This window comes from Dyella sp. AD56 (assembly GCF_002878475.1).
In the GTDB taxonomy this organism is placed as follows: Bacteria; Pseudomonadota; Gammaproteobacteria; order Xanthomonadales; family Rhodanobacteraceae; genus Dyella.
This window is the reverse complement of sequence record NZ_NRDP01000011.1, coordinates 54893-112563: the sequence shown is the minus strand read 5'-3', so window position 1 is coordinate 112563 and position 57671 is coordinate 54893. Positions and strand designations below refer to the sequence as shown.

Annotated in this window: 52 protein-coding genes (2 of these 52 running past the window's edge); 24 read left to right on the top strand and 28 right to left on the bottom strand. The window is 62.1% G+C overall.

Annotated elements, in window-relative coordinates:
* On the bottom strand, positions 1–623 hold the 5' portion of the coding sequence (locus tag DyAD56_RS08770) for an Hsp70 family protein (RefSeq protein WP_102302379.1). Its footprint begins 757 nt before the window's first position; only the first 623 of its 1380 coding nucleotides appear in the window; the start codon lies at positions 621–623; its stop codon lies beyond the left edge, outside the window.
* 525 nt (positions 624–1148) lie between these two features.
* Between DyAD56_RS08770 and DyAD56_RS08765 the strand changes: the two genes are divergently transcribed.
* The gene (locus DyAD56_RS08765; RefSeq protein ID WP_146010473.1) at positions 1149–1403 is read left to right on the top strand and encodes a hypothetical protein; all 255 of its coding nucleotides are present in this window, start codon (positions 1149–1151) and stop codon (positions 1401–1403) included.
* Positions 1404–1520: 117 nt separating this feature from the next.
* Here the strand turns inward: DyAD56_RS08765 and DyAD56_RS08760 are convergent, their stop codons facing one another.
* The 4 genes from DyAD56_RS08760 to DyAD56_RS08745 form a co-directional block, all read right to left on the bottom strand.
* Positions 1521–2615, bottom strand: coding sequence for a GGDEF domain-containing protein (locus DyAD56_RS08760; RefSeq protein ID WP_102302377.1), 1095 nt, complete (start codon positions 2613–2615; stop codon positions 1521–1523).
* A gap of 254 nt (positions 2616–2869) precedes the next feature.
* Positions 2870–3877 (bottom strand): hypothetical protein, encoded by a 1008-nt coding sequence (locus DyAD56_RS08755; protein ID WP_146010472.1) that lies wholly within the window; start codon positions 3875–3877, stop codon positions 2870–2872.
* A 363-nt stretch (positions 3878–4240) separates the two neighbouring features.
* Positions 4241–4933: an alpha/beta hydrolase gene (locus DyAD56_RS08750; RefSeq protein ID WP_102302375.1), complete on the bottom strand. Its 693-nt coding sequence runs from the start codon at positions 4931–4933 to the stop codon at positions 4241–4243.
* 177 nt (positions 4934–5110) lie between these two features.
* Positions 5111–5656, bottom strand: a complete 546-nt coding sequence (locus DyAD56_RS08745; RefSeq protein WP_199178924.1) for a lysozyme inhibitor LprI family protein — start codon at positions 5654–5656, stop codon at positions 5111–5113.
* Between the two features lie 13 nt (positions 5657–5669).
* Here DyAD56_RS08745 and DyAD56_RS08740 point away from each other — a divergent pair, with 13 nt between their 5' ends.
* A complete protein-coding gene (locus tag DyAD56_RS08740) occupies positions 5670–6587 on the top strand; it encodes a cupin domain-containing protein (RefSeq protein ID WP_102302373.1) in 918 nt (305 codons plus the stop codon).
* A 163-nt stretch (positions 6588–6750) separates the two neighbouring features.
* Here DyAD56_RS08740 and DyAD56_RS08735 read toward each other — a convergent pair whose 3' ends face one another.
* A complete protein-coding gene (locus tag DyAD56_RS08735; RefSeq protein ID WP_102302372.1) occupies positions 6751–7212 on the bottom strand; it encodes a hypothetical protein in 462 nt (153 codons plus the stop codon).
* Positions 7213–7632: 420 nt separating this feature from the next.
* On the opposite strand from DyAD56_RS08735, the gene msrA reads away from it, so the two are divergent.
* The 3 genes from msrA to DyAD56_RS08720 all read left to right on the top strand — a co-directional run bounded on the left by msrA (position 7633) and on the right by DyAD56_RS08720 (position 10161).
* Positions 7633–8151 carry a peptide-methionine (S)-S-oxide reductase MsrA gene (gene msrA, locus DyAD56_RS08730; RefSeq protein ID WP_102302371.1) on the top strand — a complete coding sequence of 173 codons (519 nt, stop codon included), beginning with the start codon at positions 7633–7635 and terminating at the stop codon, positions 8149–8151.
* A gap of 180 nt (positions 8152–8331) precedes the next feature.
* Positions 8332–9105 (top strand): SDR family oxidoreductase, encoded by a 774-nt coding sequence (locus DyAD56_RS08725; RefSeq protein ID WP_102302370.1) that lies wholly within the window; start codon positions 8332–8334, stop codon positions 9103–9105.
* Positions 9106–9222: 117 nt separating this feature from the next.
* Entirely contained in the window at positions 9223–10161 is a 939-nt protein-coding gene (locus DyAD56_RS08720) for a LysR family transcriptional regulator (protein ID WP_102302369.1), read from the top strand.
* Here the strand turns inward: DyAD56_RS08720 and DyAD56_RS08715 are convergent.
* Together DyAD56_RS08715 and DyAD56_RS08710 are read right to left on the bottom strand one after the other, a co-directional pair.
* Positions 10158–10985 (bottom strand): GAF domain-containing protein, encoded by an 828-nt coding sequence (locus tag DyAD56_RS08715; RefSeq protein ID WP_233202349.1) that lies wholly within the window; start codon positions 10983–10985, stop codon positions 10158–10160. The two genes, DyAD56_RS08720 and DyAD56_RS08715, sit on opposite strands and share 4 nt — an antisense overlap.
* Positions 10986–11200: 215 nt before the next feature.
* The gene (locus DyAD56_RS08710; RefSeq protein ID WP_102302368.1) at positions 11201–13159 is read right to left on the bottom strand and encodes a M61 family metallopeptidase; all 1959 of its coding nucleotides are present in this window, start codon (positions 13157–13159) and stop codon (positions 11201–11203) included.
* 116 nt (positions 13160–13275) lie between these two features.
* Between DyAD56_RS08710 and DyAD56_RS08705 the strand changes: the two genes are divergently transcribed.
* Complete coding sequence (locus tag DyAD56_RS08705) at positions 13276–14334, top strand: VOC family protein (protein ID WP_233202348.1); 1059 nt, start codon at positions 13276–13278, stop codon at positions 14332–14334.
* Between the two features lie 99 nt (positions 14335–14433).
* Here DyAD56_RS08705 and DyAD56_RS08700 read toward each other — a convergent pair whose 3' ends face one another.
* The 5 genes from DyAD56_RS08700 to DyAD56_RS08675 form a co-directional block, all read right to left on the bottom strand.
* Positions 14434–15111: a hypothetical protein gene (locus tag DyAD56_RS08700; protein WP_146010471.1), complete on the bottom strand. Its 678-nt coding sequence runs from the start codon at positions 15109–15111 to the stop codon at positions 14434–14436.
* Positions 15112–15446: 335 nt separating this feature from the next.
* On the bottom strand, positions 15447–15668 hold the full coding sequence (locus DyAD56_RS08695; RefSeq protein ID WP_102302366.1) for a hypothetical protein: 222 nt from the start codon (positions 15666–15668) through the stop codon (positions 15447–15449).
* A gap of 106 nt (positions 15669–15774) precedes the next feature.
* Complete coding sequence (locus tag DyAD56_RS08690; protein ID WP_102302365.1) at positions 15775–16032, bottom strand: hypothetical protein; 258 nt, start codon at positions 16030–16032, stop codon at positions 15775–15777.
* Between the two features lie 1052 nt (positions 16033–17084).
* Positions 17085–17537 (bottom strand): fasciclin domain-containing protein, encoded by a 453-nt coding sequence (locus DyAD56_RS08680; RefSeq protein ID WP_102302363.1) that lies wholly within the window; start codon positions 17535–17537, stop codon positions 17085–17087.
* 365 nt (positions 17538–17902) lie between these two features.
* A complete protein-coding gene (locus DyAD56_RS08675; RefSeq protein ID WP_102302362.1) occupies positions 17903–18751 on the bottom strand; it encodes a hypothetical protein in 849 nt (282 codons plus the stop codon).
* On the opposite strand from DyAD56_RS08675, the gene DyAD56_RS23880 reads away from it, so the two are divergent.
* Complete coding sequence (locus DyAD56_RS23880) at positions 18750–18923, top strand: hypothetical protein (protein ID WP_158241297.1); 174 nt, start codon at positions 18750–18752, stop codon at positions 18921–18923. The genes DyAD56_RS08675 and DyAD56_RS23880 overlap by 2 nt on opposite strands.
* Before the next feature lie 72 nt (positions 18924–18995).
* Here the strand turns inward: DyAD56_RS23880 and DyAD56_RS08670 are convergent, their stop codons facing one another.
* Positions 18996–19379, bottom strand: coding sequence for a hypothetical protein (locus DyAD56_RS08670; protein WP_102302361.1), 384 nt, complete (start codon positions 19377–19379; stop codon positions 18996–18998).
* A 398-nt stretch (positions 19380–19777) separates the two neighbouring features.
* Here DyAD56_RS08670 and DyAD56_RS08665 point away from each other — a divergent pair, with 398 nt between their 5' ends.
* Complete coding sequence (locus DyAD56_RS08665) at positions 19778–20599, top strand: helix-turn-helix transcriptional regulator (RefSeq protein ID WP_102302360.1); 822 nt, start codon at positions 19778–19780, stop codon at positions 20597–20599.
* 77 nt (positions 20600–20676) lie between these two features.
* Here the strand turns inward: DyAD56_RS08665 and DyAD56_RS08660 are convergent, their stop codons facing one another.
* The gene (locus DyAD56_RS08660; RefSeq protein ID WP_146010470.1) at positions 20677–20832 is read right to left on the bottom strand and encodes a lipocalin-like domain-containing protein; all 156 of its coding nucleotides are present in this window, start codon (positions 20830–20832) and stop codon (positions 20677–20679) included.
* Positions 20833–21002: 170 nt separating this feature from the next.
* Between DyAD56_RS08660 and DyAD56_RS08655 the strand changes: the two genes are divergently transcribed.
* The 6 genes from DyAD56_RS08655 (at position 21003) to DyAD56_RS08630 (ending at position 27662) form a co-directional block, all read left to right on the top strand.
* Positions 21003–21878 (top strand): LysR substrate-binding domain-containing protein, encoded by an 876-nt coding sequence (locus tag DyAD56_RS08655; protein WP_102302359.1) that lies wholly within the window; start codon positions 21003–21005, stop codon positions 21876–21878.
* 76 nt (positions 21879–21954) lie between these two features.
* A complete protein-coding gene (locus DyAD56_RS08650; RefSeq protein ID WP_102302358.1) occupies positions 21955–22662 on the top strand; it encodes a DUF3348 domain-containing protein in 708 nt (235 codons plus the stop codon).
* A 37-nt stretch (positions 22663–22699) separates the two neighbouring features.
* Positions 22700–25075 (top strand): DUF802 domain-containing protein, encoded by a 2376-nt coding sequence (locus DyAD56_RS08645; RefSeq protein WP_233202365.1) that lies wholly within the window; start codon positions 22700–22702, stop codon positions 25073–25075.
* Positions 25072–25719, top strand: a complete 648-nt coding sequence (locus tag DyAD56_RS08640) for an OmpA family protein (protein ID WP_102302356.1) — start codon at positions 25072–25074, stop codon at positions 25717–25719. Before DyAD56_RS08645 ends, DyAD56_RS08640 begins: the two co-directional genes overlap by 4 nt.
* Positions 25712–26359 (top strand): DUF2894 domain-containing protein, encoded by a 648-nt coding sequence (locus DyAD56_RS08635; RefSeq protein ID WP_102302355.1) that lies wholly within the window; start codon positions 25712–25714, stop codon positions 26357–26359. The genes DyAD56_RS08640 and DyAD56_RS08635 overlap by 8 nt, the downstream gene beginning before the upstream one ends.
* Positions 26360–26510: 151 nt before the next feature.
* Positions 26511–27662, top strand: coding sequence for a hypothetical protein (locus DyAD56_RS08630; RefSeq protein ID WP_102302354.1), 1152 nt, complete (start codon positions 26511–26513; stop codon positions 27660–27662).
* Positions 27663–27698: 36 nt separating this feature from the next.
* Here DyAD56_RS08630 and DyAD56_RS08625 read toward each other — a convergent pair whose 3' ends face one another.
* Positions 27699–28301, bottom strand: coding sequence for a TetR/AcrR family transcriptional regulator (locus DyAD56_RS08625; RefSeq protein WP_233202347.1), 603 nt, complete (start codon positions 28299–28301; stop codon positions 27699–27701).
* A 139-nt stretch (positions 28302–28440) separates the two neighbouring features.
* On the opposite strand from DyAD56_RS08625, the gene DyAD56_RS08620 reads away from it, so the two are divergent.
* The 6 genes from DyAD56_RS08620 to DyAD56_RS08595 all read left to right on the top strand — a co-directional run bounded on the left by DyAD56_RS08620 (position 28441) and on the right by DyAD56_RS08595 (position 37091).
* Positions 28441–29901 (top strand): NAD(P)/FAD-dependent oxidoreductase, encoded by a 1461-nt coding sequence (locus DyAD56_RS08620; protein ID WP_102302353.1) that lies wholly within the window; start codon positions 28441–28443, stop codon positions 29899–29901.
* A 294-nt stretch (positions 29902–30195) separates the two neighbouring features.
* The gene (locus DyAD56_RS08615; RefSeq protein WP_102302352.1) at positions 30196–30762 is read left to right on the top strand and encodes a hypothetical protein; all 567 of its coding nucleotides are present in this window, start codon (positions 30196–30198) and stop codon (positions 30760–30762) included.
* Positions 30752–31138, top strand: a complete 387-nt coding sequence (locus DyAD56_RS08610; RefSeq protein ID WP_102302351.1) for a hypothetical protein — start codon at positions 30752–30754, stop codon at positions 31136–31138. Before DyAD56_RS08615 ends, DyAD56_RS08610 begins: the two co-directional genes overlap by 11 nt.
* Positions 31139–31563: 425 nt before the next feature.
* On the top strand, positions 31564–33816 hold the full coding sequence (gene katG, locus DyAD56_RS08605; protein WP_102302350.1) for a catalase/peroxidase HPI: 2253 nt from the start codon (positions 31564–31566) through the stop codon (positions 33814–33816).
* 434 nt (positions 33817–34250) lie between these two features.
* Positions 34251–36404: an EAL domain-containing protein gene (locus DyAD56_RS08600; RefSeq protein ID WP_102302596.1), complete on the top strand. Its 2154-nt coding sequence runs from the start codon at positions 34251–34253 to the stop codon at positions 36402–36404.
* 99 nt (positions 36405–36503) lie between these two features.
* Entirely contained in the window at positions 36504–37091 is a 588-nt protein-coding gene (locus DyAD56_RS08595) for a hypothetical protein (protein ID WP_102302349.1), read from the top strand.
* Between the two features lie 41 nt (positions 37092–37132).
* Here the strand turns inward: DyAD56_RS08595 and DyAD56_RS08590 are convergent, their stop codons facing one another.
* Positions 37133–38497 carry a S9 family peptidase gene (locus DyAD56_RS08590; protein ID WP_233202346.1) on the bottom strand — a complete coding sequence of 455 codons (1365 nt, stop codon included), beginning with the start codon at positions 38495–38497 and terminating at the stop codon, positions 37133–37135.
* A gap of 816 nt (positions 38498–39313) precedes the next feature.
* On the opposite strand from DyAD56_RS08590, the gene DyAD56_RS08585 reads away from it, so the two are divergent.
* On the top strand, positions 39314–39724 hold the full coding sequence (locus tag DyAD56_RS08585; protein ID WP_102302347.1) for a hypothetical protein: 411 nt from the start codon (positions 39314–39316) through the stop codon (positions 39722–39724).
* 68 nt (positions 39725–39792) lie between these two features.
* On the opposite strand, the gene DyAD56_RS08580 is transcribed toward DyAD56_RS08585, so the two are convergent.
* The 3 genes from DyAD56_RS08580 to DyAD56_RS08570 all read right to left on the bottom strand — a co-directional run bounded on the left by DyAD56_RS08580 (position 39793) and on the right by DyAD56_RS08570 (position 44709).
* Complete coding sequence (locus DyAD56_RS08580; RefSeq protein WP_233202345.1) at positions 39793–41769, bottom strand: oleate hydratase; 1977 nt, start codon at positions 41767–41769, stop codon at positions 39793–39795.
* Between the two features lie 126 nt (positions 41770–41895).
* Positions 41896–43266, bottom strand: coding sequence for a phenylacetate--CoA ligase family protein (locus tag DyAD56_RS08575; protein ID WP_199178923.1), 1371 nt, complete (start codon positions 43264–43266; stop codon positions 41896–41898).
* A 249-nt stretch (positions 43267–43515) separates the two neighbouring features.
* Complete coding sequence (locus DyAD56_RS08570; protein WP_102302346.1) at positions 43516–44709, bottom strand: GGDEF domain-containing protein; 1194 nt, start codon at positions 44707–44709, stop codon at positions 43516–43518.
* A 151-nt stretch (positions 44710–44860) separates the two neighbouring features.
* Between DyAD56_RS08570 and DyAD56_RS24260 the strand changes: the two genes are divergently transcribed.
* Positions 44861–45094, top strand: coding sequence for a GDCCVxC domain-containing (seleno)protein (locus DyAD56_RS24260; RefSeq protein WP_102302345.1), 234 nt, complete (start codon positions 44861–44863; stop codon positions 45092–45094).
* A gap of 250 nt (positions 45095–45344) precedes the next feature.
* Here DyAD56_RS24260 and DyAD56_RS08560 read toward each other — a convergent pair whose 3' ends face one another.
* The 8 genes from DyAD56_RS08560 to DyAD56_RS08525 all read right to left on the bottom strand — a co-directional run bounded on the left by DyAD56_RS08560 (position 45345) and on the right by DyAD56_RS08525 (position 54070).
* A complete protein-coding gene (locus tag DyAD56_RS08560; RefSeq protein WP_102302344.1) occupies positions 45345–46130 on the bottom strand; it encodes a DUF1080 domain-containing protein in 786 nt (261 codons plus the stop codon).
* A gap of 19 nt (positions 46131–46149) precedes the next feature.
* Complete coding sequence (locus DyAD56_RS08555) at positions 46150–47052, bottom strand: TIM barrel protein (protein WP_102302343.1); 903 nt, start codon at positions 47050–47052, stop codon at positions 46150–46152.
* A 42-nt stretch (positions 47053–47094) separates the two neighbouring features.
* Positions 47095–48150 carry a sugar phosphate isomerase/epimerase gene (locus tag DyAD56_RS08550; RefSeq protein WP_102302342.1) on the bottom strand — a complete coding sequence of 352 codons (1056 nt, stop codon included), beginning with the start codon at positions 48148–48150 and terminating at the stop codon, positions 47095–47097.
* 246 nt (positions 48151–48396) lie between these two features.
* Positions 48397–48990, bottom strand: coding sequence for a gluconate 2-dehydrogenase subunit 3 family protein (locus DyAD56_RS08545; protein ID WP_102302341.1), 594 nt, complete (start codon positions 48988–48990; stop codon positions 48397–48399).
* Between the two features lie 9 nt (positions 48991–48999).
* Complete coding sequence (locus DyAD56_RS08540; RefSeq protein WP_102302340.1) at positions 49000–50691, bottom strand: GMC family oxidoreductase; 1692 nt, start codon at positions 50689–50691, stop codon at positions 49000–49002.
* 46 nt (positions 50692–50737) lie between these two features.
* Positions 50738–51613 carry a sugar phosphate isomerase/epimerase gene (locus tag DyAD56_RS08535; RefSeq protein ID WP_102302339.1) on the bottom strand — a complete coding sequence of 292 codons (876 nt, stop codon included), beginning with the start codon at positions 51611–51613 and terminating at the stop codon, positions 50738–50740.
* Between the two features lie 46 nt (positions 51614–51659).
* Positions 51660–52877: an MFS transporter gene (locus tag DyAD56_RS08530; RefSeq protein WP_102302338.1), complete on the bottom strand. Its 1218-nt coding sequence runs from the start codon at positions 52875–52877 to the stop codon at positions 51660–51662.
* On the bottom strand, positions 52874–54070 hold the full coding sequence (locus tag DyAD56_RS08525; RefSeq protein WP_233202344.1) for a Gfo/Idh/MocA family oxidoreductase: 1197 nt from the start codon (positions 54068–54070) through the stop codon (positions 52874–52876). Before DyAD56_RS08525 ends, DyAD56_RS08530 begins: the two co-directional genes overlap by 4 nt.
* A 443-nt stretch (positions 54071–54513) precedes the next feature.
* Between DyAD56_RS08525 and DyAD56_RS08520 the strand changes: the two genes are divergently transcribed.
* Together DyAD56_RS08520 and fdnG are read left to right on the top strand one after the other, a co-directional pair.
* Complete coding sequence (locus DyAD56_RS08520) at positions 54514–55590, top strand: LacI family DNA-binding transcriptional regulator (RefSeq protein WP_233202343.1); 1077 nt, start codon at positions 54514–54516, stop codon at positions 55588–55590.
* A 257-nt stretch (positions 55591–55847) separates the two neighbouring features.
* On the top strand, positions 55848–57671 hold the 5' portion of the coding sequence (gene fdnG, locus DyAD56_RS08515) for a formate dehydrogenase-N subunit alpha (protein WP_102302336.1). Its footprint extends 1254 nt past the window's final position; only the first 1824 of its 3078 coding nucleotides appear in the window; its start codon is at positions 55848–55850; the stop codon falls past the right edge of the window.

The window sequence follows — 57671 nt, the reverse complement described above, 5'->3', positions numbered from 1 at the left end:
GCCTCGCGCAGAATCTCGATCGCTTGGTCCGAGCCGGCCGCGCCCATGGAACTGCGGAATTCCACCGGGCGGCCGATGACTGCTCCGCGCACCGGCTCGCCAAACTGGCGACTGGCAGTGAGGCGGATGTGCTCGAGGATGTGCGTGGCGATATGCACGATCACCTTGCGCACCTGCGGGTCCAGCCGAAAACCGAACATCGACTTGGGCGACTCGATCAGGTTGCCGCCGCCGCTCTCCAGGTAGCCTTCCACGGCTTCCTCGCCGAACAGCGCGTGCTGGAAGCTGGCGACGGTGGTTGTGGCCGCGCGCGCCTGTTCCTCCATCCACTGCCGGCGCACCACACGCAGGGCGTCGCGCCGCAGCTCTTCGTCTGTGCGCGACACCGTCATGCCTGCGGCCTGCTGTCGGCGCAGCTCAGTGCGGGCCGAGCGGATATGGGTTTCCAACTGCGCTTCCAGTTCGGGCGTCAGTTCAAAGTCGCTGGGGTCGGGCACCAGCTCGGGAAAGTACACGGCCGTGCGGAATTGCTCTGCTTCGCCGAAGCGGACCAGGGTGAGTTCGCCGTCGATGATGGCGGCCGCTGCGGAATAGCTGGTGCCGAAGTCGATGCCGATATGCATAAAAAAAGGCCACGCGCGAAGGAGCAATCGGCCATTATCTCAGGTCTTGGGCCGCCATGCCCGGAGCGTTGGGGCGCCGACGTTCCGAACCGTCGGAACCATGGCCCAGGCGGGCCCCGTGGCGTCCCAGATAGGTCCGCGACGTGTTTTGGGGCGCGAAGGGGTGACAGGCCTCACCTTTGCCCCGCCGCCTGGGCGCAGGAGCAGAAAGGAGCGGCAACGAGGAGCTGACCAGGAGACTCTCTCCTTTGGTGGTCGCAGAGAGGCTTTTCGGGTTGTGAGGACGGTGTTGCTTCACGAATAGACGTCTGTTCTCAGGGTGTCTCGCATTCCTGTGCGAACGATTCGCTTCGCGGTTGTCGCCCGTCATCTGTGCGTAGCGTTGCCGGAGTATCTGTGTTGTCCATACATCCGTGCCGGAACGGGCCGGGCGGTTCCACGCATCGATGGTTTACCTATCAATGCGGGCTTCAACGGTGGAAAGAAATCGTGTAATCGCGCTGACATCCTATGGAGGCGACCGATATGCTGCGTTCCGACGATGGAAAAAACCGTTCGGGGTTGAACTGGTTGATGGCCGCGCTCGTTATGGCTGCTCCGCTGGCATGGGTCGGTTCCCACGCGCTGGAGGAGCCGCTATACGTTGTGCACGCCGCGGCGGTCGTCGATCCATCAGCGAGCTACTTTCCCGAAGATGCCGGCCTCGCCGCACGCGCGCTGGGCAGCAAGGACATTCGCCACCTTGAAGCCACAGGACAGTCGCTGGCGGTGATGCCGTAGCGTCGGGCTGTAAGGTGGCCGTCCCGAAGGATTGACGGTGCACCTTAAGGAATTGGGGTGCCAGGAGCGCACTCAACTATCAAACAAGGTAGACGCAGCGCACGCCCAGCGGGCGTTTCACCCATGCTGCTTCGCTGCAAAATGGTCGATGACCACCTGATTGCGGCCGTTGTCCTTGGCCTGGCGCATCGCCTTATCGGCGCGAGAGATCAGGCTCTCGATACTTTCGCCTGCCCGGTTGCACTGCGCGATGCCGATACTGATCGTCAGCAGTCGATCAGGCCGATGCACGGCGCGCATGGTCTCTCGCAGTTGCTCAGCCCGCGCATAGGCGTGCTGAAGCGTAGCGCCGGGCAGAAGCATGACAAATTCCTCACCGCCAACTCTTCCAGCCAGATCCGAATCGCGCATCTGTGAGCGCAGGCCGTCAGCCAGCTTGATCAGCACTTCATCACCGGCAGCATGACCGAACGCATCGTTGAGTTGCTTGAAGTGGTCGGCATCCAGGTAGAGCACCGCGCCCGGAATCCGCCGTAGATAGATGTCTTCCAACGCAAAGCGGGCCAGCTCAAGAAAGCGGTTGCGTTGCAGCAGTCCAGTCAGCCCATCGGTATGGGCCTGTTCCCTCAGTTGCTTCTCCAGTCGGAACTGTTCGAACAGGGTACGGGTGATAAAGGCACGTAGCACCGCTGCTACAGAAATGGCGATTGTCATGTAAACGGCGTACTGGAACACCGGTATCCCGTTGACGGATCCCATCAGCAGCATCGGCAGCGGGCCGAGCGCACACAGCAGCATCGCGGCGATGAAATCCCAGCGACCGATCCAAATGACCGATGACGCCACGGGCAAGAGCAAGCCCGGCAGCACCAGTCGTTGTCCCGGCACTTGCCCGATACCGTTCAGATTGATGCCGATTTCCAAGATCAGCACGCACGCCAGGGCGAGAAGGCTGAGCGGTATCGGTCGCCTTTCCCGGCGAGTGACCAGGGCCAACACGGCCAATGGGATGGTAGGCGCAAGGCGTAGCGGCAGGGGCACGGGTGAAGCGCTGACAAGCGCGCGCCCGCCCGCCGCCAGCGGATAGGCGACCACGGCCAACAGCGCAAGCGCATGGATCGCCGGAGCCATGCGTTGAGCCAGATAGTGCATGTACTCGTGCCGATGGTTCGGATCGTCGGCGCGCTGCTGCTTGGCGAACGGGTGATGCATGCGTGTCTCAAGGCGCGGAAATCGATCTGACACCGCATGAGCTGCAAGATGGATGCCATCAGCCTCGAACTGAGGCCTATCGCCGGTTACTAGGCGAACCCCGGGCGTGGGGCGGGGGACTTCGCCTTACGTGGAAGGGCAGGCAGCGACGCCGTACGGCAATGTCTGCACCGGGCCGGCATAGGGGGGGGGGCGTCACGGGGTAGTCGATTCGCGAATGTCTATCCGGGCCAGGCTACGCCCATGATGAGCGGTTAGTGCTTCTGTTTCCGTTCGATCTCGCGTAACGCCTCATCGGTAAACGGTGCGCACTTCTTCAACTCGGGTAGCCGGCGCTGGTAGTCGTCGAACATCGATGCGTGGAATTCGCTTTCGCTGTAGTGGCAAAGCAAGGTGGGCTGGCGTTGGCGTACTACCGACCGCTGGAAGGTGTTGGTATCGAGCGTGAAGATGGCCTGCGGCAACGGCATATTCGCGAAGGCGATGCGATAGCCGATGGCTGCAGCCTCATCGTCGGCGACAACACGGCGGGCTTGGTCTCGGGATGCGCCATCATCGAAGTACAGAACCATCGGGCGTTGCAGCAGTTCGTCAGTGTTCCCGTCGAAATGAAACAGCTTCGCCGGTGTGTAGAGGTTGGCAGTGTCCTGTGCCCCGATCGGTTGGGCGAAGATCCAGGTGCGCTGGTCGTCGTACACCACCAGTTGGATGTCGCCGGTCTGTGCGCCGGACGCGGTCATGTCGTGCCAGATGTCGATGTGCCGAAGGGCCACCGGTACGGCGCCGCTGGCGGCGAGGTCGTACTTGTCCACGCTGTCCTGGCGTCCGAGCAGAATGTCGTCGTCCTTGGCGGGTGAGCCCTCGTAACGCCGGAACAAGCCGATCAGTCGATCAGGCGTGCTGCTATGTGCGGAAAGTGGGCGGACCACGTCTACGCGTCGGTCTGAAACGATGGCGTCCGGGTGTTGCGACTTGAACAGGTGCATCCAGTCCACCGTTGCGCCGCTGGGCACGGCGACCAGGCTCACGCCATCGCAGGGATCGCGACGCAGCACGTAGACGTAGCAGTTCTGCCAGGCGTAAAGGTCGAGGCCATTGTCCAGGCGCAGCCAGGGCCCTTCGTTCGGCGCGGGGAGGATAAACGCCGTGTCGAAGCTGGACGTGTTGACATGCGGATAGACGAACGGAGGAATGCAGCCAGCAAGCAGTAGCGCTGCGGCGACGGCAACGGTTTGCAATAGGCGGCGTAGAGAGTAGGCCACTCGACATCTTTGGCGTGTTGAAGAAGCGCGTCCTTGTGACTGTGCTGGCTCGAGCACCCGACCTTGCGGCAGCGGCATCCCGTGTTGCAGGCGATGCAGGCCCCACCGCGCTATGAAGCAGGGAGTCTAGCAGCGGTTGGATTGGCTTCGACGGGACGAAGCTTTGACACATGACTGGCGAGCCATGCAGGGAGATCGACGGTCTTCCGTATCGGGAAGCGGCTTGCGAAAGTGCCTGAGCGCCGGTTCAAGCATCCTGCCCCGGAGGCCGCGCTGGGGCAGGATCTCAAGCCGGGCGCCCATCCTCGTTCGCGATACGCGGCCTATCGCACGATGGGCGTGTGCATGACTAGCAACCAGGCGTCAGCTCGCCGTTGCTGCTGCCTCGCTGATAAACGCTGCCACTTCGACGGGTTTGGAGGCCAGTGATGCGTGGCTTGCGTCGAGGGCAATCACCTTGCGAGCGCCCATGCGGCTGGACATGCGCCTTTGGTTATCAGGATGGATCATCCGGTCGTGATTCGAGATCTGATACCAGGACGGTTTGTGTCTCCAGGCCGGATCGGAGATGGCGTCGCCGAATGTGCTGGCCAGCGGCGCCTTCTGTGTCACTGCCATCACCAGGCCTTCATCGGCGGTGAGGTCCTGACAGAAACTGTCATGAAACTTGTCCGCCTTCAGCCACAGATATCCGTCGCTATCAGGGGCCAGGTTAGCTGCGGCCTCAGGTAGCTTCTCCTGGGTGATACCGCCTGGGCTTTCGCCTGCGTCAGGGGCGAAGGCTGCAATGAAGACGAGCGCGCTGACGTTGGGCAGGTTTCCGGCTTCGCTGAGGACCGCGCCGCCATACGAGTGACCGACCAGTACGACGGGCCCTTGGATCTGCGCAACCATCTTACGTGTGCGTTCCGCGTCCTCCGCCAGGGAGGTTAGAGGCACTTCGACGGCGTGGAGCTTGTCATAACCCAGGCGCTTGAGTTCGACGATGACTTTTGCCCAATGGGCCGCACCGCCCCAGAAACCGTGTACCAATACGATCGCAGGCTTGTTGCTCATGATGTACTCCTGATGTCAGCGCTGCCGACAGTCGACAGATGGCCATCCCATGAATGGCAGGCTAGCCCCGCATTGCCTGGATCGTCGTAAGCGATTCGAATGTCCGCGCACTCTCCACTACAGCGCGTAGAGAGCTGGTGATGGATTTTTTGTATCGTGTCTTTCGCCTCGTCACTTTTACAGATCGTTGGCGATGGACAGGTATCTTTCGAGTGTGTTCGCGCGCTCGCAAAGGCGAAAGACTTCGTTCTGCGTGACTTCGAGATCAGCGACCCTTCCGTCGCCGTAGAGAGCACTTTCCAAACTGTCGCTCTTGTTGTGGAAATCCAGCCGTGCCCGTTCGGCGATAACCAGATCGTCCTTCGCCTCACCTTGCAGTTTGCCGAGCAGGGCCTTGTAGGTGGTATTGAGTCGCCCGTCCTGCGCAGCGCGTTCGGTGGTGAGACCGGCGGCGATGGCGATAAATGCCGTGATTCGCGGACGCTCCTGAGGGGCAGATTCTCGCGGCGTGACGGTCGCTTTCTCGCTTCGTCGCGCATCCATCGATGTGGCGCGAAAACATTCGCCAGGGGCAAGCTTTTTCGTCATTTTCGCGCAGCGAAAAAGAACCGCATTTTCTTTCACGGCGTATGCCTTCCAGACGTCTGCTTCAGGTGAAAAACGCGGCGTATAAGTTTGGTCAACAGGGTTTGTTGGGTCGCGCAGGACGCGCTGGTTCGCCACCTTGGGGGATTGTATGAGCGATAAGACCACGTCGGTAATCGACTTGGATTGGGACGCCTTTGATCCATGGCGGATCCAGCCGTTCAGGCATCGATTGACCGAGCATCCGCTGTTGCAGACGGAGCAGCTGGTGGAGTTGGGCAAGCGTTGCCGCGGCACCAAACTTTGGTACGCGTTCAGCAGCGAAGCGACGGCCGGGACGGATTTTGATGATGCGTCCAATCTTTTTCCTACGTCCAAGTCTGCCGTGGATTCGCTGAAGGACATCAGCAGCGCAAAGGCATGGGTGCTGCTTCGTCATATTCAGGCCGATCCGACGTACCGCGAACTGGTCGGCGCGGTGATCAACTCCATGCAGCCGATGATTGAGCGCAAGGACCCAGGGGTTTATTACCGGGCGGGCTGGATCTTCTCGGCATCGCCCAACACGGCCACGCCGTTCCACATCGATCGCAGCCACGTCTTTCTGCTGCAAGTGCGCGGCACCAAAACTGTCTACGTGTGGGATGCGGAAGACACACAGGTGTGCAGCGACCGCGCGCGGGACTGTTTCCACTTCCGCCACGACCTGAGCCGTACCTTGTGGAGCGAGGAATTTCGCGCGCGGGCCCACGTGTTCGAGCTTGGCCCGGGCATGGGCGTGTATATGCCGCTGACCAGCCCGCACATGGTGGAGACAAGCAAGGAGTCGTCGACGACGATCAGCTTCACCTACAACACCGATGCCACGCGTCGAAACGCGCGTGTGCATGTGATGCGCGAAATGCTCTACAAACTGGGCATGACGCCGCCGGACTACGGCAAGAGTCGTGTCTTCGACCAAGCGGCATTTGCCGCTGCGTCGGCCATCGTGGTGTGCCGTGGGCCAGGTGCGCATCCGCCGGCTTGCCCGTCGTTGCGCCAGAAAAGCGCATACGCGGTGGCAGACTGATGCATTGTTGCGTCACCCATAAGGCATAGGTGAGTGCGCGCGCCTTATCCGCGGCGGAGGAACGTGCGGCGTTATTCCTTGCTGTTTGGCACGTGGACGGGTCGACAGAAAAGCAAAAGCCCGGCGGTTGCCGGGCTTCTGTTGCATGGGTGAAGTGGCAGCCTCAGTAACCGTCGTCGTTCTGGTAGCCGGCGGGCGCCTGCTGGTAGATCACCGTGCCCGGTTGCTGCACCACCACCGGCGCGTCTTGATAGATCACCGTCGTCGGCTGGCGGTACACCACCGTCGGCTGCTGCGGGTAGTAGTAGGTCGGCGGCGGGGGCGGTGCCATGGCCTGCGAAACGATGCCGGCGACCGCGCCGACGACGATGGCGCCGGCGATCCACCTGCCGCCACTCCAGTGGCCACGGTCGCGATAACCACCGTCGCGATAGCCACCGTGCCAGTCGCCACGGTCGCCGCGCCAGCCACCGCGGTCGCCGCCATGCCAACCGCCGCGATCCCAGCCGCCATGGCGTCCATCGTCATGCCAGCCATCATGTGCGGAGGCCACCATCGGCGCGCCGACGGATGCCGCCAGCGCCAGGCCGAGCAACATGCGTTTGCCGATCGCGAAACTGTTCATCACTTACCTCCTTGGGTTGGTGCTGATGCTCGGGCCGCGGGGCTTAATGCCCCCTGAAATTTTTTGCGATTCGTCCCATGTCCATGCGGCCGTTGCCGGCCGTTTGGCTTCAGGGAAAAATTTCGTAATCCAGCGCTTAGTGCAGGCTTAGCGTGGCCTGGGCGCCCCTTAGGCTGCGCCTGTGCTGTCTTTGCGCAAGATGGACGTTTCGGTGGTGTGTCGGCCGCAGACGCAGGGCGCCAACCCGCCAAGGGGCGCCATTCCTTGCGGCCTAGCGTCTTGAGAAGCCGGCGGGACAGCACCACATTCAACGGGTCAGCAGGGGATGCTTCCGCGCAGTGCGATGCCGAAACCGGCGACTGCTGCCCACCCGATACCGCGCCCTGCCACACGACTCTCACCGATGGGAAGGATCAACACATGAGCACGAAAACCGAAACGGCGATCCTGGCTGGCGGCTGCTTCTGGGGTATGCAGGATCTACTGCGACGCTATCCCGGCGTGCTGGCCACGCGGGTGGGTTACTCGGGCGGCGATGTGCCCAACGCGACGTATCGCAACCATGGCACGCATGCGGAGGCGATCGAGATCGTGTTCGATCCCGCCGTGATCAGTTATCGGCAGATCCTGGAGTTCTTTTTCCAGATCCACGACCCGAGCACCAAGAATCGCCAGGGCAATGACATCGGCATGAGCTATCGCTCCGCGATCTTCTATTTCGACGACGAACAGAAGCGCGTCGCTGAAGACACCATTGCCGACGTGGACGCATCGGGCTTGTGGCCCGGCAAGGTGGTGACTGAAGTGGCGCCTGCCGGCCCATTCTGGGAGGCGGAGCCGGAGCATCAGGACTACCTGGAGCGCTTCCCCAACGGCTACACCTGCCACTTCCCGCGGCCGGACTGGACGTTGCCGAGGCGCAGCAGCAACGCGGCGTGATATTAGCCGCAGGCCGGCTCTTTCCTGTGGGAGCGCACGCTGCGCGCTCCCAGCTTGGATTAAGACAGTTTGCACGACCGATTAGACCGGATTTCGGGACGAATCATCCCGATTGTGCAGGCTGATCGCCCGCTGTCGCGCGCCTAGACTGGTTCTCCTGACGGATAGGAGGACACGTTCATGGCGGATCATTCGATTAAAGGCAAAGTCGCGCTGATTGCGGGTGGCGCGAAGAATCTCGGCGGGCTCATCGCCCGCGACCTCGCACGGCAAGGTGCGAAGGCCGTAGTCGTCCACTACAACAGTCCGGCCACCGAGGCTGCCGCGCTGGAAACGGTGGCGGCCATCCAGGCGGCTGGCGCGAAGGCCGCAGCGTTCCAGGCGAACCTGACGACGGCCGGAGCGGTGGAAAAACTGTTTGCGGATACCGTTGCCGCCGTGGGGCGGCCCGACATCGCCATCAATACCGTGGGCAAGGTGCTCAAGAAGCCCCTAGTGGAGATCACCGAGGCGGAGTACGACGAGATGACGGCGGTCAACGCGAAGTCCGCGTTCTTCTTCCTGAAGGAGGCGGGCAGGCACGTCAACGACAACGGCAAGATCGTCACGCTGGTGACGTCGTTGCTCGGGGCGTTTACACCGTTCTATGCCGCCTATGCGGGTACGAAGGCTCCGGTGGAGCATTTCACCCGTGCAGCGTCGAAGGAGTTCGGTGCGCGTGGCATTTCGGTAAACGCCGTGGGCCCCGGGCCGATGGATACGCCGTTCTTCTATCCCGCCGAAGGGACAGACGCGGTGGCCTATCACAAGACGGCAGCAGCGCTGTCGGGTTTCTCCAAGACGGGCCTGACCGACATCCAAGACGTGGTGCCTTTCATCCGCCATCTGGTGAGTGATGGATGGTGGATGACCGGACAGACCATCCTTATCAATGGTGGCTATACGACCAAGTAAGGCTTCATCGGAACGCGGCCGAAAGCCAGCCAGCGCATTGCCGGCTGGCCCGGTTTTCCTTAGGGCCGCAAGCATGGAAGATGGCCGCAGGAACGTTACAGGCCGGTGGGTTCCGCGATGGACAAACTCCAACAGTTCCGCATATTCACCCGAGTCGCCGACTTGGGAAGCTTTATCAAGGCATCCCAGGCGTTGGATCTCCCGCGCACCACGGTATCGGCGGCCATCCAGGATCTGGAAGCGAAGCTGGGTGCGCGCCTCCTGCATCGCACGACGCGACGCGTCCAGCTCACCGTGGACGGCGAGCAATTGCTGGAACGCGTGCGTACCTTGCTGGGCGACGTGGACGATATCGACTCACTGTTCCTCACCCGTCAGCAGGCGGTGGTGGGGCGGCTCAACGTGGACGTGCCCAGCCGCATTGCGCGTCGACTGATCATTCCCGCGCTACCCGGCCTGCTTCGCAAACACCCGCAGTTGCAACTGGGGCTCGGCTCGACCGATCGCACCGTCGATCTGGTGCAGGAGGGCGTGGATTGCGCGGTGCGCGTGGGTGATCTGCACAACAGCAGTCTTGTCGTGCGACCACTTGGCCATGTCGCTTTGGTGAATTGCGCCAGCCCGCAGTACCTGCGCAGGCAGGGTGTTCCGCAGCAACCCGACGACCTGGTGCGCGGCCACGCGCTGGTGGGCTATGCAGCAGGCGTAGCGGGCAGGGAGCAGCCGTGGGAATACCTGCAGATGGGCAAGCTGCACCATCTGCGCGTGCCAAGCCCCGTGGTGGTGCAGAATGCCGAGAGCTACATCGCCTGCTGCCTCGCCGGGATCGGCTTGATCCAGATTCCGCGTTACGACGTGAAAGACCTGCTCGATAGTGGTGAGCTGGTGGAAGTGATGCCGGATTTCCGCGCACCGCCCATGCCCATCTCGCTGCTCTATCCGCACCGCCGTCAGCGATCGCCGCGTGTCAGCGCCTTTAGCGATTGGTTCGAGGCGCTGATGCGACCCTATCTGGACAGTGTCGAGCTGACGTCGTTCAGCGTGGCAAAGAACTAGACCGCCGTTGCAGGAGACGCGTCGTCCAGGTCGTCGTCGTCCTGTACGGAAAGTAACTCCGCCCGGTCCAGTTCCAAGCCGATCGCACGCGCGAACCGCTCGAGGATCTGCACGGTGGCCTGATCCAGTTCGCGGGGCTGCGGATCCACCGCGCACAGCGTGCCGAAGAAGCGTCCATCCGCCATGTAGATGGGAACGGAGATGTACGCCTCGAAGCCGTACAGCGCTGGCGTCGGGTGATTGGCGAAACGGGGGTGCGTACTTGCGTGGTTGAACACTACCGTGTGTCCATGCTCGCGGATTTCGTTGCAGATAGTGGTTTCCAGCGCCAGGTCTTCTCCTGCGCGGAGGCCGAAATCGATGGTGTCGTACACGGCGCAAGCCGTCCAGCGTGTATCGGATACACGGGCGAGCGTGGCAAAGCGCATGCCGGTCGAGCGAGACACTTCCTCGAGGATCGCGGCGATGGCCGGCATATGCGCGACGAGGTCGACATCGTGTCTGGCGGCGGTGTTCTCGGCGGCAGTCGCGCCAGAAACGCCACCCAAGGTGAGCCGCTCCATGACTCGCCGTTGCAGGCTGATGCGCGACACGCGATGGACGAAATTGCGCAGTTCGGTGGTGAGGCTGCGCAACTGCGATACCGTTCCGCACACCACCACGCCGCGCGTATCCAGGCGCATGTCTCTCAGCCGGTGCTGCGATTTGAAATCGTCCACTTCAGAGGCGAAGGCCTCCATCCAGAAATGGTCGGGCCGCCCATTCAGCAGGGCGAGCATGGTCGGCTCGGCGTCATCGCCACCCGCATGGGTCGGGGAGGGCATGTCAAACCCCGCGACGGCAGGTGGCCAGCCATAGCGTGTGGACGGGTCAGATAAGGGCATGGCGGTGTCTCCCCGGCACTCGCGATGTGGCCAGTATGCGTCAACCCGGCGGGTCCGGGGCACATGTCCGCCACAAAGGATCGCCGCACCACCGATCCGGCGTCGCGCCCAACGGATGCCAAGCTCGTTGGGCACGACGCAAGCTATCGCGAGGCTTACTTGCGCGGTGCGATGATCTCGCTGAGGTAATCCGGCGTGCCTTCCACGCGCACCAGATGCGGATACTGCAGGCCCTCGTGGTAGTCGACCGATACCGTGCGCACGCCGCCCTGGTATTTCAGCAGCAGTTGGATGGGCGCCTTGTTGTTCTTGGCGGCGGCAATCGCATCCGTCAGCACGTCCTTGGAGTAATCCTGCCCGTTCACCGCCATCACCGTCGCACCGGTGCTCACGCCGGCCTTGAAGGCGGGTCCACCCCAGCGCACGTCGTTGATCTGACCCTTGTCGTTCATGGTCAGGCCGATCGACCAGGTGAAGTTGTATAGGTGGCGGGACGGCTGCGAGCGGCCGTTGTACTGCTCCTCGTAGTCGCTGGGCTTGTCGGTGTAGACCAGCTTCCAGCCGGTCGCGGCCAGGCCATCCTGCAGCGGAGGATTGAGCACGTCGACATGATCGTGCAGGAAGCCCGCCCAATCGTAGGGGGCGACGCCGTTGAGCGCGGTCACCACGTCGTCGAAGGTATAGGTTTTGGTGACGTAGCTGCCGTTGTCGACGCCGAAGAACGCCTGCGCGAAATCATCGAGCGACCGCTTGTCGTGCGTTAGCGCGCGCAACTTGGCGTCCACTTCCAGCCACATCATCTGGCCACCGCTGTAATACTCCTCGCTCATCTGCCAGCTGCGGTAGGGCAGGCCCGAGCGGTGGGCGGCGGTCGGGTCATTGGTGGTGTCTTCCAGCGTGCGCCACTGGAAGCCAGGACGGTTGCGGTCGTAGTTGGCCGCCGTCATGGCCAGCGCGTCGCGGAATTCCTGCGCCGACCACATGCCCGAGCGTGCGGTCAGCACGAAGCCCCAGTACTCCGTTTGTCCTTCATAGACCCACAGCAGCGAGTCGCCCATCGGCACATTGAAGTTGGGCGTCCACAGATCAGCGGGACGGCGGAACTTGCCGTTCCACGAGTGCGTGTATTCGTGTGCGAGCAAGTCGCGGCCGGGCGCGGCTTCCTTCCAGCTGGTGAAGTAGTCGGCGTCCAGGCCGTTTTCGCTGGACTGGTGGTGTTCGGTGCCGTTACCAGCCAACTGGTCCGACAGTGAGAACAGGAAATCGTAGTGGTCGTAGTGGTGCGAGCCGAACAGCTTTGTCGCCTGGGTCACCAGGGCGCGGTGCGCCTTTAGTTGGTCCGGCGTGATCTCCAGATATTTCGGCGCATCCGCAACGACATCCAGATACACCGGCGCAGCGCCACCCGGGTTCAAATCCACGCGCTTGAAATATTGGCCCGCGTAGACCGGCGAATCGACCAGGTTGTTGAACGTCACCGGCTTGAAGGTGACGGTATCGCCCGATTGCGAAGCCGTTTCCAGTGCGGTGCCGAGCTGCCAGCCGTGCGCCAGCGTCATGCTGGGTGCGTAGGTGATACCACGCGTGTAGTAGCCGGCGGGGTAGAGCGATACCTTGCTCCACTCCATGTCCATCATGCGGTCGGTGATCTCGAAGCCATCAGCATCCGTGCGGCCGGACAGGTACTGGAATTCCGCATCGATGGACGACGCGCCGTCGGGCACGTCGACGTGGAAGGCGTACACGTTGTACTTGTCGCGCTTCCACGGCAGCACCTTGCCATTGGCCGTGAGCTTGAGGCCGGCCAGCATATTGATGGGGCCAGTGGGCGAGTGGTCGCCGGGAATCCATTGGGGATAGAGCAACGTCAACGCGCCGGGCTTGACCGGAATGGTTTCGCGGACGCGGAAGATGCCCTGCACCGTGTCGCTGGCATCGACATGCAGCGTCACCGTGCCGGGGTACTTCGTGTCCTGCGGGGGCGGCACATTGTCCGTGTACGCCTGCTGTGCCACGGCCGCGCCGGCCGTGAGCGTCATGGCAACGGCAAGCGCCAGGCGCGAAAATTTGCGACGCAGGAACGCTGCGGGAACGGTGGTGGTGGCACGGGACATGAGCGCTCCGGCGAGCAAGGGGACAGGGGCGCTACTTAACACCACCGGCGGCCCGCAACGCTAGGGCGGGTGCGGTATTGCCTGCTGCATGGACATGGCGCGGCTGCCCAGGCGTCATGACCTCCGAGGTCATTGATCGCCTCTGGCGGCATCCGCATGCTCCGCCCAACTCCCCACGCGAGAAGATGATGCGCCTGACTCTGTTCGTTTCGGCTTGGCTGTTGTGCCTGGGCGCTGCGCAGGCTTCGACATCTGCACCCGCAGCCTCCACCACACGACTCGACCACATCCTGCTATGGGGGCGTGGGATCGACCAAGTCACATCGATCATGTCGGTCAAGCTTGGCTTCCAGGTGCGGCCCGGGCACGATCCCAGCGGTGTAGCCAACCGCTATATCCGATTTTCGGACAGCAGCTTTATCGAACTGCTCGGCGTCACCCGGCCTGATCCCACGTTTGATCCAGGCATGAAGGAAGACCAGCAAGCGCTGAAAGGTGGGCCGGGTTCGCGAAGTTTTGGTTTTCGCTCCTCGTCGCTCGATGTGATTCATCAATCGCTGCAGGCGCTGCATTACGCAGTTACGCCATTCTTTTCTGGCCCTGACAGCGCGAAACCCGGTTGGCGTTTGTTCGCGTTCGACCGCGCGCCGTTGTCGAGCAATACCTTCTTCATTGATTACGCTGCCGACTACGCGCCTGACCAGTTCGACCCTGCCAACGCCGATGACTATCGAGTAACCCGTGAGCATCCGAACGGAGCCCGCGAGCTCTCGTCGATCTGGTTGGTATCGGGCGATGCCGATGCTGATCGCAAGCAACTGGAGAAAATGGGCTACGCCCATGCGGTGCCGGTAAAGCTGCCCTCGATCGGCGCGAAGGGATTCTGCGTGCCGGTCGGCCCAACGGCACTGTTGGCGCTCCAGCCTGATGGAGCGGGTATCGCGGCACAGACCATGGCGAGCGGCGGCCCCCGGATTCTGGGTGTGAGCCTGGGAGTGATTGATCTCGGCCGCGCCCAACGATGGGTCGAGCGCGGCTACGAGCACAAACTGCCGACCTATGAAGGCGTATCTGGCGAATCCTTCCTCGCCCCCACGCAGGACGACCTCGGCCTGTCCATCGAATTCCACGCCATTAAGCAGGGCGGATCAGCTTGTTCAGTCGAGGTCCGATAGCGCGACTCGCATGGATGTAGCAAGGCCGGACACCCGCCAACGCAGCTAGAGCGGCAAGCCACCGCAGGCAGCGGCGATTCCAACGCGGCCAGAGTCGCCCTAGAAGTTGAGTCCGAGCGGCCTGTTGCAGTTGTACTTTTGCGATTCCTTTTCTACGTCAGCCGCCGTGAGGTGTCGCTCTTTCAACTCGTCCGGGGTGAGGTGTTGCCACACGTCGACGTCAATACAGTGGTGATTCGTAACGCCAAACAGACGTTGCGCGCTGCGCATGGCTGAGCCAACGCCTTGGTTCATCGGATCGGTCAACTCAATGCCTGGCGCGACTCGCCTATCGGACCCAGGTACGCCATGAATGCCTTGGGAGTGTTGGGCGTTGAGTATCCGGTTGCGGAATCCGCCATCTCCCGAGGTGGTTTGACCGTTGGTGTACTGATCAGGTGTGGCAGGCGTATCGGCTACGGGCGGAGATGGCACGCCAGTAGAACCTGTTGCGGGTGGGCGTGCCGCAACATGCGTTGCGCGCTGGACGGGTGGCGGGATCTTCTCTTTCACCGATGTCATCTGAGACGTAGGCGATGCCGGTGGCGTGGGCGTCAGTCGCGTCAACGAAACGAATCGTACTTTGAGTACCGCCTCGCTGCTCTCCATCGCCGGGGTCGTATCCATGCGAGGGGCTACCGGTCGCAGTAGCTCGATCAGCAGGATGAGATGAAAGCCGATGGCCACGACTATGGCGGCGATCCGCCGAGCCGACACGGTAAGGTCCCTGGACTTCACGCCCTCCACCCCATCAGCGAACTCCCTTTGGCCGAGCCCTTCATGCACTGTGCGCAGACGAGATAGATCGGGCGCCCTTCAGGTGCACTACGACTGAGGTGGGACCGTGCGCGTTTGGTAAAGTTCTGGCGCGGCGGCACATGTGTAACCACGCCCACCCGCAACCGACGCCTATTACACCCGGCGCATATGGGATTACTTCGTCACCTACCTGCTGCGTGCAACTCCGCCGGAGAACTATGTGATCCGGCCGCCTTCATGAGAACAAACTTCCAAAGCGACTCCAGCAAAGCCGCGCTGATGGGGCTTGATTCCTAGAGGATCCAGTCGAAGGTTTAATGGACCAGCAACCCACGAGCTTCCAGCATGGCGTTGATCTGGCAGGCAACCCAGTCGTGGTCGTCAGGTCCAGCCGCATCGACGATCAAGTCAGCCAATCCGGCGAAGGCCGACCAGAAGTCCGCCGGATCGGGGAACTCTTGTTGCAAGCGCGGAAGCTGAACCACCAGGCGATTGAGCTGGATCTGTTCATGGTTGCGGCGATGGAACTTAGACATGAGTGCGTTACTGATGGCGGCGTGGAACGTCGAGTTGTGGATCGGATGACCAGCGAAGAGAGGGTGTGCCAACGTTATATAGGGCGTGACATGTTGCTACCGCCAACTACGAAGGTGGTGCGATGAACCGGCTGTTGTGCCCACGGAGAACGGCAGTCACCATAAGGCGCCCCCTGCGGGTAATGTCCACGTTGTAGAGCTTCCGTCCGGTCACTGCCGCGCCATCGAGCATTCCAACGGCCTCTATCAAATGCTCCGCCAGCAGCCGATCGGCGCTGACCAGCGGTATGTTCAGTAGCTCGCCGTAGCTGAGCGAGAACAGGTAGTTGACGTCGTCCTGCTGCAGCCCGACACGGATAGGCATAGCGAGCTCCAGATTCCCTGACTTGGTTTACTGTACGTCAACAAGAGGAACAGGGCCGTGATGGTCTTGATATCCGCCGTGTGCACCGGCCTGCGTGATGGCCAATGCCACACGCCCTGCATCGTGGACGAGCGAGACGATGATTGCATCGACGCTCATGGGTATCGATGTCTAAAGCACATCCATGGTGACCGAGACCAACGTCGCGAAACGGCATGCCCCTGACCCTGAGCCTCTTCTCAGGGCGATGCCAACGCGGCCGATGACGACATGAGTCGCGCGGCACGATGATCCATAACGGCGTAAAGCTGACCCCACCACCAGAGACGATCTCGTTTATCAACGCTCCGCGTCGATAAATGCACCGCCTGCACAAGCACCCTTTGAACGGCCTCCTCCTGCACGCCACCGGCCTCGAGCCCCAGTAGCTCTGCATCCAGGGCTAGCAACGCGTCGACAAGCTGTGATCTTGTCAGGGCCATGTGTTCTACCGCCGTACGGCTTTCGTAAGAGCGCGAACAAATCTTCGCCATAACCAAGTTGACTGTGTCGGCTGGTCATGCCGCAAGACGTATAGCTCTTCAATGGACGGCGCAGGTTGATACCCGCTCCTGCGGATCGACCTGAAGAAGCACCTGAGCCTTGCAGAAGCACCGATGATCATCGCCCGCCGCCTCGCCTGAGTTTTCGTGCGGATTCCATGGCCACAGAAAGTTGATGCCTTTGGGACATGATTAAACTGGTCCGAGTGTACGGTTCGCTGAACATGTGATCGAACAAATCGCCGAGGTACAGCATGAGCGCGGTTAGCCATGGGGCTCGGAATGGAGATCTGAAATGGTCAGCCATGAGTATCACCTTAGGTTTGGTGCCTTACTGATATGTGCGCTTGTTTTCAGGCCAGGTCGGCCAGCCGGATGTCCCGCTGATCTACCTGCGCCGTGATCGAGCTAACCACCGCATTCGGCGTGGGCAACTGCGCGGTAATGAATTCCTGCAGTTGCTTTGGCAAGTTCTGTGGTGGGGTTTACCCCACCACAAACCTTTTCCCGTTACTGCTTGGTCGGCACGTTCACCGTGTCGATCGCATGGATGACGCCATTGCTGGACGTAATGTCCTTCTGCGTGATGGTGGCTCCGCCAATGCGGAGCTTGTCGCCATCCTTGGTGACTGCCGCCGTCTGACCTTGCATCATCTTGGGCTCAGTGAGCTTCTCGACATCCGCGCCTGACGCGCGACCTGGCATAACGTGATATTTCAGCACGGAGATCAATTCAGCTTTGTTCTCCGGCTTAAGCCAGTTGTTTAGTGTGTCTTTGGGCAGCTTCTCGAAAGCTTCATCCGTCGGAGCAAAGACGGTGTATGGGCCGGTACCCTTCAGCACGTTGGTAAGGTCTGCCGCGGCAAGTGCTTTGCCAAGCGTATGAAAGCGGCCATTGGCTGCCGCTGTGTCGACAAGGTTCTTGTTACCAGCGTTAGAAACGTTGGAATCGTTGTTGGACATGAGTATTTGCCTTCAGTGAGGATCCGCGACACGGATCCAGAGCGGACGAATCCGCAACTCCGATACAGATCGGAGAAGTACTCAGATGGCGTTAGGAAAAGGACCGCATGGCTGAGACGCCTGCCAAGGAGGAGACTTTCTATCCTGGCGCTCAGGCAGGATGCGCTTGTAGTTGTTACGTGATGGTGATGCGGCGATGGATGTAGCTATGAACGGATGGCAGTGCGAGCGTGCAACATGCCGTTCAATGGGCGATCTGACATGGAAAGAGGCCGATAGGGAACTACCGGCCTCTTTCCAATCCATTCCGCTTCAATCAAATGATGTGCAGCTTTTCTGCTTGTACCCAGAACTATTCAGGGCGATTATTTGGTATAGGTTTCCGTCTTGAACACGCTAGGGTCGATAGCCGCGCCAAGCTTCAATGACCTCACCTCGGTAATCATCGTATAGGGAGCTATCAGATTAGCGTTGAGGGGATCAACGTTTTGATACAGCACGATCGACTTCTTGTCCGACGTCGTCACGATGCCATCTTTCTCATAGACGCACATATCGATGGCGACCTTCGAGCTGATCACCGGACTGGACTTCGGCAGGCATCGCAGATTGACACCAGCCACCGTGCGCTTGTCTGTATAGCGATCATTGATCTCGATCGGATTCTTGGCATTGAATGCGCTTAGATCGTCGTCTGACGAGTCCACGGATGTCGTGCCGTCCTCATGCCCACTCACGTTGATCTGCTTACCGTCGTGCTCGATGACGACGTCAAAGGATTTGTCCGGCACGACCTTGATCTCGCAGCCCTTTTCAGCCGCTAGATTGTCAAGGTCGACCTTGTAGACCGACTCTGTCTTTTTCATCCAGGAGTGGCCGTCGGAAATATAGGTGGTGCGCTGAGTGATGTAATCGTCAGGCATGTGTGGGTAGGGCTTGAGCGGTACATGTAGTGACTCGGCAGCGGCCACACAGAGCTTGTAGGCCATATCCCCCATCACATGGAGCATGCCATCGGCGGGAGTCGGGCGGTCGATCAAGACCACTTCATAGCTAGTACCGGTTGCACTGTTGCTTGTGGTTGCAGATGTGGCGGCGGCCTGGCCATCTGTTGACGAGCCCGAGCTACCGCATGCCGCCAGCGTCAGGCAGCAGGCGGCCAGGATCGGAAGAACCTGCACATGTCGCGTTACAACAAATCCATTCAATGGCATGAATCATCTTCCTTATGAAGAAACAGGGCGGCATGGTTTGATTTGGGAAGGCAAGCCTATGGTTGCTGCTTGTGCGATCGATCAACGTCGTGCTGTTGCGGCCGGACGTTGTCGATATTCCAGCAAGTTTGATCAGATAGTCATGACGCGAGAAGCGAATGCTTTCGGTTGATGCGAGCCCAGAACAGAACCACTCAGCGAGGTCCGTTCTGCAGGCACACCAACAGGCGTCTCTTTTCAACCATCAGGGTTTGAACTTGAGTAACGGCAAGCCAACTTGTTTGCGACAGCTGTTACGCATGGCTTGCTCTTCCTTCACGGTGTCGTCCAGCGATGAGGTGGACTTGCCGCCGCTCTGCACCGACGCCACCGCACGCTCCGCAAACTTGGCGCCGAAACACTTGCAGTAGTCACCCAGTCCGGGGTTTCCTTTCAAGTCGGCTTCACCATAGGGCGCCGGGATACTGGTCGCCTGATTCATGCACATGTCGACGTACTGGTTGGTGGCTGACGACAGCGGAGCGTCAGCATGTGCGATCGACGGTGTCACCGCATTGATGAGGAAGCCAAGCGCCAAGCCGAGCGTGGCGCCGGACAAAGTCGGCGACGTATTGCGAAGTAACATCATTGCTCTCCATCTAGTCATGAGTACGGACATCGAGAAACGAAACACGCCCATCTATCCGGCGTGCATGATGACCAGCGCGCATGTCTCCCTGACTGCATGGAGAAGACGTGCCAATCCCTGGCCAATGAAACATCGCAGCAGTGCGATGCTATTGCGCAGGAATTGTCGCAGAAAAATGCGCGGACCTGAGCACTCACCCATTGCACACCCTCCGGTATTGCGGCTCGCGTATTGCTTGGGCTTTTCACCGCTCGCCAGGATGCAAGTTCAGCTTGCCCGGAGTCCGCAGCCGGGTAAGGGCAGGGCCCCCGACTGACGGCACGGGCGCGGCGGCGGTTTCGGGTGCATGGTGCCCACGTTGTATGCGCCGTGTTTCCCATCTCTGCCAGCGGGTTGCCATGTCTCATCCACCGATCGGAAAGCTTTTGCGTGAGTGGCGTGCGTCGTTGCGCTTTAGCCAGTTCGAGCTGGCGTTGCAGGCGGATATCTCCGCGCGACACCTGAGCTGTATCGAGACGGGCAAGGCACAGGCCAGCCGCGGCGTGTTGGTGCGGCTGGCCGACGTGCTGGGTATGCCGCTGCGCGAACGGAATGCGCTGATGGTCGCTGCAGGCTATGCGCCGCAGTACCCGGAGACGCCGCTCGATACGCCTTCGCTACAGATGATGCAGCGCGCGATCGACTTGATCGTCGCTCAACAGGAGCCATATCCCGCGTTCGTGGTGAACCGTCACTGGGACGTCTTGAGGATCAACGACGCCGCCGTACGCATCAATCAGCTCGTCATGGGCGGGCGTCCACCGCGGCACGACAACATCCTGCGTCAAGTGTTCGACCCGGAGGACATCCGCTCGGCCATCGTGAACTGGGAGGAGGTGGCGGTGAAGTTCCTCCATCACTTGCACCAGGAAATCGCTGCCTCGCCCAGGGACGAAAAGGCACTGGCGCTGCTGGATGAGGTGTTGCGCTATCCGGACGTGCCGCAGGCATGGCGGCAGCGCGATGTCACCGTTGCGCCGTCATCCATCCTCACCATGACGTTCCGCAGCCCGCGAGGCGAGCTGAGTTTCTTCGAGACCATTACGACGTTTGCGACACCGCGCAATGTGACGCTGGATGAAGTGCGCATTGAATGCGCCTTCCCGGCGGATGACCACACGGCGGCGGTGTGCATGGAGCTGGCGAAACAGGGCATGGGAAGGCAAGCCGCCGTTGGCTAACTGGATTGCGTTGTCGCTCTGCGGCGGCTGTCCAAGCGTTGCGTTTCTCAACGAGAGAATCGATCAGCGCGAGCAACTCACGGCGGGCCGATGCGACGCCATACCGACAGCGGCACGTTGCCGTCGGGCCGCGCCGGCACGCGGTAGCTCAACTCGTCACCCTTGAGTTCGTATTGCCGGCTCTGCGCCTGTCCCTCCCCATTCGGGTAAGAGGCTCCTTCGATCCGGAACATCAGCACGCCCTTAGACGAGAAACCACGCTGCGATGGCCTGGCGAAGACGAGAGACGTGCATGCGCTGAGGTTCCTTGGATGGGCCGGGCGTCGATCTGATCGATGTTAGGGAGCTCAAACACTTGATAAAATGTGATAATTCGAGGCATATCTATTAGAAAAACTGCATAATGACCTTGCCCAATCTGGATATGGATGCGCTGCGATCCCTGCTTGCGATCCTGCAACTGGGCAGCCTGAACCGCGCGGCGGAGCGGGTGGGGCGGTCGCAATCGGCGGTCAGCCAGCAGATGCGCAAGTTGGAGGCGCAGTTGGGCCAGCCACTGTTCCGCAAGCAGGGGCGCCGCATCGTGCTCACCGAGGCCGGCGACACGGTGCACTCCTATGCCCGCCGCCTGCTGGAACTGAACGACGAAGCCGTGCACGCCGTGCGAGGCGCCTCGTTGGCAGGCACGGTGCGCTTTGGCTTGCCCGGCGATTTCGCCGAATCTTGGCTGCCCGCCGCGCTAGGCCAATTCAAGAAGGCCCACCCGGCGGTACAGGTCGATGTTTCGGTCGATCGCAACGGGGCTCTGCTCGAACGGCTGGACCGCGGCGAGCTCGATCTGGTCCTGGTGATGGGCTATGCACAGCGCCCGGATGCGGAGCACGTGGTGACCCTGCCCATGACATGGCTGGGGCCGGCTGGCGTGGACGAGGTGCTGCGGGCTGACGCACCGCTCGATCTCGCCCTTTACCACTCGCCGTGCTTCTTCCGCCGGGCGGGCGTCGATGCGCTGGACAAGGCGCATCTGTCGTGGCGGGTGGCCTACGTGACCGGCAGCCTGCAGAGCCTGTGGGCAGGGGTGGCCGCGGGGCTGGGCATCACCCTGCGGACCATGGCCGGTGTGCCACCCCAGCTGATGCGGCTGGACGGGCGCCATGGGTTACCCCCGTTGCCTGGCGTCGACGTCTGCCTGCACGCCAGCGGCAGCGAGGCCGCGCCCGCGCTGGCGCGGCTGCGGCAGGCCGTGATGGATCAGGCGCGGGCACATCTCACGCCCTGAACGCACCGGTCTTCCCAGCGTTCAGCGGCTTACATGCCCAACGTGTAAAATCACTCCTTTTTTCTAAGCCAGACGTATGGTGCAAGCCCTTCAGCGGACGGCGGTTCGTGGCCCGACGTTCATCCGCTTGCTCGCTCGCCTGACGGATCGCGACGTACCCGCCTCCAGGCAATCGCTGCCGGACCGGTTGAGCCACTGGCTCGACTGGACGCATGCCATTGCGCTGTCCACGGCGCTGGACGGCCGGCCATCCGTGGACGACGCGGGCGGCCCGGCCTTCAGCAGCGAGGAAGAGGCGGAGTGCGCTCGCCTGCGCGCCTCGTTGGTGCTGGCCATTACCGGTGATCCGGTCCTGGCCATCGGTGCGGATGGGGCGGGCAGCGACAACGCGGGGGACGACTACGCGGTGTTCCGCCAGCGCTGTCTCACCCTGCAGCGGCGCATGCAGGCGGCCACTGGCCATCTGCGCGGGCGGCTACGCGACATGTTGGCCCGGCAGTCGAGCGAGCTGGCAGGGCTTGCCAGCGTAGATGCCGTCATGGAGCTCGCACTGAGTCCGCGCGAGCACATGTTGCTGGCGGCCGTGCCGGCGTTGCTGGGCGAGCACTTCGAGCGGTTGCGCCAGAGCGCGCCGTCCGAAGCGGCGGAAGGGGAGGCGGCATCCGCAACGCCTGCTCCCTGGCTCGATGGTTTTCGCAAGGACGTGCAGAGCGTTTTGCTCGCCGAACTGGATGTTCGTTTTCAACCGGTCGAAGGCCTGCTGGCAGCCCTTCGCACCCGCTAACCGAGAAGTGACGTTGAAGAATCTGCTTAATCTTGCTGTGTTCGCTGTGGGCCTGGTGGCCGTGTGCTGGATCGGCGTGGGCTACATCGGTTCGAACCCGCTGGGTGCAGCGATCGCGGCGGTGATCGGTGCCTGTTACGTGGCCGGCGCGCTGGAGCTGCACCGCTACCGGCAGGCAACCGCCACCCTGACGCATGCCCTGGTGGATGCCCCCGTGTCGCCGGAAGGCCTGGGCGATTGGCTCGCCCGCTTGCATCCCAGCCTGCGTCACGCCGTGCGCCTGCGCGTGGAAGGCGAGCGCGTGGCCATGCCCGCGCCAGCCATGACGCCGTATCTGGTCGGCCTGCTGGTGCTGCTAGGCATGCTGGGCACACTGCTTGGCATGATGGCGACCTTGCGCGGCACCGGCCTCGCACTGGAAAGCGCGAGCGACTTGCAGGCCATCCGCGGCTCGCTCGCCGCGCCGGTCAAGGGCCTAGGCTTTGCGTTCGGCACGTCGATTGCGGGCGTGGCGACCTCGGCCATGCTCGGCCTGCTTTCCGCACTGTGCCGGCGCGAGCGCCTGCATGCCGTGCAGCAACTCGACGCCAGGATTGCCACGAGCTTGCGCGTGCATTCGCAGGCGCACCAGCGCGACGAAGCATTCAAGCTCCTGCAACAGCAGACGGCGCTGATGCCGACCCTGGTCGATCGCCTGCAGGCGATGATGATCGCCCTCGAACAACACGGCACCGTGACGAACGAGCGCCAGCTCGCGGGTCAGGAAGCGTTCCACGCGCGCACCGAAGCGGCCTATACGCATCTTGCCGCCTCCGTGCAGCAATCCTTGAAGGAGAGCGTGGCCGAAAGCGCGCGCGCTGCCACCTCCATGCTGCAGCAAGGCTTGGCCGCCAACGAGCACCAGCTCGCCAGCCATGGCGCGTTCCACACCCGCACCGAGGCCGCGTACACGCAGCTCGCCTCCTCAGTGGAGCAGTCGTTGAAGGACAGCGTGGCCGAAAGCGCCCGCGTGTCCGGCGCCCTGTGGCAGCAGAACCTGACCGCGACCGAGCAGCAGCTCGCCAGTCACGAAGCCTTCCATGCGCGGGCCGAGGCGACCTATACGCATCTCGCTACGTCGGTGGAGCAGTCGTTGAAGGACAGCGTCGCCGAAAGCGCGCGCGCTTCCGGCGCCTTGTTGCAACCGGTGGTGGAGGCGACGATGGCTGGGCTCGCGCGCGAAGCGGCTAGTTTGCATGCATCCGTCACGCAGGCCGTACGCGAGCAATTGGATGGCCTGTCCACCGGCTTCGAGACCAGTACCGCAACGGTGGCGGAACTCTGGAGCAAGGCGCTGGACGAACATCGCCGCTCCAACGAATCCATGGCCGGCGATCTGCGCCAGTCGCTGGAACGCTTCGGCGAAACCTTCGAGCAGCGTTCGACCGGCTTGTTGGACGGTGTCGCTGCACGCCTGGATGCCTCGGCCGGCCACGCGGCAACGGCATGGAACAACGCACTGTCGCAGCAGGTCGCCGCAAACGACGGCTTGGCTGCCCGCAACGAACAAGCATTGGCCACGGCCACGGCATCCTTCGAAGCGCAGGCGTCGTCGCTGGTGCGCGTCGTGCAGGCCTCGCATGCGGAGTTGCAGACAGCGCTGGAGTCGCGCGACGAGCAGCGATTGGCGACGTGGACGACATCGTTCGAATCGATGACTGCCACCCTGGGCCAGCAATGGGAGCAGGTGGGCGAACACGCCACCCGTCGTCAGCAAGACATCTGCGACACGTTGGCCAAGACCGCCGGCGACATCTCCGCGCAGGCGCAGACGCACGCCAGCGAAACCATCGCAGAGATCTCCCGCCTCGTGCAGGCTGCGTCGGAAGCGCCGAAGGCGGCCGCCGACGTCGTCGCCGAGCTGCGCCAGAAGCTCTCTGACAGCATGGTGCGCGACACGGCGATGCTGGAAGAGCGCAGCCGCCTGCTCGCCACGCTGGAAACCCTGCTTGACGCCGTGAACCACGCGTCGACGGAACAGCGTGAAGCGGTCGATGCGCTGGTCGCCACCTCGGCCGACCTGCTCGATCGCGTAAGCACCCGCTTCACCGACCATATCCAAGCCGAAACCGGCAAGCTCGGTACGGTGGCGGCGCAGGTCACCGGCAGCGCGGTGGAAGTGGCCAGCCTTGGCGAAGCCTTTGGGGTGTCGGTGCAGTTGTACGGCCAGTCGAACGAAGCGCTGATGGAACGCTTGCAGCACATCGCCGACGCGTTGGACAAGACGTTGGCGCGTAGCGACGAGCAACTGGCGTACTACGTGGCCCAGGCGCGTGAAGTGGTCGACCTCAGCATGCTTTCGCAGAAGCAGGTGATCGAAGACCTGCGGCAGATTGCCGATCAGCGCGCAACGGCCGGGGCTGAAAACGCATGAGTGACGAGTTCGAGGTCGAAGCGGAATCGACCGCGCCGATCTGGGCCGCGTTCGGCGACTTGATGTCGGTGCTGCTGGGCGCGTTCGTGCTGATTTTGGTCGGCGTGATCGGTGTGCAACTGCAGTTGTCCAACCGGCTCGACGAAGAGGTGAAGCAACACCAGGCTGAAGCGCAGCGCCGCAAGACGCTGGAGCAGGCGCTGGCCGCGCCGCTGGCGGCTGGCCGCGTGACGCTCGTCGATGGGCGCATCGGCATTTGCGGCAACGTGCTGTTCGCGCTCAATTCCGACCAGTTGCAACCGGAAGGGCGCGAGCTGCTGAAAAGCCTGGCTGGGCCGCTGACGGATTACCTCAAGTCCCGCGATGAAATCCTGATGGTGAGCGGCTTCACCGACGACCAGCAAGTGCGTGACGGCAATCGTCACTTCGCCGACAACTTGGAGTTGTCCGCCGAGCGCGCGCTCACGGTTACCCGTACGCTGATTACTGAGGGCGTGCCTGCTTCTTCCGTCTTCGCTGCCGCCTTCGGCGCGGAGCAGCCAGTGAGTTCAAACGAAAACGAGGATGGGCGCGCAAAGAACCGTCGCGTGGAGATCGCGCCTGTTCCGCGGCCGTCGAATACGGCCGTAGCGTCTCATGACTGACGGAACGCCCAGCGCACGCGCGACGCTCGATGCTTGGCGCGCGCGACAGGCAGATCGTCTCGATCCCATCCGGTTCCATTTCATGGATGCGCTGGAGAAGCGTGCCGCCCGGATCGATGGCGAAGCACGCGGACTGCTGGACGCACGCTTGGCCGTCTTGATCGACGCGTATGCCGCCGATCTCATTCCTTCGGCGGTGAGTGCCAGCAACGATGCGGCATCCGACATCGCGGAGCGCGGTCCTTTCGGTGAACTGATCGATCAGCTCGCCCGCATGGCGGCGTCACGCAACGAGAAGCCTGCTACCGAGCCAGCGACATCCGCCATGCCTGAGATGGAACTGCTGGGTGAGTTCCGCAAGATCTGGTCGTCGGTGCGCACGGAGAGCCAGCTTCGCCAATCGATGGAAGATGCGCCGGAGAACGCCGGTCCACTCAATTCGCGTGCGCTCGTCCATCGCACCATCGCTTTGATGCGCGAGCTGTCACCCGGCTACCTGCAGCACTTTCTGGCTTATATCGACGACCTGTCGTGGATCGAGCAGATGAACGGCAACGCATCGTTCGTCGCGAAGGATGCGCCGCAGGCGGCGTCCCCGGGCAAGCGCACACGGGCTAAGGCACGCACGCGCAAGGAGTAAGGTCGCCGCACGCTCGGCGCTTTCCCCTCCAGCCCGGCCAACGGCGCTGCCGCTTAACCGGGGCAGCTTGATATGCTGGGCCGGTGCCGGATGGCATGGCTTCGCCAGCAGGCTGTTTCGCTGGCATACCGACATTTGCCAAGGAATTGCCGTGGTCCCACTGTCGTTGTCGAACCTCGTCGTCTTCGCGTTGTTAGCCCTGCTGGTAACCATCCCCGCGACGATCATTCTGGCCTTGCTGGGCATCAAGCGTTCCATTCGGCATGGTCGTTTCTGGCGTTACGGCCTGCCATGTTGCGTCCTCTTTGTGGCGCTCCAACTGTTGCTGCTGTTCAACCACCGCGACATCGAGCAGGCCTACAGCGAGGCTGTGGTCCAGCATTACACGCATCACCTGTCGTCGCCCAAGGTCTACGACGACCTGCATTTCCCGGCGGGATCAACGGTCGTGCAGTCCACTTGGGAGCCACATGATGTGAGCGGCGGAACGCTTCCAGTGGAAACCATGCTGTTGGGGTTGCCCATCCGCGGTGATTTCTCGATCGCGGTCACTGGTGGAGACAACCCGACCCGCTATGTGTCCGAGGGTGTACTGACGCGGCCCACGGCCATTCACGGCCTGCCGTGCGCGGCAGCCAAGTTCAAGCAAGGGTTCGATACTTCGTCTGAGAAGGAAACGGTGGACTGCACCTTGGCCGCCGATCACGTGGTCGGCGAACTCGCCTTGCCGGCGGGGACGGATGCAACATTCGAGTTCAGCACCTACCGCATCGGTGATGTGGACATCATTGGCGATGCGCCGCATGACTGGTTGGCGCTCGGCGTGCGATGCGCCAAAGGGGTATTCAGCTATCACGGGGACCTTAGCTGTACGCCCGCGGTGGCGCAGCGCGTGGCCGGCTATCCGCTGGGAGTAGGGCGCGACCTTTCGGTGTATCGCGAGCACGACGGCGACGTGAGCGTGGGCGACGGCATGCTGGCGGAAGATGTCGAGGTGGCCGGCGTACACATACCCGCGGGCTCGACTATCGATGCTATCTACAACGGCCATGGGATCAGTGCCGCACGCTTGCGCGCCCACGACATGGACGACAACGAGTACGTGCGCTTCGAGTTGCCCAAGGGTGCCCGGTTGGACGTGGCCGGCACGGTGCTGGAGGGCGATTCCGTCACCTTGTCGGTCTACGCAACGTCGATCAGTGCCTTCATTACCAAGGACTCTGGCACCGACCACACATCGATGCGTAACGGCGAGTTCGACATGGCGTCGCGGACTTGGCAGTGGAAGGCTGTCGACGACTGAGTGAACGCCTGCGCGGCGAAAGTACTCAAGCGAAACTCAGCGCCCTGATGCTATGGCCGCCGCCATGAAGAACGCCAACACCTGCGCCAACTCATGACGCAGGCTGAGACGGCTGTTTTCCAGCCAGCGCAACACGGCGCCCAGATAGAGAAAATGCAGATGACTGGCTAGCAAGGGCGGGGCGATATCGTCGCGAATCTCGCCCTTTGCTTGTGCTTGTTCGATCAACGACGCGTACACCGCCAACATGTCGGAGTCGCTTTGCCCCTGCTGCCCGTCGCCGAGCGCCTGGAATCGATAGCGGATGTACGGTGCGGCATAGTCGCGATGCGCCTCCCACCATTGTGCCGAGGCATCCAGTATCCCAGCGAGTCGCGTCTGCAGGCTCCGCCGCGCCATGACCTTGTGCATCAAGGGACTGAGATCACTTGCCAGTTGCTCGTGCAGGGCGAGTGCGAGCGCGGCCTCCTTCACGGGGAAGTGGTTATACAGCGTGCCGCGCGCCACGCCCGCCTCGGCAGCGATCTGTTCCATGGTGACGGCTTCGTAACCGAACTGCTCAAACAGCGCCCATGCCACCGTACCGAGATGATCTCGGGTGCGTTCACGTTTGCGTGGCGGGTGGCTGGGTGTGGACATGTCGGCCTTGATATTGAACAATGTTCAAAATTGATCATTGTTCAATTTTGACTGGCAACAGGATATCACGGTGCCGCGGGCACGGCGGCCGGCCGATCCCGCAGGCTGTCCCTTGACCCTACATTTGCGAGATTCCGCTATGCCAAGCAGCAACGCTCCCATCATCGTGATTGGCGCGGGCCTATCCGGCCTTTCTGCCGCCCTGGCGTTGGCCCGCGGGGGGCGGGAAGTGATGGTGCTGGAAGCTTCGGATCAGCCTGGTGGCTGTTGCTCAACCACCCGGATGGATGGCTACACGTTCAACAATGGTGCGGTCTATGTGGCGGTGCCTTCGCTGCTACGACGGGCGTTCGGGGAGCTTGGGCTGAACTTCGATGTGGAGGTGCCGCTCGTCGCCATTGATCATCCGCACGAAACGCATCTGGACGATGGCACCATCGTACATCTGGGCAGCATCGAGACGGCGCGTGTCGAGGGTGATGATGCGGCAGCTCGCACTGCGCTACTGTGTGAAGGCCTGCGCAAGCTGCAGCTCGACTGGCGTCCCATCTATCGCCGTCTGCTCGATGGTGTCCTGCCGTTCGAGCCTTCGTTGCCGCGAACGCTTGGCCAGCTCTGGCGCTATCTTCCGCGGCTGGGCGGCCGGGCGGACCGTGCCATCGCTGGTTATTTTCCTGATCCTGCATTGCAGGCGGCGGTAGCCTCGATTCTGCTCTACACCGGCACACCGCCGGATCGGTTGCCGGCGTCCCAGTTGATCGGCCTGCTGGCCTTGCTGGAAGAAGGGTTTCATCTGCCGCGAGGCGGTATGGGGGCCATCACCGATGCGTTGCATCGCACGCTGCAAACAGCGGGTGTACCGGTGCGTTGTGGATGCGAGGTCACGCGCATTGAGGTGTCGAGCGGGCACGTGACCGGCGTGGTGTTGGCGAATGGCCAACATCTTCCCGCGCAGGAGGTCGTCGCGACCTGCGCGGGATTTAGCGTGGTCAATCGGTTGCTGTCGCCGGACGCTGTTCCACGCGCCATGCAGCGCACGGCGCGCCGTGCGCCGCTGTCGCATCGAGCCATCGCCGTGCAATTGGGTGGCCGCTGCGCGCCGGCCTCCAGCGCCTTCATCGTCAATCACGTGCCTGACATGAATCGACAGGGCGTGATGCATCAAGTCGCGGAGCAAGTGCCGCGTTGGCTTTCCTGGACGTCGCCCAGTCAGGTGTTGAGCGGTTTGGCTCCGGCGGGGAAGGGCGTGCTCGAACTGTACGCGCCGGTGTCCGGTATCCACCACGCCAGCGAATGGACGCCATCCATGACGGAGGATGCGCTGGAAAAACATCTGGCGGCGTTGCGTGGGTTCCTGCCGACGCTGGAGATCGATACGGTGCGCACGCTTGATCCGCAGACATTCGAACACGAGCGGCATCTCTACGAGGGTGCGCTCTATGGCGTGGCGCCCGGCGCCGACCCGAATGCTTACTTTGCGCATCGCACGCCGCTGGCGGGTTTGTATCTCGCCGGGCAGACCACGTTCCCCGGCTTTGGCGTGCCTGCGGCCCTGTATTCGGGTTTGCAGACGGCCGGTGTGATGATGAGTGATCGCTGATGTTGACCAAGGGTCTGTTTACAATCTCCGTGTGGCTCGATCCCCTCAGCGTCATTCCGGCGCAGGCCGGAATCCAGTAGCGATTACGTTGGATGGTCGCCACAGTCGGCCATATGCCGTGAAACCCTTCGCGAAGACCGGACGTGGAAGCCACTGGATTCCGGCCTACGCCGGAATGACGCTGAGGGAAAACGGCGCTCAAGTAAGGTCGTGAGCGGGCTCTAAGACATCGAGCGGATTCAGGTGGACCCCATTAGCATGATCTGGTTGAGGCAGGTCAGGGACGAGTGATCCATGAACAAGGACGGCACACAGCGCATCATGGAAGGGCAGCTCGAACGCCTCGAAGGCAATCTCGTGCGGGGACGTTCGGGTGAGCAGGAAAGGTTGTATCGCCTGCGCATCGATGGACGTTGGTATTTCTGCCAAGCCAGTGATTTCAATGACAGCAAGCGCGCGGGCGCAGTGCTGCGCCATGCGCAGTTACCCGTGCGGGTAACCGCTGCCCCCTTTGTCGCCAACGGGCGCTATCGCCTGTTCTGGCTTCGTCTGCACGATTCCGGCGAGGCCCTGGAGCCCATCGAGCCACTGAAGCGGATAGGCATATTCATGCTCATTGCCCTGCTGGCGGCCGCGCTGGTGACGGCGATGTATTTCGGTTGGTCGTGGGTCAATCAATGGCCGACGAGCGCGTTTGTCATGTCACTGCCCGTGATCCTCGTGGTGATGGTCATCACGCTTCTTTGTGTGGCCATGGCGCTGTTTGGCCTGGCGGAGGTCGTGCGGATGCTTCGCCCGGCCCGTTTCCGTGCCCATCGGGATTACCAGTCTATAGTTGGGGCACGTGCGCATGGCGGCTGAACTGGACAGCGTTATCGGCGTGATCACGAAAGTGCGCGACCACACCATCGGCGTCGATCGCGAGATGGGCCTGGTGGATGGCGTGCCCTATCGGGGCACCCGCTACTTCAACGACATCGAGATCGACCTGAGTGAGCCGGCGATCACCTTGTGCCTGTCTGCCCGCTGGCCTGATCGGCTGTTCCTGCAAAACGGTGACCGCATCCTTGCGATCGGCAGCCGTGAGCAGGGCAAGTTCCAGGTCCAGGCGCTGTGCAACCTGACAGACGACTCCCATTACCTGCTGTGCGGCTCGCCCGGGTTGCGCCGCAGGCTCAAGCGCATGGCGACAGAGCTACGGCCGGGCGGGGCGCCTGCGCATTGGTTATCGGCCTGATAGCCGCCGCTCAACACGCACCACGCAACCTTCACTCCGGTTGACGTAATAGGTGCGCTTTGTCGAGCGCATGTGTGCGTGTTGTGAAGGCTTTGGAAAAGGCCGCCGCGTTGTCCATCTGGCAGGGCGGCGATACACGCGATGTCATAGCCGCCGTCTATCACAGGCATTGCAAGAATCAAATTCTCTTGCCCACCGCCCTTGCGTACATTCCGTAAGGAAAGGTTTGTCGATGCGAGCCAAACGGGTCCCATGCACGCCACGACATTCGCCATCGAATACGACCAGTACGCCACCGATGTCCGCTTGCGGCGCATCGCGGTATCGGTCGCCTGCAGATGGTCCGGCGGTAACGTCGGTGTGTCATGGAACCCTCAAGCCATCGTCGTACCCGTAGTGGATCAAGTCTCCCAAGGAGAAAGCGCATGTCCAACGAAGCAAAGTGCCCGTTTCCCCACGCTGCCGGCAGCGGTACGACCAACCGGGACTGGTGGCCCAACCAGTTAAGGCTCGACCTGCTGGCCCAGCACTCCAGCCGAACCAACCCGCTGGATCAGAAGTTCAATTACGCCGAGGCGTTCAAGAGCCTCGATTACGCCGGTCTGAAGAAAGACCTGGCCGCATTGATGACCGATTCGCAGGATTGGTGGCCTGCTGACTTCGGCCATTACGGCGGCTTGTTCATCCGCATGGCCTGGCACAGCGCCGGTACCTATCGCGTCGGCGATGGCCGTGGTGGTGGTGGGCGTGGTCAGCAGCGCTTCGCTCCGCTGAACAGTTGGCCCGACAACGTCAGCCTGGACAAGGCGCGCCGCCTGTTGTGGCCCATCAAGCAGAAGTACGGCCAGAAGATCTCCTGGGCGGACCTGATGATCCTCGCCGGCAACGTCGCGCTGGAGACCATGGGCTTCAAGACCTTCGGTTTCGCCGGTGGCCGCGAAGACACCTGGGAGCCGGACCTGGACGTGTACTGGGGCAAGGAAACCACGTGGCTGGGTGGTGATATCCGCTATGGCAAGGGCACGCCCGGGCATGAGAAGGAAGGCGTAGTCGTTGCCGAGAAAGAATTGCATGGCAGCGAGACCAGCCGCACCGACAAGGGGCGCAACCTGGAGAACCCGCTGGCCGCCGTGCAGATGGGCCTGATCTATGTGAATCCGGAAGGCCCGGATGGTCATCCCGATCCGCTCGCCGCAGCAAAGGACATCCGCGACACCTTCGGCCGCATGGCCATGAGCGACGAGGAAACCGTGGCGCTGATCGCCGGTGGCCACACCTTCGGCAAGACGCACGGCGCGGGCCCCGCCACTCACGTGGGGCCGGAACCGGAAGCCGCTGGCATCGAGCTTCAGGGCATCGGTTGGAAGAGCAGCTTCGGCACCGGCGTCGGTGCCGATGCCATCACCAGTGGCCTGGAAGTCACCTGGACCAGCACGCCCACGAAGTGGGGTATGGGCTTCTTCCAGAACCTGTTCAACCACGAGTGGGAACTGACCAAGAGCCCGGCTGGCGCCAACCAGTGGGTGGCCAAGGGTGGCGAGGCGACCATTCCGCATGCATTCGATCCGTCGAAGAAGCAGCGGCCGACCATGTTGACCACCGACCTTTCGCTGCGCGTCGATCCGGGCTTCGAAAAGATCTCGCGTAACTTCATGGAGCATCCCGACCAGTTCGCCGATGCCTTCGCACGTGCGTGGTTCAAGCTGACCCATCGCGACATGGGGCCGCGCGCGCGTTACCTCGGTCCGGAAGTGCCGAAGGAACAACTGATCTGGCAGGACCCCATCCCAGCGGTCGACCATCCGTTGGTGGACGATAAGGACGTGGCCTCGCTCAAGCAGAAGATCCTTTCTTCGGGTCTCTCGGTGGCACAGCTAGTGAAGACGGCGTGGGCTTCGGCATCCACCTTCCGTGGTGGCGACAAGCGTGGCGGCGCCAACGGCGCACGCATTCGCCTCGCGCCGCAGAAGGACTGGAAGGTCAACGAGCCCGATGAACTCGCCAAGGCGCTGAAGGTGCTGGAAGGCATCCAGAACGACTTCAGCAAATCAGCATCCGGCGGCAAGAAGATCTCGCTGGCGGACCTGATCGTGCTGGCGGGTAGTGCGGGTGTCGAGCAGGCAGCGAAGAACGCAGGCCACAACGTTAGTGTGCCATTCGCGCCGGGCCGCATGGATGCCACGCAGGCACAAACCGACGTGGAGTCCATCGGCATGCTGGAGCCTGTCGCCGACGGCTTCCGCAACTTCTTGAAGGGCGAGTTCAGCGTCCCCGGTGAAGTGTTGCTGGTCGACAAGGCGCAACTGCTAAGCCTGACCGCTCCGGAGATGACCGTGCTCGTCGGTGGTCTGCGCGTGCTGAATGCACACACCGGCAAGGAAGCGCATGGCGTGCTGACCGATAAGCCGGAGACGCTGACCAACGACTTCTTCCGCCACTTGCTCGACATGGGTACCGAGTGGAAGCCGGTGTCGCGTGAAGTGTTCGAAGGCGTCGACCGTAAGAGCGGCAAGAAGAAGTGGACCGCTACGCGGGTGGACCTGGTGTTCGGTGCGAACGCGCAGTTGCGTTCCCTGGGCGAGGTCTACGCAAGTGTGGATGGCAAGGACAAGTTCGTCCGCGACTTCGTCGCTGCCTGGGTCAAGGTGATGAACCTCGACCGTTTCGATCTGGCCTGATGTATAGCGTGGGCCTTCCCCCAGGAAGAGCCACGCTTCGCAAGCCGTACTGAAACCGCCCCATCCGTTTGGATGGGGCGGTTTTCTTTTTCCCTATGCAAGTGACGCCGCCGCCCCGCCGTGTGATCGAGGCGGACACTCAATAATCGACAGGAACCGCCGATACGCAAAGACGGGCGTCAGGGGGCGAGCAGGGCCGACCATGGTGGCCCCGCTTCATACATGCGGCATTCACGGGTCAAAGGATTAGCCTCGACGCGGCGGTACTCGTCGATAGCCTCCGTGACCTGTCGCACATGCCACTAGGACAGGCCCGGACCACAGTTCTTTCCAATCAGGCATGGCCTGGCAGCCGCAGGGAGCAAGCGGGTGTCAGCTTGCGATAAGAGGGCGAATGAGTGCTTAGAGCGTGGCTGGCACTTCTGTTGGCAGTCGTGGCGGTCGCTGCCTCGCATGCAGCGCCGGCAACGCTTCGTGTCGTCAGCGACAACAACTACCCGCCCTATCTGTTCATCGGACCCGACCATCAGCCCCGCGGTTACCTGGTGGACGAATGGAAGCTGTGGGAAAAGAAGACCGGCATCCACGTGGAACTGGTGCCGACGGATTGGGCCAATGCCCAGCACATGCTGTTGGACGGGCAGGCCGACGTGATCGATATGCTGTTCCGGACGCCGGAACGGGAGCCGCTCTATGACTTCTCCGCGCCCTACGCGAAGGTGACCGTGGGCATCTATGTCGATACGTCCATCTCCGGTATCGATGAAGTGGATGCACTACGCGGCTTCGAAGTCGGCGTGGAGCGCGGAGACGCCTGTATCGAGCACTTGAAGCAGCATGGGATTACCGCACTCAAGCTGTATCGCGATTACAACGCGATGATCGACGCCGTGCACCAGCGAGACGTCCGTATCCTGTGCATGGACGACTACCCTGCAAACTACTACCTCTACAAAAATAGCGCGGGTGCGGATTTCAGCCACGCATTCGAGTTCTATTCGAGCGAGTTCCATCGAGGCGTACGCAAGGGCAATCTTGCCACCCTTGCGCTGGTCGACAACGGCATGCGGCTCATCACCAGCGAAGAGCGCGACGCGCTTCGGCGCAAATGGATGGGGAACCCCGTCAACTTCACACCGTACACGCAGATCTTCGCTTATGCGCTAGCTGTTGCAGGCGCGGCGGGTATTGCGCTTGCCATCTGGGTGCTCGCCCTGCGCCGAGCGGTGGAGCGCCGCACCAAGGACCTGGGTTTTCTCGCCTACCACGATCCGCTCACGCGATTGCCCAACCGTGCGCTGCTCGTTGACCGCATCGATCATGCGATCAGGCAGAGAGAGGGGGCGCGCCTGGCGCTGTTCCTGATCGGCCTGGACCATTTCAAGCGCGTCAATGAAAGCGTGGGACATGAGGTGGGCGATCAGTTGATCAAAGACATGGCGGATCGTCTTTCCGGCATCGAGCAGACGCACACCGTGGCGCGGCTCGATGGCGACATCCTTGCGGTCACCTTGCTTGGGACACTGGATACCACCGCCATCACGGCTGCTGCTGAACGCATGCAGCGAGTCATTGCCAAAGGTTTTGCATGGCAGGGCAGGAACATCTTCGTCAGTGCCAGCATCGGCATCAGCACCTGGCCGCACGATGGCGACGACGGCGCCACACTGCTCAAGCACGCCGATGCGGCGTTGGGGTTGGCCAAACGCGAGGGGCGGGCGCGCTTTCGTTTCTACAGTGCGTCGCTGACCAGCGAGGCACAGGGCTTGCTCGACCTTGGCGAGGGGTTGCGCCGTGCGCTCCAGCGCGACGAGTTCACGCTGCTCTATCAGCCGCAGGTTGAATTGCGTATGGGTAGGGTGGTGGGCGTCGAAGCGCTGTTGCGTTGGCGGAGCGATACCTTTGGCCTGGTTTCACCGGACCGTTTCATCCCCTACGCCGAAGAAGCGGGACTGATCGGGGCGATTGGGGATTGGGTGTTGCAGGAAGCCTGTCATCGGGCGGCCGGATGGGTCCGGCGCGGCTGGTCGGGTTTGCATATGGCGGTGAACCTTTCACCGCGACAGTTCGGCAGCGTCAATCTCTATGAACAGGTTTCCGACGCGTTGGGCGCGTCCGGCCTTCCTCCGCAACTGCTCGAACTGGAGATCACCGAGGGCAGCCTGCTTCAGCATGGGCCTGCCGTGTCGGATGTGCTTTCGCGGCTGCGCGCGCTGGGGCTCAGCTTCGCCATCGACGACTTCGGCACAGGTTATTCGTCGCTGGCGTATCTCAACCGCTTCCCGATTCAAATCCTGAAGATCGACCGCAGCTTCCTGATCGGATTGCCGGATGACGCCAGGGCCATCACCCTCACGTCCACCATTGTCGCCATGGCCCGCAACATGAATATGCGGGTGCTCGCGGAAGGCGTGGAGAACGTGGCGCAATGGGATTTTCTGCGTGACGCAGGCTGCGATTGCGCGCAAGGCTGGTATATCGGCCCGCCCATGACGGTCGAACAGTTCGAGACATGGATGTCGCGTGGCGCACCGTTTCCTCCCGGCGACGACTTTCACCCCGATACGCCGGGAACCAGCACCCCATAAGGGGCGGCCCGTGTGCAGGCTGCGCGCGGAAGCGAGCCATGCTTTCGCTCCAGCAGCAGGACTGTTCAAATACGCGGATACATCCAAGGCTCATTCCGCATGGACGCACCGCGAATCAAACGAGTCGTACCCAATGAAAACTGGCGACTGGTCATCCAGTTCGATCCAGAGGAGTACCGGCTGTTCGAGTCACGTATCGCGCGGGAAGAGATGAACTGGCCGCAGCTGGCGTATCCAAACAAGTTCAAGAACTTCACCCATACAGAGCACGCCGTCATTTGGCCCGACATGGGTGAACTTTCCGCGGACTATCTTTACCGTCACTCGCAACCGCTGGCGCGGGAGAAGCTCGGGGGACAGGTGCTCCGCCTGAGCTACAAAAACCAGGCGCCCACCGACGTGCATCCGACCCACCACGTTTATTGCGTTTACCTGTTTCCGTTTCGCCACGCGCTATTTGACGTTGGCGAGTCCATCGCCGGCGGGCATGCCGAGATGGGCGGATCAAGGTGCTACACGGTCGAAGAGCTGTTGGCGTGGCCGGAGTGGAGGCGCAACTTCCAGTTGGCTGGCGGCGAGTGGGCCATTCCGATCATCGAATCGCACGAGCGCGATGGCGCTGACCTGTCCGATGTTCTTGTTCGGGAAATTTGTCGCCGCGAGGGCCTGCCGTCCACCTATACATAGGTGGACGGCGCTTCTCCCATGTGAGCCGACGTCAAGAAGGTTCAGGGCCCGAGATGAGCGTCGTACCAGGCGAGCATGCGCTCCAGCGAATCGCGTTGATGCGCGGGTTCGCCGAAGAAATGCGGTTCTCGCGGATACAGCACCATCTGGGTTTCCTTTCCTAGAAAGCGCAGCCCGCGATACATCGCCATCCCTTGGGAAAACGGCACGCGCGCGTCGTCTTCGCCACCCACGACCAGTACGGGCGTTTGGCAATCACGCAGATAGCGGGCCGGAGAGTGCGCGTCGTAGTTGGCCGCGTTGGCTGCGAGCGGTCCGAAATAGCGGTTGAGAAAATCCGGGGCGATATCCGTGGTGGTTGCCATGCCGAACAGATCTGTCATCGCCGCTCCGGCAACGGCTGCTTTGAATCGGTTCGTGTGGGTAGCAACCCATGCGGTCAGATATCCGCCATAGCTCCAGCCGCCAACGCCCATCCGTTCCGGATCGGCGATGCCGTCGGCGACCACCTGATCGACGCCATCCATGATGTCCTGGAATTCGGCGTGGCCCCAGTCACGGTCGTTCGCCATGCCGAACGCGGTACCGGCACCATCGGAGCCTCGGGGGTTCGGTAGCAGCACCACGTATCCATGTGATGCCAGGATGACACCCCAGTCGTACCACGAACCGTGGAACCCTTGATCCCAGCCACTGGTCGGACCACCGTGCAAATGCACGACGGTTTTATAGCGCTTGCGCGGGTCGTAGTGGGGCGGCAAGAGCAGCACGGCGGATATTGTTCGGCCATCACTGCGCGCGGTCCATCGGATCTCACGCTGCGTTCCCAGCAGCCACGTTTTCACTTGGGGGTTGGTGACGGTGAGCTGGCGCTCACGACCATAGCGAGCCACATAAATTTCGCCGGGATGTGACGATGTTTCTTGGACATAGGCAAATGTGCGACCGTCGTGGCTGATCGCGATTTTTTCGACGGCGCCCTGCAGGGGCTGCGAGCTCACCGTCTGGCCAGACGCTGCATTGATACGCGCGATCGAATAACGCGTCCCCTGCAGGGAAAGACCGAACAACGCGTCGCCGTCATTGCCCCATTCCATGTCTTCAAAGGTCGCCTGCTTGGTGTCGGCGACAACTTGCTCAGTCGCGGTGCGCAGGTCGTACATCACGAGAAAGCCGACATCTGTCGTCGGTGCCAATCGAAAGTAGGCCAGTCGATGGCCGTCGGGAGACCACAGCACCTTGCGTCTGCTCAAACCGCCCGGGATCCGCCGTTCGATGGCGCCCGATGACGCATCGATGGTAACGACGGATAACACGTTCTCTACATCGTTGGTACGTGACGTGGGCGAGCTGGATGCGACGAGGTGCGCATCATCCGGCGACCAGTCGAAAGCCACGATATGCATGTCTGGTTGAGTGAGTGGATGTGCTTGCCGAGTGCCGACGTCATAGATCCACAGGCGGCTGTTGGGCTGCGGCCGGTCAAGCACGTGTTCGTCGTGTTCTGGTGACGGTTGCGGCACGTCGCCGCCTTTGCTCAGGAACGCAATGCGTCGTCCGTCGTGCGACCATCGAAAGCCGCTGATGCGCAGAGGTAGGCGAGTGAGCGGTTCCAACTTTCCGCTGGCAGGCGATGCCAGCCAGATCTGCTGCCCCGATGTCGCTGCGGCAGAACCGTTGGAGCCGGCTTGGGGGGAATCGGCTGCCGTCGCGGCAGCCACGGGTGCTCGAGAAAGGAAAGCCAGTGATGCGCCGTCCGGTGACCATGCCGGCGAGTTCGGTGAGCCTTCGCCGGATACCAAAGATCGGGCGGCTTGCGCCCCATCGCTTCCCACTAGCCAGATGGTGGAACCGGCATCGGTGTTCACTTCGTAAGCGATCTGGCTTCCATCCGGCGATGGCTGCGCTTTGCTCACCTGCGCGAGTGCCACGATATCGGATGGTTGCACCACGTGAAGTGGTGGCTGGGCGTGCAATACGGCAGATGCCGCGCTCAGCCACGCAAAGAGAATCACCCCTCGGCAACGCGCCATAGTCTTTCCTCCCGTAGGGCCCTATCCGTGTGGATGGGCCAACCCTGGGCGTCTGATGTAGCTCGCGGACAGAAGGTTTAAAGTCCACCGTTTTATGGGGCTGTGTTCGTTTCCTGAGATGATGTGCAGCTCGACCTGGGTCATTGCACCTGGAGCCGAGGCACTTACGATAGGCAGGGAGCGAAAGCGATGGACATCAAGCCGGAAGTCTGGGATCACGTTATGGGCTTCGCGAAGCAACTCGCGAACGAAAGCGAACCGGACCGATATGCCACCACCTATAAGGCTCTCCACGACTATTGCGAGGAGCAGAGCCTTGGCGGGTATGACCATCCATTCCTGTGGGAAACGCTGGCCGATTTCACCATGGACGACGGTGCGGCGGTTCCCCTGTATCAACGGGCGTTAAAGCTGGCGGTGGGAGACGAGGCACGGGCCTATCGCGCATCCATCCAATTCTCGCTGGCCGAACGTCACAAGCGTCTTGGCGATGATGCGCAGGCACGCGAGTACGCGGTGTCGGCCGACGATGAAGCCAGAGCGATCGATGATCGGGAACTGCGGCGGCGCATCAGCAGGTTTCTGCTTTCGAAAGAGTGAATGCGACGACTGTAGTGCGCTGGCGATAACGTCAGCGCACGACCATGACCGCGTTTTCCCTCAGAGCCTCAGCCGGACTTCTTGCGCAGGTTGTCGCCGAAGCGTTCCAGCCAGTCCGATGCGTTGCGCAGCACCTGACTGCCCTTGCCGAACAGGTTGCCGAGTTCGTCTTCGAGCAGTTCGCGTTGCTTGGATTTTTCCGACTTGGGCAAGGGCGGCAGCACATGCGCGAAGTACGACTTGCCGAGCACCCGGTGCAGCAGTCGCTCGCCGATGAATGGCTCGTTGTTGTTGAGCGTGCGCGCCGCTTTGATCAGGTTGCGTATGTCGTACTGCGTGGGGCTGAGGTCGGGCACCTGCTTGCGCAGGTTCAGCAGGGTGTAGACGGCGACTCGGGCCGTTCTTACCGAACTCTCCATAGTGAAGATCACATCATTGTGGGTTTCGACGAACTGACCCAGCAGGCCGAGATTGGTGCAGCCCGCTGGCACCACGTGAGGCCGGTCGCCCGCTGCGCGCGGCATGAACTGCGCGGTGATGTAAGGCATCAGCGCAAGTCGCACTTTGGAGTTGGCGGCCACCGCATCGAGCTGATCGATGATGCCCAGGTGATAGCAAAGCTCGGCCAGCACTTCGCGTCCCGTGCACGCCGGCATCGGCTTTTTCACGTAGTTGCCTTCCTTGTCCATCAGCAGGGCATAGACCCAGACCACCAGAACGTCCTTGGGCTGGTCGGGGAAATGCGGCTGGCGGTTCACGGTGAAGCTGAGTACCCAGTTCGAATCGGTGAAGGTGATGACGCCACCCGTGGCGGTCTTGCCCGAGTAGGGATCGTTGACCGAAAGCTCCTTGATCTTGTCGGCCAGGGGCGAGGGCTTGAGCGTCAGCGTTGCCGACTCCCACATCGAGCGCTCGACGTCACCGCAGAACTTGAGCGGCTTACCGAATACCGGTGACTTCTTGGCGAGGTTGAGCCACAGACCCCAGTCGCTGTCCGCGCCGGGATCGTGGAGGCCGCGTTCGAGTACGGGTACGGTATCCATGTCACCGTAGGCGGTGCCTTCGGTCATCGAGCCGGTCAGCGCAAACACCAGGTCACCATCGGCGACGGGAAGCGTGGTGTCCTTGCCGTCGATGGTGCAGCGGATGCCCGTAACGGTGCGGCGATCGCCGTCGACCGCCATGTCGAGATCATGCACGCGTGTGTTGAACTGCACCTGCACCCCCTGCTTGCGCAGCATGGTGATGAGGGGGCGCACGAAACTGTCGAACTGGTTGTACTTGGGAAACACCAGGGCCGACATGTCGTTCAGGCCATCGATCGCATCCAGGAAGCGGTGCATGTACAGCTTCATCTCCAGCAGGCTCTGCCAGTTCTCGAAGGCGAACATCGAACGCCAGAAGAACCAGAAGTTGCTTTGCAGGAAACCTTCGCTGAAATAGTCCTCGATGGTGATGTCGTCGAGTTCTTCCTTGGGCTTGAGCATTAACCGGATCAATTCCCACTGCTGCGCACGGTTCAGGCCGAAGGTGGAGAAATCCTTGATCTGGCCCTGCTTGTGCATCAAGCGGGCCTTGGAGTAGTTCGGGTCGTTGTCGTTGACCAGGCGGTACTCGTCCAGCACGCTGTAGCCTTCGGGCAATTCCAGCGCGGGCACGTCCTGGAACATGTCCCACAGGTTGTCGTAGTTCCAGTTCATCTCGCGGCCGCCACGGACGATGTAGCCGTCCTGCGGGTTGCCCGAGCCATCCAGCGAGCCACCTTCGATGTCCATGCTCTCGATGATGGTGATGTTGCCGGCAGGCATGCGGCCATCGCGGATCAGGTAGAACGCAGCGGCAAGGCCGGCGATGCCGCTACCGATGATGATCGCCTTGCGCTGCTCAATACCCGCCCCGGGTAGCGTCTTGTTGCGCATGTAGGCACCCATCATGTCCGGCGGCGGCAGGGCGTTCTCCGGGCGGTTGTGCCAGTAGCCGTGGGAGGCATCGGGCTCATGCTCGAAGCTCTGGGTGTCGGCAGTCGGGGTGTTGTCGTGGGTCACGGCCTGGCTCCTTGGTCGCAATGGCAACAGAACGTTGCCAAATCCAAGAGCTTCGCGGACGCACAGGAAAATCGCCGTGAAATCGGCTCGGGCCGATTGCCGCAGGGGCGCGGTTCGCTGCGCGCCTCAGTGGGTGATGTGGTTGGCCAGTTCCGAGATGGTCAGCCGCGTCTTGCCGCTGCTGGTCAGCGGAATCGTGTCTACGAAATGGCAGTGCAGTTGCAGACTGTCACCCAGCACCTTGTAGATCTCGTTGCGGATGAACGCCAGCGAATCGTCATTGAATTCGGCGCCGCGCACAATGGATATATCCAGACGATCCAACTGCCGCTGCACGACCTGATAGCGACTCACGCCCTTCGTCTCCTTGAACAGGAACGGGAAGAACATGCCTGGAAGCACGCGACCATCCGGCGTGTGGATGGCGTCGAGCACGCGACCGTCCACCTGCTTGATCAGCGGCAATCCCCGGCCGCAACTGCACGTGTGGTGCGCGGGCGTGGCGAGGTCGGTGGTGGCGTAGCGGATGAACGGCATGCCGTAGTTGGACAGGTCGGTGACCACCACTTCGCCCGTCTCGCCATCCGGCGGCGCATCGGGCGTCTTGGGCAATTCCACCAGCAGGTGATCGCTGTTGACGTGCAAGCCTTCGTGTCGCTCGCACTCGGAAGCTACCAGCATGAACTCGCGGCACCCGTAGGTATTGAACGCGGGACAGCCGAATGCTTTCTCGATGATCTCGCGCTGGAACTCGTGAAGCGCCTCGCCGCAGGAAATGAAAGACTGTGGGCGATACACGTGGCGCCCGGTGTCGAGCATCCATTGCGCGAGACGAATCAGCGGGCCGGTGTAGCCGAGCAACACGCGCGGCCGGAATGCATCGATGGCATCGGCGAACTCGGCCATGTTCGCTTCGGTCATGTGGAAGCTATTGATGACGCGACGAGAGAATGCGGCGTGATAGAGGTGATCCTTTACACGCTGCCGCCACGGCGGGTTGCCGACGCCAGCACCCCATAGCAACAGACTGCGCGCCCCCAGCGGTGCGCCCGCCCAGCCGTAGCCGCGCCACATCACGGCATGGCGCCGGTTGTTGCTTTCGCGCGTGTAGCCAAAGCGCATGGGCTCGCCGGTAGAGCCACCGGTGGCCTTGTAAAGCAGTTGATCGCGCAGTGAAACGGCCTTCAGATCATCCAGATTCGCGCGGATGTCTGCTTTGGTGAGCAGCGGCAGTCGCGCGAAATCATCCATGGTGCGAATGTCGCTTGGCGTGACGCCAAGCTCGCGCCATTGCTTCTGGTAGTAGGGCACCTCGCGATGGCAGTGCTCCAGCAACTGCTTGAGGCGCGTCCATTGCAGTTGCGCCATCTGCTCGGGCGACAGCCACTGATCGTGCTCATAACGATCCAGCCACGACAGCGTGTCGCGGTGGCGCAGGCCGGATTCATAGGCGGGAAACAACACCCGTCGAAAGGTTGTTTCGTACCAAAGGCTCATGACTGCGCGCCTCCCGTGTTCTGGTCGCCGGTCGATTTCCTTCAACAACGCCCCTGAGAAAACGCAAGTTCTTATATGCGATCTCGCGTCTTGCACTCGATCGATTATCTGCCCGTTGCATAGCGCAACGCTTGCACCGAGCTGTCCTCGGGCATCGGAAAAAAGTTCTATATAGGTGGATAGAGTTGGACGTCCAAAAGCGCGCCGTTGCAACGATCGCCGCCGTTTTACGGAATGCGCCGGCCGGGATCAGGTGGGCTGACGAGGTGACCCGACGACGCGGTTTCGTCCTTGCCGCTTCGCGGCATAAAGCGCTTGATCGGCAGAAATTACGATATCGCGCCAATGGCCCTGTCCGCGTGGCGACAGGCAGTAGCCGATGCTGGCCGTGCAGTTCAGCGCTTCGCCGGATGGCAGGGCGATGGGGTGGCTTTCGATGGCCCTGCGCAGTCTTTCCGCGATCTCGCCCACGGTGGCTTCATCGCCGTGGCGTATCAGCACCATAAACTCCTCGCCGCCGACGCGTGCCAGCAGATCTTCGTCGCGCACATATCGTTGCAGTGTTTGCGCGATGGCTACCAGTACCTGGTCGCCGCCGTCATGTCCCCAGCGGTCGTTGATCGCCTTGAAGTGATCCACGTCGATCATCAGCACGGCCATGCTCGTTTCTTGTCGGTCCACCTGAGCGGCCATGCGTTCGCCTTGTTCCCAGATAACGCGGCGGTTGGGCACACCCGTCAATGGATCCTGATGCGCCTGGCGGATCAGTTCTGCATCGAGTTCGCGGGTGAGCATCCACAGGAAACTCGGCGTAATAACCCAGGTCAAGATGAGGCGCGAGAGCAGGCCGAAGGTCGACGTCGGATCTTCGGTGACATCGGCAAATGGATGAAACCACCACCACGCGCCGCGCAGGAGCAACATGATGGCCCACAGAAAATGGAAGGCGGCAGCGACGCGTGCTACAGCGCGCCGCGGTTTGTCCACGCAATGCCACAAGGCATCGCCGGTGGCGATGGTGAGCAGGGCAGTCAGTGCGTTGCCCAGTATCACCATGAGTCGCAAGTTCTCGCCCCCGGCGATGACGCTGCCGATCTCCACTATCGCGAGCAGGGCAACGGGCACCAGCACCCATAGCCGGCGCCGGGGCAGCTCCAGGTAGGCGGTGACGCCGAGCAACGTCAGCACGGCGCCGACGTCGATGATCAGGTTGCCCGTCAGCTGGAGGTAAGCGAAGTCGATCTGGAAACCGGGCAGGATCAGGACCGCGAAGCCGACGGCGAAGGCGGCATAGCTGAGACCCCAGAGCAGCACGCCATGCAGGCGCCGCCCCTTTTGGCCGGTGGCGTAGAGGGTCAGGAAAATCGCCGAGGAAAGGCCTGCCAGCAAGGCGTTGACGATCAGCAGGGTGCCGGCGTGGGCCAGCCTTGCAATCCATTCCACGGTGTTCCCCGACCAGACAGTGGCGACGTTGCCGCCCTGGGCCTAGTATAAATCCCTACGTTTCGGGGCGATGGCGTCAGTAGGGATGTCCCGTGACTGCCGTGGCTGGATGGGCCACGGCTGGCCGTAAGATCAGGAAAGGGCAGGGGACATGGCGAGTACGGATGTCAGGACGCTGGTGCTGGAGTCGCGGCTCACATGCCCCCAGTGCGACCACCAGAGCATGGAAGTCATGCCAACCAACGCCTGCGTGTTTTTCCATGAATGCGCCGCGTGTGGCGCATTGCTGAAGCCCAAGGAAGGCGACTGCTGCGTGTTTTGCTCATACGGCTCGGTGCCGTGCCCGCCGATCCAGCAGCAAGGGCGCTCTTGTTGCGGGCACTGAAAGCGGTGTGATGGGCCACCGGTTTATCTAACCGGCGGCACACGGATCGGAGTGGAATCTCCGATGATGGAAGAATGGATCAGGGAGTGTGGGTGTGGATCATTGCGTACCGATGTGGCTGGCGTTGGTCATGACGCTAGGGGCGGCTTCCGGAACCACGCGCAACAGGAAGGCGCAATACGTCGGGCTATTTCTCATTGCCTGCATTCTGATCTGGCGACTGCTGGCCTGATTGCTGAGGCAAGGCCGCTCAATCGAGCGGCCGTACCCAGATATTGCGGAAGCTGATCGCAGGCGACGGGTCGCCGTGAGCCTGCAGCTTGATCGCTGCATCCGCATGCGCCTTGTACTTCGGTTTGCCGATGTAGAACGTCTCGCCGGTGAGCTGGGTGTGGTTCTGTACCAGCAGGCCGTTGTGGAACAGGGTGACGTAGCCCGGTGACTTGAGCGCGCCATCGGCGCCGAATACCGGTGCGGTCCACACCACGTCGTAGGTCTGCCATTCGCCGGGAGGCCGCATGGCGTTCACCAGTGGCGCTGACTGTTTGTAGATGCTGGCGGCCTGTCCGTTGACGTAGGTCTTGTTGTTGTACGAATCGAGGATCTGGATCTCGTAGCCTTCGTCGCCCGGTCCGGTGGATGCCAGAAACAGGCCGCTGTTGCCGCGCGCCTGACCTTCGCCAGTGATGTCTTTGGGCACGCGCCATTCCAGGTGCAATTGATAGTTCCTGAAATGCTGCTTGGTCTGGATGTTGCCCGTGGCCTTGTCCACCGTCACCACGCCGTCGTGCACATTCCAGCGCGCCGGTGAACGGTCCTTGGCGGTTTCCCACTGGCTGAGGTCGTGGCCGTTGAACAACACGATGGCATCCGAAGGCGGTGCGTCGTCCTGTTTTCCTGGTGTCACCGTTTTGGGTACGGGTTCCCATTGCTCAGTGGCCTTGGGATCGGTGGGTTCGGCCGTCTGCGCCCACGCGGCAGACGTAACGAGCGTGGCGAGTGCAAACAGGATGGCTGCATTGAGTCGCTGTGTCATGGGTGTTCTCGTTGGAAGTTCAGACCGTGCAGATCCGCACCGCATCCGCGAAGGACGCGAACGGATCGGGCCCCGCGGGTTCGAATTCATGCGCGATGAACCCGTTGTAGTTCAGATCGGCGATGGCCTTGGCGACGGCGTGGTAGTTGAGTTCCTGCGTGCCGTCGATCTCGTGGCGGCCGGGCACGCCGCCGGTGTGGAAGTGGCCGATCCAGGCGATGTTGTCGCGGATGGTGCGGATGACATCACCTTCCATGATTTGCATGTGATAGATGTCGTAGAGCAGCTTCACCTGCGGAGAGTTGATGCCCTTCATGACCGCGACGCCGAATGCCGTGCTGTCGCCCTGGTAGCCGTGATGGTCCACCTTGCTGTTGAGCAGTTCCACACAGAGGGTGATGCCATTCTCCGCAGCGTAGGGCGCAATCTTCGACAGGCCTGCCACGCAGTTTGCGATGGCCTGCTGTTCGTCGATGCCATTCTTGCGGTTGCCGAACATGGTGATGAGGTTGTTCACGCCGGCTTGTTTCGCGAGCGGGATGGTGGTTTCCAACTCCTTCAACAGCACTGCGTGGTTGGCCGGGTCGTTGAAGCCCATGGCGATGAAATTGTCGCGGCGGCTCGGATAACCCATCGATACCGCCAGGCCGTGGTCGCTGACCACCGACCACTCATCCGTGTGCAGCAGGTCAACGCCAGCAAAGCCGATGGTTTTGAGGCGCTTGCATAGGTCGGGCAGTGGCGCATCGGAGGTCCAGCGGCTCAGGGATTGCCGGAGGCGTCCTGCTGGCAATGTTGGCGATACACCGTTGCCGGCTGTTGTTCCGGCGAAGGCCAGCGGCGACGCCGCACCCAACACCGCCAGTGCGGCGATACGGCCAAGCGCGGCGCGGCGGGAGAGGCCGAGGGAGTGATCGGTCATGGCCTGGGCGTCTCCTGGGCAAGCGTGTAGTGATGCATGGGGCTATTTGAGTCCCAGTAGCTGGCGGTTGAAGTTCGGGTCCGTCTTGGTGGCGACGAAATCATCGAACGCGTGATCGGTAACCTTGATGATGTGCTGGCGGATGAATGCGGCACCTTCCTGCGCGCCCACCTGTGGGTCTTTCAGGGCGCACTCCCATTCGAGCACGGCCCAACCCGGGTAGTCGTACTGCGCGAACTTGCTGAACACCGCGCCGAAATCGATCTGCCCATCACCCAGCGAACGGAAACGCCCGGGGCGATCGACCCAGCTCTGGTAACCGCCGTACACACCAGCGCGTCCGTTGGGGCGGAACTCGGCGTCCTTCACGTGGAAGGCGCGGATGCGCTCGTGGTAGATGTCGATGAAAGCCAGATAGTCCATTTGCTGCAGGACCATGTGGCTGGGGTCGTACAGGATGTTGGCGCGCGGGTGGTGGTCGACGGCATCCAGAAAGCGTTCGAAGGTGGCGCCATCGTGCAGGTCTTCGCCTGGATGCAGTTCGAAACAGACGTCCACGCCGGCATCGTCGAAGGCATCGAGGATAGGACGCCAGCGACGGCCCAGTTCGGCGAAGGCCTCGTCGATCAGTCCTGCCGGTCGCTGCGGCCATGGATAGAACAGGTGCCACGCCAGTGCGCCGGAGAACGTGGCATGCGCCGAGAGTCCCAGGTGCTTGCTGGCGGTCGCCGCAAGTTTGAGCTGTTCCACGGCCCAGGCCTGTCGGGCTTCCACGTTGCCGCGAAGCGCGGGTGGCGCGAAGCCATCGAACAGGCGGTCATACGCAGGGTGCGACGCCACCAGTTGTCCTTGCAGGTGTGTGGACAATTCCGTCACCGCGAGGCCGTGTTCGGCGAGCATGCCGGCGATATCGTCGCAGTAGGTCTTGCTCGCCGCCGCCTGCGCGAGATCGAACAGGCGTGCATCGTTCGAGGGAATCTGCACGCCGACGAAGCCCAGCGACGACGCCCAGCGGGCGATATCGGGCAGTGTATTGAACGGTGCTTCATCACCCGCGTACTGGGCGAGGAAGATGCCGGGGCCCTTGAGGGTCTTCATGGATAATGTCCTTGTCTTCGCTTTAGGCCTCGTTCGAAATCTCGCCTGGACGTCTCATGCTCACCGTCATTCCGGCGCAGGCCGGAATCCAGTAGCGTCGTAGTTCGGCTTTCGCGGAAGAGCCATACGCTTTGACGTCACACGACAACCGTTTGTGTCTGTCACTGGATTCCGGCCTGCGCCGGAATGACGGTGAGGGCAGCGAGCGCTCAAGCCAGGTTTTGAAAAGGCTCTTGGGCTCATGAATTAAAGCGTCAACACAGTTTCGACGGCCCAGGCTTTGCCGTTGCCTGCCTTCGACAGCGGGACATCCGCCTGGTAACCACCCGGAACGGCCGAATACTGCAGCACCTGCGTGCAGCCGGGCTCGGACAAGAAGAAGCCCATCATGGTCAGCTTCTTGGTCATCATGACGAAGTTGGCTGCCGAGGTTGCCTCGTTGTCGCCGGGGTGCGCCAATGCCTCGCGATGCAATTTCGTCACTAGCGCCTTGCGTTGCGCATCGTCCAACTGCAGGAAGGGCTTGCCACCGGCACGGTCGAACGCGGCCAGCGAACCCAGGTAGCGCTGCTGTTCCGCAGGCGTATAGACGTCCTTGAACATCTGGTCGATGAAGGCGGGAACGCCTGCGTCGATCGCACCCGGCGTCTTGCCTCGGGGCAGGATGATGTCGACCACGGCGGCCAGCAGATCACCTTGTGGCGATGTGAAGAACTGCGGCGTGGAGCCAATAGCGGCCTGGGCGGCGGCGTGTGCATCGAAGGCGGCGAGTAGCGAGGGCGCAGCCACCACGCCCACGGCCAGTGCAGAAACGCATTTCAACCATTCGCGACGATTCATGGCATGTCCTCAGATGTTGCCGCGCTTGAGCTCGTCCACGGCGTGGTCGGCCGCGCGGGCGGTCAGGGCCATGTAGGTGAGCGACGGGTTCTGGCAGGCGGATGAGGTCATGCACGAACCGTCGGTGATGAAGACGTTCTTGCAGGCATGCATCTGGTTCCAGCCGTTGAGCACCGAGGTCTTGGAGTCGCGGCCCATGCGGGCGGTGCCCATCTCGTGGATGGCGGCGCCCACGTTGGCCTCGATCTGGTACGACTGCACGTCGCTGTAGCCGGCGGCGGTCATCATCTCGACGGCGTCCTCGATGATGTCCTTGCGCATCAGGATTTCGTTCTGCTTGTGCTCTACGTTGAAGTTGAGTATCGGCAGGCCGTGAATGTCCTTGCGGTCGCGATCCAGCTTCACGTAGTTCTCGTGTGAGGGCAGCATCTCGCCGAAGCCCGACATACCCAGTCGCCACGGGCCGGGATCTTCCGCTGCACGCTTCAGGTCGTCACCGAGCAGCGGCTCGTCGACCAGTCGCGTCCAGTTGCGGCGGCTGGCGCTGCCCTGATAGCCGAAGCCACGCAGGTAGGGGCGCGTGTTCGAGCCGATATTGCGGTAGCGCGGGATGTAGAAGCCGTTGGGGCGCCGGCCGGTGTAGTAGCGATCCTCGTGGCCTTCGACCGAAGCCGACACGCCACCACCGAACAGGTGATCCATGATGTTGTGGCCGACTTCGCCGCTGTCGTTGCCAAAGCCGTTGGGGAAGCGGCTGGAGATGGAGTTCAGCAGGATGTGCGTGGTGCCGAAAGTCGACGCGCACAGGAAGATCACGCGCGCGAAGTATTCCGTCTGCTTGCCGGTTTCGGCGTCGAGCACGCGCACGCCGGTCGCTTTGCCTTTGGCGTTGTCATAGATCATTTCGTAGACGATCGCGTTCGGCACGATAGTCATGTTGCCTGTGCGCTCAGCCGAGGGCAGCGTGGACGAGTTGCTGCTGAAGTACGCGCCAAACGGGCAGCCGCGCATGCACAAGTTGCGGTATTGGCAGGTGGCGCGCTGCGGGCTCTGGTCGTGCTTGAGTGGCCCGGAAAGGTTGGCGGTGCGGCCGATGATGAGCTTGCGGTTGAACTTGTCAGCCAGCCGACCGCTGAATTCCGTCTCCACGCAGTTGAGTTCCATCGGCGGCAGAAACTGGCCGTCCGGAAGCTGCGCCATATGTTCGATGGATCCGCTCACGCCGATGAAATTTTCGACGTAGTCGTACCAGGGTGAGAGATCGGCGTAACGGATGGGCCAATCCACACCCACACCTTCCTTGCCGTTCGCTTCCAGGTCCATTTCGCTGAGCCGGTAGCTCTGGCGTCCCCACATCAGCGAACGGCCGCCGACGTGGTAACCGCGAAACCAGTCGAACGGCTTGGTTTCCACATACGGATTATCGAGATCATCGACAAACCAGTGCTTGGTCGACTGCGTGATGCCGTAGAACGAGGGGCGCGTGTGAACCGGGTGGCGCGCCACATCTTCGCGCGTCGGCTCATCTGCGTAGGGAAGCTCCCACGGTGCCTTCATGGCGGTGGGGTAGTCGCCGTGCTTGACCATGCGGCCGCGGTCGAGCACTAGCGTCTTGAGTCCTTTTTCGGTGAGCTCTTTGGCTGCCCATCCGCCGCTGACGCCAGTGCCGACGACAATGGCATCGTATGTGTTCTTTTCCATCATGATCCCTTGAAGCAAGGTTATCGGTGAGTGGGGGAGACGCTGCTCAACGCAGCGGACGCAGATAGGCGTAGTCGATGCGCGCGGCCTCTAGCTGGCTCACGCGGCTGAAGGGGCCTTCCTGCTCGACGAAGCAGTGCTTCAGTCCAGCGCGTTCCGCCGCCGCCATGATCGGCTTGTAGTCCACCGTGCCTCGGCCGAGTTCTGCGCCGGGATAGTCGTTGGGTGCAGGGGAGGGCAGGAAATCCTTGGCGTGCATCAGCGGGATGCGGCCCGGGTTTGCGTTGAAATAGTCGGCGGGGTTCTTGCCGCCCGCGTGAACCCAACCGCAGTCGAGTTCGAACTTCACAAGGTTGGCGTCGGTTTCCTTGAGCAGCACGTCGTAGAACGTTTGCCCCTGGCCGACGTCCGTGAATTCCTTATGGTGGTTGTGGTACGCGTACTGCAGGCCGGCTTGCTTCGCCTTCTCGCCGATCTGGTTGGCGAATGCCGCGGTGCGCTTGGCGTCATCGAGCGTGTAGGTGGCCTCACCTTTGCCGCCTTTCATCTTCGCCATGAAGGACGGCAACATGCTGCTGACGAAATACTGCGTGCCCAGCACATGCGCAGCTTCGATGCCGGGATCGATACCCAGGCTATCGAAGTGCAGGCTGGGGCAAGCAAGGCCCGCCTCCTTCAGCTGGTCACGCAGCGTTTGTGCGGTGGAGGTGATGATGGCTTCGATCTCGGCATAGCCGATGGCCTTGAGCGTCTTGAGCGTGCCCATCGGGTCATCCTGATAGGCCTTGAGCACCATGTAGAGCTGGATGCCGAGCGGCTTTTGCGCCGCGGCGGCAAGAAGTCGGCCGGGTGCGTTGGCGGCAAGCCACGCAGCGCCGCCAAGCAAGGCGGATCGAGCCAGGAACTGCCTACGGGTCAACATGAATATTTCTCCCGGGTGTCCAGGTGGAGGCGTTGAAGGTGATGGATCAGGCGGTGGTGGCGACGGGGCTGCTCGCCTCCGCCCGGCGATCCTTGAACAGCAGTACAAACAGAACGAGGACGACGGCGGCGCACCCGCCGGCGATCAACCAGATGGCGTGCCAGTCGTGCACGACGATGCCTTGCGCGACGGTGCTGGAATTCACATCCACCACCCAGCCCGACAGCCATGAGCCGACGAACATGCCCAGGCCGTAGGTGAGAAAGGTGATCAGCCCTTGCGTGGCGGCGCGTAGCGCGGACGGTGCCTCGCGGTCGATGTAGATCTGGCCGACGACGAAGAAGAAGTCGAAGCAGATGCCGTGCAGAATGATGCCGAGCCACAGCATCCACATCAGCTGATCGGTGCCACCGAAAGCGAACATGGCGTAGCGCACCACCCACGCCAGCATGCCGACGGCCAGCATGTACTTCACACCCAGGCGACGGAAGAACCACGGGATGAGCAGCATGCAGAACAACTCCGACATCTGCCCGCCGGTCATCTTGCCGGCGGCGTTGACGACGCCGATCTCGTTGAGGAACAAGTTGGTGAATGCGTAGTAAAACTGCAGCGGAATGCAGATCAGGAACGAGGCGAGGGCGAACACCGCCATCGACCGGTCGCGCAGCAAGTGCAGCGATTCCAGCGGAAGCGCATGGCGCAGTTCAAAGCGCTGATTGCGCGCCAACGGCGGCGTTGCCGGCAGACTGAGGCAGTACACGGCCATGACTACCGACAAAGCAGCGGCCAACAGCAGCGGCGACGCGGTGGCTTCCACGCCCCAGGTGCCCACGGCAAGGCCGACCACGATCCAGCCTAGCGTGCCGAATACGCGGATGGCGCCGAATTCCTCGCGCGGATCGCTGATGTGCCGCATGGCAAGCGAGGTGGTCAGCGCCAGTGTCGGCATGTAGCAGAGGCTGTAGACCAGCAGCACCGTATAGATCACCGCAAACGTATGCTGCTGTGCGGCGACCACCAGCAGCACGGCACCGACGATGTGCAGCACGGCGAGCACGCCGCGTGTATCGAACAGGCGATCGGCCAGCAGGCCGACGAACAGTGCCGAGATCAACGCGCCGATGGCGGTGGTACCTGCGACCGCGCCGATCTCTTGGCCGCTGAAGTGCAGTGTCTTACCCAGCCAGGTGCTGACGGTGACGTACCAGGCGCCCCAGATGGCGTACTCGAACAACATCATCAAGCGAAGGCGCCACTTCATCCCCGTTTCCCCTTTTTGCGTGGTGGCTCGTGATCGTCATCGACGTTCTGCCAGACGCCGCCCGCCGCATGGCTGCGGAGCATGGCGTCGATCACGAGGCTGTTGCGGTAGCCGTCTTCGAACGTGGGCAGGGCTGGTGGGCGCGTTTCCGGCGATCCGCCCTGGCGTATCCACGTGTAGGCGTCGGCGATCAGGTTGCGGAAAGCGTCGGCCCACGCTTCCGGGTGGCCGGCGGGCAGGTGGGCGTAGCTGCGAGCGGATGGATCCAGCAGGGCAGGGTCCCGTTCCAGCAGGGTATTCGCCTGCGCGTGGTGGCCGACCCACAGCGCGTTCGGTTGTTCCTGTTGCCATGCCACGGAGGCAAGTCGGCCATTCACTTCCAGCCGCAGGTCGTTCTTGTGGCCGGGCAGTACCTGGCCAACGATGAGGCAGCCGCGCGCGCCGTTGTCGAAGCGCAGCAGCACGCTGGCAAGATCCTCGCTGGTGATCGCGATTTCGCGTTGCGCGGCGGCTTTGCCTCGCTTGGCGAATGCTTTTGCCGACGTAGCGGGCGCCTGACGGATCGGCACGACGGTATGCAGGTCAGCGAGCACCGCGGTGATGCGCGAACCGGTGACGTGCTCGGCGAGGTCACACCAGTGCGATCCGATATCGCCGAGCGCAGAACTTGCGCCGCCCAACTTGGGATCGAGTCGCCAGGTGTAAGCCCGTTCGTCGGTCAGCCAATCCTGCAGGTATCGGCCATGCACAAACACGGGCGCGCCTAGTTTGCCTTTGGCGATCATCGCGCGCGCCTGTTGCACCAGTGCATGCCCGCGGTAGTTGAAGGTAACCACGTGTGCCACGCCGGCAGTACGCGCGGCTTCGACGAGCTCGCGGCTCTCCTCCGCGCTGCTGGCGAGCGGCTTGTCCGAGATCACATGCTTGCCGGCGCGCAAGGCTGCCAGCGAGATTTCTCTATGCAGATGGTTGGGCGTGGTGTTGTGCACCACCTGCACGGCCGGGTCGGCGAGCAGTTCCACGTAGCTGGCATAGGCGCGCCCGACGTTCAGTTCGCGGGCCCGCTTCTTGGCGGAGTCATGGCTGGAAGCGGCGATGCCGATCACGTCCACGTCACCCAGGCGGCGCACGGCATCGATGTGATGCGTGGCGATAAAGCCGGGACCGACGAGGCCCATGCCAAGCCGCTTCATCAAGGCGCCCCCATGACGCACCACCATGAGGGTGATTCGGGAGCGCCTATCCGTTCGTATTCGCGATCAGCTCGCTGCGCACGCAGGGGCGCAGCGCCCGATGGCGCTCGAATGTCCGTCGATGTCCTCTGGCTTGCCATGTCCCCTCCCGGTGCATGGGTGCAATCGAAAATGTATTCGATTACATCCTCATGGATACTAGGTATCCACATCGAGTCCGGGAGCGTTGTTGCCACTTCCGGATGGCTTGCTGCTATAAACTGGGCGAAATATGTAACAGATGCCCAAATGCCTGCGCAACGATTTCATGTAATCCATTACATTGCATCGCACCAATGCGCGAGGGAATGGTCGCTGGGATGGCTGCGCTATTCGCGTGCTTGCCGGCCCCAAGGCCAGTGGTATGGTCGTGAGCAATGCAGCAAAGAGGGAGGCGTGAGCCCGTGAGTGGGGACGGATCCAGGCGCAAACGACCGGGTACCAAGGGCAAACCGTCCACCCCGGCGGCGCAGCCGGCGCGCGTCCGGACGGTGAAGGAGATCGCCGCCGCCGCCAACGTATCGGTCGCTACCGTATCGCGTGCGCTGCAACGGCCGGAGATCGTCAGCGAGACCACGCGCCAGCACATTCATGAAGTGGTGAAGCGGCTGGGTTACACGCCCAACGCTTTGGCACGCAACCTGCGCACGGCACGCACGCGCCTGATCATCGCGCTGCTGCCCGACATCGCCAACCCGTTCTTCTCGGAGGTGATCCGCGGCATCGAGCAGGTGGCGCACGAGAGTGGCTATTCCGTGCTGCTGGGCGAAACGCAGGGCAGTCTGGTGCGCGAGCAGGCGTATGCGGACATGGTGGCGGCGCGACAGGCCGACGGCATCATCACCATGTCGCCACGCGTGCCGGCGATCCCGGTGCAGGGGCGGTTGCCGGTGGTCAACGCCTGCGAGTACGTCAAGGACGCGCAGATCTCCAGTGTCTATGTCGACAACGTTGCTGCGGCGGGCGTCGCGGTCGATTATCTGGTGATGCTTGGTCACCGGGACATCGCCTTCGTCGGTGGCCCGCCGTCGAGCCCGATCTGTGTGGATCGCGAGCAGGGCTACCGGCTCGCCTTGAAGCGCGCGGACATGGCGTTCCGCGCCAACCTCACTGTTGCGGGCGACTTTTCCATCGAAGCAGGGGAGCGCGCCATTGAGCTGCTGCTGGCGCAGGGGCGATCCTTCAGTGCGGTGTTCTGCGCCAATGACGAAATGGCTATCGGCGCCATGCGCGCACTCGCTGCGCATGGCCTGCGCGTGCCGGAGGATGTCTCCGTTGTCGGCTTCGATGACATCCGCTTCGCGCGCTACACCACCCCCGCGCTGACCACCGTCGCCCAGCCGAAGAACGCGCTGGGGCGCGAAGCCATGACCATGCTTATTGAGCTGTTGAACGATACCGGGGTACCGCCGCGCAAGCGCGTGCTGTCGGCGGATCTGGTGGTGCGAGGTTCGAGCGCGCCGCCTTCGCGCACCCGCTGAAGGCTGTCTGGCAGCTGCGGCGCCGACCCTGCGGAAAGGCCGCGTGAACGATGCGTCGATGGGTAGCAAACGAATGGGCGAGCGGCGTTTCCACCGCCCGGAATCGCAAAAATCTGGCCGGCTCGACCCGGGAATCTGTGCTACATTTTTGACCAGACAACGGCGTCACACCCGTTGTCTCCACGGAGATTGTCGAGCCACGTCCACCGCCCATCCACCGGGCGGTAAGTCCAGCCAGATTTTCCGGAGCGCAAGCGATGGCACTCACCCGCCGCGAGTTCATCAAGTTCACCGGCCTGGGCTTAGCAGCATCGAGCCTCGGCATGCTCGGCTTCGGGGCCTCGGGGGAGGCGCAAGCCGCCGCCGTCCGGCCTTTCAAGCTCGCCCACGCCACGGAGACGCGCAACACCTGCACGTACTGCTCGGTGGCCTGCGGCATCCTCATCTACAGCATGGGTGATCGCGCGAAGAACGCGCTCTCCAACATCATCCATATCGAAGGCGATCCGGATCACCCGGTCAATCGCGGCACGCTATGCCCCAAGGGTTCGGCGCTGCTCGATATCGTGCACGCGCCCACGCGGCTGAAAGCGCCGCGCTATCGCAAGCCGGGCGGCACGGAGTTCGAGGAAGTCTCCTGGGATTTCGCGCTGGATCGCATCGCGCGCCTGATGAAGGACGACCGCGACAAGAACTTCATTGCCAAGAACGCCGCCGGCACCACGGTCAATCGCTGGACCAGTGTGGGCATGCTGGCGGCCTCCGCGTCGTCCAGTGAAACCTCGTACCTCACGTGGAAGGTGGTGCGATCCCTCGGCATGGTGGTGTTCGACAACCAGGCGCGCGTCTGACACGGACCGACGGTGGCCAGTCTGGCCCCATCATTCGGTCGCGGTGCAATGACCAACACCTGGCAGGACATCAAGAACGCTAACGTCGTGATCGTCATGGGTGGCAATGCCGCCGAGGCGCATCCGTGCGGCTTCAAGTGGGTGATCGAGGCGAAGATCGAGAACGGCGCCAAGCTCGTCGTGGTCGATCCGCGCTTCACGCGCACGGCGTCGGTAGCCGATTACTACGCACCGATCCGTCCCGGTACGGACATCGCTTTCCTCAGTGGCGTGATGCGCTACCTGCTGGAGAAGGATGCGATCCAGCATGAGTACGTGCGCTCCTATACCAACGCCAGCCTGATCGTGAAGGATGGCTTCGCTTTCAACGATGGCTTGTTCAGCGGCTACAACGAGGAAACGCACGCCTACGACAAGTCGAGCTGGGATTACGAGCTGGACGACCAGGGCTTCGCCAAGTCCGACGATACGTGGCAGAACCCGCGTTGTGTGATCAACCTGCTCAAGCAGCACGTGGCGCGTTACACGCCGGAGATGGTGTCGCGCATCTGCGGCACGCCGCAGGACAAGTTCCTGCATGTGTGCGAGCTGATGGCCAGCACCGCCGCGCCCGACAAGGCCATGACCAGCCTGTTCGCACTGGGCTGGACGCAACATTCGGTGGGCGCGCAGAACATCCGCTCCATGGCGATGGTGCAACTACTGCTGGGCAATATCGGCGTGGCCGGCGGCGGCATGAACGCCTTGCGCGGGCATTCCAACATCCAGGGGCTGACCGACGTCGGCCTGCTTTCCAACCAGATGCCGGGCTACATGAATCTGCCCCAGGACAAGGAAACCGATCTCGACGTCTACATGAAGACCAAGCTGTTCAAGCCGCTGCGCCCTGGGCAAACCAGCTACTGGCAGAACTACAAGAAGTTCTTCGTGAGTTTCCAGAAGGCGATGTTCGGTGACGCCGCCACGCAGGACAATCAATGGGCCTTCGACTGGCTGCCGAAGCTGGACGTACCGCTGTACGACATCATCCGGGCATTCGAGATGATGAATAACGGCCAGATGACGGGCTACATCTGCCAGGGCTTCAACCCGCTGCAGGCGTTTCCGGATCGAGGCAAGATCCGGCGCGGCCTGAGCAAGCTGAAGTTTCTCGTCACCATGGACCCGCTGGACACCGAAACCTCGCGTTTCTGGCAGGACTTCGGTCCGCAAAACCCGGCACATTCCGCG

Bases quoted from the DNA above. Each gene is read 5' to 3' on its own strand.
- DyAD56_RS08750 (WP_102302375.1), bottom strand. From the start codon at position 4,933: ATGAGCAACAAGCCTGCGATCGTATTGGTACACGGTTTCTGGGGCGGT.
- DyAD56_RS08650 (WP_102302358.1), top strand. From the start codon at position 21,955: ATGGTGCAAGCCCTTCAGCGGACGGCGGTTCGTGGCCCGACGTTCATC.
- DyAD56_RS08715 (WP_233202349.1), bottom strand. From the start codon at position 10,985: ATGCCCTCCCCGACCCATGCGGGTGGCGATGACGCCGAGCCGACCATG.
- DyAD56_RS08660 (WP_146010470.1), bottom strand. From the start codon at position 20,832: ATGTTCCGGATCGAAGGAGCCTCTTACCCGAATGGGGAGGGACAGGCG.
- DyAD56_RS08540 (WP_102302340.1), bottom strand. From the start codon at position 50,691: ATGGAAAAGAACACATACGATGCCATTGTCGTCGGCACTGGCGTCAGC.
- DyAD56_RS08760 (WP_102302377.1), bottom strand. From the start codon at position 2,615: ATGCATCACCCGTTCGCCAAGCAGCAGCGCGCCGACGATCCGAACCAT.
- msrA (WP_102302371.1), top strand. From the start codon at position 7,633: ATGAGCACGAAAACCGAAACGGCGATCCTGGCTGGCGGCTGCTTCTGG.
- katG (WP_102302350.1), top strand. From the start codon at position 31,564: ATGTCCAACGAAGCAAAGTGCCCGTTTCCCCACGCTGCCGGCAGCGGT.
- DyAD56_RS08625 (WP_233202347.1), bottom strand. From the start codon at position 28,301: ATGTCCACACCCAGCCACCCGCCACGCAAACGTGAACGCACCCGAGAT.
- DyAD56_RS08670 (WP_102302361.1), bottom strand. From the start codon at position 19,379: ATGATGTTACTTCGCAATACGTCGCCGACTTTGTCCGGCGCCACGCTC.
- DyAD56_RS08680 (WP_102302363.1), bottom strand. From the start codon at position 17,537: ATGTCCAACAACGATTCCAACGTTTCTAACGCTGGTAACAAGAACCTT.
- DyAD56_RS08765 (WP_146010473.1), top strand. From the start codon at position 1,149: ATGCTGCGTTCCGACGATGGAAAAAACCGTTCGGGGTTGAACTGGTTG.
- DyAD56_RS08620 (WP_102302353.1), top strand. From the start codon at position 28,441: ATGCCAAGCAGCAACGCTCCCATCATCGTGATTGGCGCGGGCCTATCC.
- DyAD56_RS08675 (WP_102302362.1), bottom strand. From the start codon at position 18,751: ATGCCATTGAATGGATTTGTTGTAACGCGACATGTGCAGGTTCTTCCG.
- DyAD56_RS08615 (WP_102302352.1), top strand. From the start codon at position 30,196: ATGAACAAGGACGGCACACAGCGCATCATGGAAGGGCAGCTCGAACGC.
- DyAD56_RS08610 (WP_102302351.1), top strand. From the start codon at position 30,752: ATGGCGGCTGAACTGGACAGCGTTATCGGCGTGATCACGAAAGTGCGC.
- DyAD56_RS24260 (WP_102302345.1), top strand. From the start codon at position 44,861: ATGGCGAGTACGGATGTCAGGACGCTGGTGCTGGAGTCGCGGCTCACA.
- DyAD56_RS08595 (WP_102302349.1), top strand. From the start codon at position 36,504: ATGGACGCACCGCGAATCAAACGAGTCGTACCCAATGAAAACTGGCGA.
- DyAD56_RS08560 (WP_102302344.1), bottom strand. From the start codon at position 46,130: ATGACACAGCGACTCAATGCAGCCATCCTGTTTGCACTCGCCACGCTC.
- DyAD56_RS08640 (WP_102302356.1), top strand. From the start codon at position 25,072: ATGAGTGACGAGTTCGAGGTCGAAGCGGAATCGACCGCGCCGATCTGG.
- DyAD56_RS08550 (WP_102302342.1), bottom strand. From the start codon at position 48,150: ATGAAGACCCTCAAGGGCCCCGGCATCTTCCTCGCCCAGTACGCGGGT.
- DyAD56_RS08590 (WP_233202346.1), bottom strand. From the start codon at position 38,497: ATGCATATCGTGGCTTTCGACTGGTCGCCGGATGATGCGCACCTCGTC.
- DyAD56_RS08705 (WP_233202348.1), top strand. From the start codon at position 13,276: ATGACCTCCGAGGTCATTGATCGCCTCTGGCGGCATCCGCATGCTCCG.
- DyAD56_RS08720 (WP_102302369.1), top strand. From the start codon at position 9,223: ATGGACAAACTCCAACAGTTCCGCATATTCACCCGAGTCGCCGACTTG.
- DyAD56_RS08545 (WP_102302341.1), bottom strand. From the start codon at position 48,990: ATGAATCGTCGCGAATGGTTGAAATGCGTTTCTGCACTGGCCGTGGGC.
- DyAD56_RS08735 (WP_102302372.1), bottom strand. From the start codon at position 7,212: ATGAACAGTTTCGCGATCGGCAAACGCATGTTGCTCGGCCTGGCGCTG.
- DyAD56_RS08525 (WP_233202344.1), bottom strand. From the start codon at position 54,070: ATGAAGCGGCTTGGCATGGGCCTCGTCGGTCCCGGCTTTATCGCCACG.
- DyAD56_RS08585 (WP_102302347.1), top strand. From the start codon at position 39,314: ATGGACATCAAGCCGGAAGTCTGGGATCACGTTATGGGCTTCGCGAAG.
- DyAD56_RS08655 (WP_102302359.1), top strand. From the start codon at position 21,003: ATGACCTTGCCCAATCTGGATATGGATGCGCTGCGATCCCTGCTTGCG.
- DyAD56_RS08635 (WP_102302355.1), top strand. From the start codon at position 25,712: ATGACTGACGGAACGCCCAGCGCACGCGCGACGCTCGATGCTTGGCGC.
- DyAD56_RS08740 (WP_102302373.1), top strand. From the start codon at position 5,670: ATGAGCGATAAGACCACGTCGGTAATCGACTTGGATTGGGACGCCTTT.
- DyAD56_RS23880 (WP_158241297.1), top strand. From the start codon at position 18,750: ATGAATCATCTTCCTTATGAAGAAACAGGGCGGCATGGTTTGATTTGG.
- DyAD56_RS08690 (WP_102302365.1), bottom strand. From the start codon at position 16,032: ATGCCTATCCGTGTCGGGCTGCAGCAGGACGACGTCAACTACCTGTTC.
- DyAD56_RS08725 (WP_102302370.1), top strand. From the start codon at position 8,332: ATGGCGGATCATTCGATTAAAGGCAAAGTCGCGCTGATTGCGGGTGGC.
- DyAD56_RS08695 (WP_102302366.1), bottom strand. From the start codon at position 15,668: ATGTCTAAGTTCCATCGCCGCAACCATGAACAGATCCAGCTCAATCGC.
- DyAD56_RS08530 (WP_102302338.1), bottom strand. From the start codon at position 52,877: ATGAAGTGGCGCCTTCGCTTGATGATGTTGTTCGAGTACGCCATCTGG.
- DyAD56_RS08575 (WP_199178923.1), bottom strand. From the start codon at position 43,266: ATGAGCCTTTGGTACGAAACAACCTTTCGACGGGTGTTGTTTCCCGCC.
- DyAD56_RS08555 (WP_102302343.1), bottom strand. From the start codon at position 47,052: ATGACCGATCACTCCCTCGGCCTCTCCCGCCGCGCCGCGCTTGGCCGT.
- DyAD56_RS08710 (WP_102302368.1), bottom strand. From the start codon at position 13,159: ATGTCCCGTGCCACCACCACCGTTCCCGCAGCGTTCCTGCGTCGCAAA.
- DyAD56_RS08535 (WP_102302339.1), bottom strand. From the start codon at position 51,613: ATGTTGACCCGTAGGCAGTTCCTGGCTCGATCCGCCTTGCTTGGCGGC.
- DyAD56_RS08665 (WP_102302360.1), top strand. From the start codon at position 19,778: ATGTCTCATCCACCGATCGGAAAGCTTTTGCGTGAGTGGCGTGCGTCG.